The organism is Streptomyces sp. NPDC057010, assembly GCF_042673805.1.
Classification (GTDB): domain Bacteria; phylum Actinomycetota; class Actinomycetes; order Streptomycetales; family Streptomycetaceae; genus Streptomyces.
The window spans coordinates 1-41,527 of the sequence record NZ_JBHUSC010000056.1 but is presented as its reverse complement, the minus strand read 5'-3'; the positions used below and the strand labels follow the sequence as shown (position 1 = coordinate 41,527).

The 41,527-nt window shown below is 72.6% G+C and carries 32 protein-coding genes; 14 read left to right on the top strand and 18 right to left on the bottom strand.

From position 1 onward, the window contains the following. Positions 1-234: 234 nt before the first annotated feature. Positions 235-1,620, bottom strand: a complete 1,386-nt coding sequence (locus ACFTXQ_RS31105) for a hypothetical protein (protein ID WP_382647212.1) — start codon at positions 1,618-1,620, stop codon at positions 235-237. A 36-nt stretch (positions 1,621-1,656) separates the two neighbouring features. Between ACFTXQ_RS31105 and ACFTXQ_RS31100 the strand changes: the two genes are divergently transcribed. Continuing rightward, positions 1,657-2,220, top strand: a complete 564-nt coding sequence (locus ACFTXQ_RS31100; protein ID WP_382647209.1) for a hypothetical protein — start codon at positions 1,657-1,659, stop codon at positions 2,218-2,220. Positions 2,221-2,254: 34 nt separating this feature from the next. On the opposite strand, the gene ACFTXQ_RS31095 is transcribed toward ACFTXQ_RS31100, so the two are convergent. After that, positions 2,255-2,905, bottom strand: a complete 651-nt coding sequence (locus tag ACFTXQ_RS31095) for a TetR/AcrR family transcriptional regulator (RefSeq protein ID WP_382647206.1) — start codon at positions 2,903-2,905, stop codon at positions 2,255-2,257. A 132-nt stretch (positions 2,906-3,037) separates the two neighbouring features. On the opposite strand from ACFTXQ_RS31095, the gene ACFTXQ_RS31090 reads away from it, so the two are divergent. From ACFTXQ_RS31090 to ACFTXQ_RS31075, 4 genes are all read left to right on the top strand, one after another. Next, positions 3,038-4,807, top strand: coding sequence for a glycoside hydrolase family 3 protein (locus ACFTXQ_RS31090; protein ID WP_382647203.1), 1,770 nt, complete (start codon positions 3,038-3,040; stop codon positions 4,805-4,807). Positions 4,808-5,002: 195 nt separating this feature from the next. Further along, on the top strand, positions 5,003-5,743 hold the full coding sequence (locus tag ACFTXQ_RS31085; RefSeq protein WP_382647200.1) for a response regulator transcription factor: 741 nt from the start codon (positions 5,003-5,005) through the stop codon (positions 5,741-5,743). A gap of 56 nt (positions 5,744-5,799) precedes the next feature. Beyond that, positions 5,800-6,879, top strand: coding sequence for an ATP-binding protein (locus ACFTXQ_RS31080; protein WP_382647218.1), 1,080 nt, complete (start codon positions 5,800-5,802; stop codon positions 6,877-6,879). Positions 6,880-7,138: 259 nt separating this feature from the next. Then, positions 7,139-11,011: a multifunctional oxoglutarate decarboxylase/oxoglutarate dehydrogenase thiamine pyrophosphate-binding subunit/dihydrolipoyllysine-residue succinyltransferase subunit gene (locus ACFTXQ_RS31075; protein WP_382647197.1), complete on the top strand. Its 3,873-nt coding sequence runs from the start codon at positions 7,139-7,141 to the stop codon at positions 11,009-11,011. Positions 11,012-11,099: 88 nt separating this feature from the next. Here the strand turns inward: ACFTXQ_RS31075 and ACFTXQ_RS31070 are convergent, their stop codons facing one another. Next, on the bottom strand, positions 11,100-11,333 hold the full coding sequence (locus ACFTXQ_RS31070; RefSeq protein ID WP_382647194.1) for a hypothetical protein: 234 nt from the start codon (positions 11,331-11,333) through the stop codon (positions 11,100-11,102). A 317-nt stretch (positions 11,334-11,650) separates the two neighbouring features. Between ACFTXQ_RS31070 and ACFTXQ_RS31065 the strand changes: the two genes are divergently transcribed. Next, positions 11,651-12,754, top strand: a complete 1,104-nt coding sequence (locus ACFTXQ_RS31065; RefSeq protein WP_382647191.1) for a helix-turn-helix domain-containing protein — start codon at positions 11,651-11,653, stop codon at positions 12,752-12,754. Between the two features lie 16 nt (positions 12,755-12,770). Further along, a complete protein-coding gene (locus ACFTXQ_RS31060; RefSeq protein WP_382647188.1) occupies positions 12,771-13,439 on the top strand; it encodes a YdcF family protein in 669 nt (222 codons plus the stop codon). A 922-nt stretch (positions 13,440-14,361) separates the two neighbouring features. Here the strand turns inward: ACFTXQ_RS31060 and fxsT are convergent. The 7 genes from fxsT to ACFTXQ_RS31025 form a co-directional block, all read right to left on the bottom strand. Continuing rightward, positions 14,362-17,364, bottom strand: a complete 3,003-nt coding sequence (gene fxsT / locus ACFTXQ_RS31055) for an FxSxx-COOH system tetratricopeptide repeat protein (RefSeq protein WP_382647185.1) — start codon at positions 17,362-17,364, stop codon at positions 14,362-14,364. 62 nt (positions 17,365-17,426) lie between these two features. Continuing rightward, a complete protein-coding gene (locus tag ACFTXQ_RS31050; RefSeq protein ID WP_382647182.1) occupies positions 17,427-18,686 on the bottom strand; it encodes an HEXXH motif domain-containing protein in 1,260 nt (419 codons plus the stop codon). Beyond that, complete coding sequence (locus ACFTXQ_RS31045) at positions 18,683-20,002, bottom strand: FxsB family cyclophane-forming radical SAM/SPASM peptide maturase (RefSeq protein ID WP_382647179.1); 1,320 nt, start codon at positions 20,000-20,002, stop codon at positions 18,683-18,685. The genes ACFTXQ_RS31050 and ACFTXQ_RS31045 overlap by 4 nt, the downstream gene beginning before the upstream one ends. Before the next feature lie 145 nt (positions 20,003-20,147). Further along, entirely contained in the window at positions 20,148-20,342 is a 195-nt protein-coding gene (gene fxsA / locus ACFTXQ_RS31040; protein ID WP_382647176.1) for an FxSxx-COOH cyclophane-containing RiPP peptide, read from the bottom strand. A gap of 90 nt (positions 20,343-20,432) precedes the next feature. After that, complete coding sequence (locus ACFTXQ_RS31035) at positions 20,433-23,678, bottom strand: SAV_2336 N-terminal domain-related protein (RefSeq protein WP_382647172.1); 3,246 nt, start codon at positions 23,676-23,678, stop codon at positions 20,433-20,435. 6 nt (positions 23,679-23,684) lie between these two features. Continuing rightward, the gene (locus tag ACFTXQ_RS31030) at positions 23,685-24,716 is read right to left on the bottom strand and encodes an AAA family ATPase (RefSeq protein WP_382647169.1); all 1,032 of its coding nucleotides are present in this window, start codon (positions 24,714-24,716) and stop codon (positions 23,685-23,687) included. A gap of 22 nt (positions 24,717-24,738) precedes the next feature. Beyond that, the gene (locus ACFTXQ_RS31025; RefSeq protein WP_382647167.1) at positions 24,739-26,796 is read right to left on the bottom strand and encodes a trypsin-like peptidase domain-containing protein; all 2,058 of its coding nucleotides are present in this window, start codon (positions 26,794-26,796) and stop codon (positions 24,739-24,741) included. 263 nt (positions 26,797-27,059) lie between these two features. On the opposite strand from ACFTXQ_RS31025, the gene ACFTXQ_RS31020 reads away from it, so the two are divergent. Further along, the gene (locus ACFTXQ_RS31020) at positions 27,060-28,967 is read left to right on the top strand and encodes a zinc ribbon domain-containing protein (RefSeq protein WP_382647165.1); all 1,908 of its coding nucleotides are present in this window, start codon (positions 27,060-27,062) and stop codon (positions 28,965-28,967) included. A gap of 109 nt (positions 28,968-29,076) precedes the next feature. Continuing rightward, positions 29,077-29,265 carry a DUF6104 family protein gene (locus ACFTXQ_RS31015; protein ID WP_382647162.1) on the top strand — a complete coding sequence of 63 codons (189 nt, stop codon included), beginning with the start codon at positions 29,077-29,079 and terminating at the stop codon, positions 29,263-29,265. 106 nt (positions 29,266-29,371) lie between these two features. Here ACFTXQ_RS31015 and sodN read toward each other — a convergent pair whose 3' ends face one another. After that, positions 29,372-29,767: a superoxide dismutase, Ni gene (gene sodN / locus ACFTXQ_RS31010; protein WP_030709803.1), complete on the bottom strand. Its 396-nt coding sequence runs from the start codon at positions 29,765-29,767 to the stop codon at positions 29,372-29,374. 171 nt (positions 29,768-29,938) lie between these two features. On the opposite strand from sodN, the gene sodX reads away from it, so the two are divergent. After that, positions 29,939-30,364: a nickel-type superoxide dismutase maturation protease gene (gene sodX, locus ACFTXQ_RS31005; RefSeq protein WP_382647159.1), complete on the top strand. Its 426-nt coding sequence runs from the start codon at positions 29,939-29,941 to the stop codon at positions 30,362-30,364. Here sodX and ACFTXQ_RS31000 read toward each other — a convergent pair. Next, positions 30,268-30,897: a CGNR zinc finger domain-containing protein gene (locus ACFTXQ_RS31000; RefSeq protein ID WP_382647156.1), complete on the bottom strand. Its 630-nt coding sequence runs from the start codon at positions 30,895-30,897 to the stop codon at positions 30,268-30,270. The two genes, sodX and ACFTXQ_RS31000, sit on opposite strands and share 97 nt — an antisense overlap. Positions 30,898-30,979: 82 nt before the next feature. On the opposite strand from ACFTXQ_RS31000, the gene ACFTXQ_RS30995 reads away from it, so the two are divergent. Continuing rightward, a complete protein-coding gene (locus ACFTXQ_RS30995; protein WP_382647153.1) occupies positions 30,980-31,762 on the top strand; it encodes a class I SAM-dependent methyltransferase in 783 nt (260 codons plus the stop codon). A 78-nt stretch (positions 31,763-31,840) separates the two neighbouring features. On the opposite strand, the gene ACFTXQ_RS30990 is transcribed toward ACFTXQ_RS30995, so the two are convergent. From ACFTXQ_RS30990 to ACFTXQ_RS30980, 3 genes are read right to left on the bottom strand one after another with little or no spacing between them, the layout of a single operon-like run. Further along, on the bottom strand, positions 31,841-32,593 hold the full coding sequence (locus tag ACFTXQ_RS30990) for an amino acid ABC transporter ATP-binding protein (RefSeq protein WP_382647215.1): 753 nt from the start codon (positions 32,591-32,593) through the stop codon (positions 31,841-31,843). 11 nt (positions 32,594-32,604) lie between these two features. Further along, on the bottom strand, positions 32,605-33,555 hold the full coding sequence (locus tag ACFTXQ_RS30985) for an amino acid ABC transporter permease (RefSeq protein WP_382647150.1): 951 nt from the start codon (positions 33,553-33,555) through the stop codon (positions 32,605-32,607). 29 nt (positions 33,556-33,584) lie between these two features. Further along, on the bottom strand, positions 33,585-34,526 hold the full coding sequence (locus ACFTXQ_RS30980; protein WP_382647147.1) for an ABC transporter substrate-binding protein: 942 nt from the start codon (positions 34,524-34,526) through the stop codon (positions 33,585-33,587). A gap of 524 nt (positions 34,527-35,050) precedes the next feature. Between ACFTXQ_RS30980 and ACFTXQ_RS30975 the strand changes: the two genes are divergently transcribed. Both ACFTXQ_RS30975 and ACFTXQ_RS30970 read left to right on the top strand, forming a co-directional pair. Continuing rightward, positions 35,051-36,256 (top strand): NADP-dependent malic enzyme, encoded by a 1,206-nt coding sequence (locus ACFTXQ_RS30975; RefSeq protein WP_382647144.1) that lies wholly within the window; start codon positions 35,051-35,053, stop codon positions 36,254-36,256. 132 nt (positions 36,257-36,388) lie between these two features. Continuing rightward, positions 36,389-37,351 carry a zinc-binding dehydrogenase gene (locus tag ACFTXQ_RS30970; RefSeq protein WP_382647141.1) on the top strand — a complete coding sequence of 321 codons (963 nt, stop codon included), beginning with the start codon at positions 36,389-36,391 and terminating at the stop codon, positions 37,349-37,351. A 196-nt stretch (positions 37,352-37,547) separates the two neighbouring features. On the opposite strand, the gene ACFTXQ_RS30965 is transcribed toward ACFTXQ_RS30970, so the two are convergent. From ACFTXQ_RS30965 to ACFTXQ_RS30955, 3 genes are all read right to left on the bottom strand, one after another. Continuing rightward, positions 37,548-38,435, bottom strand: a complete 888-nt coding sequence (locus ACFTXQ_RS30965) for a helix-turn-helix transcriptional regulator (RefSeq protein WP_382647138.1) — start codon at positions 38,433-38,435, stop codon at positions 37,548-37,550. 1 nt (position 38,436) lies between these two features. Then, on the bottom strand, positions 38,437-39,396 hold the full coding sequence (locus ACFTXQ_RS30960; protein WP_382647135.1) for a DUF4097 domain-containing protein: 960 nt from the start codon (positions 39,394-39,396) through the stop codon (positions 38,437-38,439). Positions 39,397-39,579: 183 nt separating this feature from the next. Beyond that, on the bottom strand, positions 39,580-40,512 hold the full coding sequence (locus tag ACFTXQ_RS30955) for a LysR family transcriptional regulator (protein ID WP_382647132.1): 933 nt from the start codon (positions 40,510-40,512) through the stop codon (positions 39,580-39,582). A 210-nt stretch (positions 40,513-40,722) separates the two neighbouring features. Between ACFTXQ_RS30955 and snpA the strand changes: the two genes are divergently transcribed. After that, positions 40,723-41,382, top strand: coding sequence for a snapalysin (snpA, locus tag ACFTXQ_RS30950; RefSeq protein WP_382647129.1), 660 nt, complete (start codon positions 40,723-40,725; stop codon positions 41,380-41,382). Positions 41,383-41,527 lie beyond the last annotated feature (145 nt).

The window sequence follows — 41,527 nt, the reverse complement described above, 5'->3', positions numbered from 1 at the left end:
GGGGCGCCCGCCCCCCCCCCCCCCCCCCCCGGGGGGGGGGGGGGGGGGGGGGGGGGCCGGGGGGGGGGGCGGGGGTGGGGTGTCGTCCGGGACGGGCTTCGATGTTCGGCGCCCTTTCCGGGGTTGTTCTGTCGGGCGGGAGCTTGCGCCGAAATCATCTCGTTTTAGTCCCGGACGACACCCCACCCCGTCCCCGACCCCGGCCTGGCGGCCCAGCCCGGCCGGCCACCCCCGTCAGCCACACGCCCCCGGCCGCGCGTACACCGCAACCCGCGCCCCGCGCACCCCGGTGACCGAGCACAGGTCGAACCAGGCGGCGAGGGTCTGCCGCTTGACCGCCTCCCGCGGGTACGGGTCCACCGGCTGCCCCGCCGGGTCCAGCAGGGCGATGACCCGCGGGGAGGCGATCAGTGCCTCGCGGATCGCCGCCGAGGGCAGTTCGGTGCCCTGGAGGCTGTGCGAGGCCGCCGGGGTGCGGTCCAGCGCCACGTCCCGCAGGCCCTCGTACACCCGCGGCGAGGACAGCAGCCACTCGCGCCGCCGCGACGGCAGGAAGACCACCGCGTCCCCCGGCCGGGCCCGCTCCCGGACGGCGGCGGCCACGGCGAGGGCGTCGTCCTTGCGGCTCTCGGGCGTACGCAGCCACACCGACCAGAAGGCGACGGGCACCAGCAGCACGCCCACCAGCAGCCACGGCCACCACCCCCGGGCCGCCGCGAGCCGGGCCCCGGCGAGCAGGGCGAGCCCGGCCAGCGCGTAGAGCACGTACCGGTCGACGTACCAGGGGTTCAGCAGCGAGACCGCCATCAGCAGCCCGGGCGGCAGCAGCGCCAGCGGCACGGCCACCCGTACGAGCTCCCGGTCCCCGGCGCCCCGCGCGAGCAGCAGCACCGCGCCCGCGAGCACCCCGTACGCCGCCCAGTCCTGCCAGCCCGGCCGCCCGAGCCAGCCGAGCTGCTGCGCGGCCTGGCGGGCGCTGACCACGGCCAGCGGGAGCAGCAGGGCCGCGACGGCCCCGGCGGCGATCCGCCAGCCGCGCGAGCGCCAGGCGGTGAAGCCGTGGGCGAGCAGGGCCAGTACGGCGAACTCGTGGAGCCAGCAGCCGAGCAGCAGGACCACCGCGTAGGCGGTCCACCGCTCGCGCAGCATCAGGTACGTCGCCCAGACCACGGCCGCGGCGACCAGGGCGTACGAGCGCCCCTCCTGGGCGTACATCTGCACGGGCGGCAGCAGGGCGTAGGCCGATCCGGCGAGCAGAGCCGCCCGCTCCCCCGCGAGGCGGTGGGCGATCGCGGCCACCCCGGCGGCGGCGAGGGCGGTCGCGGCGACGGAGGGCAGGCGCAGGGCCCACAGTCCGCCGTCCCAGGCCAGGAAGACCCCGTGCATGAGGAGGTAGTACAGGCCGTGCACCGCGTCCACCTGGCCCAGCAGCTCCCAGAGCCCGCCGAGCGGCCGGTGGGCGACCTGCCAGGTGACGGACTCGTCGCGCCACATGCTGCCGCCGCGCTCCAGGCCCCAGAGGCCGAGGAGGACGACGAGCAGCGGGGGCAGCACGCGCCAGGGGGCGGAGCGGGGGATGGCGGCCTCCTGGTGCTGTCGTATCGGGTGTCGGCACTCCATACTCGGGGTTCGGGCCCAGTACCTGCGGAGGTGGGTGTGCGAGCGTTCCGGGCGGTGCCGGTGGCGGTGGCCACGGCGGCGGTGCTGAGTGCGGTGGTCGTGACCGGCTGCGGGCCGTCCGGCTCCGGTTCCGGGGGCGAGGGGGATTCGCCGGCCGCGACCGCGCCGGGCACCGCGGCGCCCACGACGACGCCGACGACGACGCCCACGACACCTCCGGGCGTGACGTCACCACCCGCCACCTCCAAGCCCCCCGCCGCCGGGGAGACCCTGGTCCGGGCCAGCCGCAGCGGCGGCTTCGCCGGCGAGACGCACACGCTCATCGTCAAGGGCGACGGGTCGTGGACCAGGCTGGACGGCAAGGCGAAGGAGGAGGGCTCCGGCAGGCTGGGGCGGGCGGACCTCGACGCCCTGCGCACCGCCCTCGACGAGGCGGACTTCGCCCGTCTGCCGCGCATGGCGACGAGCAGCCCCCGGATCTACGACGGCTTCTTCTACGCGTTCGTGCACGGCGGGTACGAGGTGGCCGCCGACCAGGGCGCCCTGTCCCCGGCCCTGGACAAGGTGCTGTCCGCCCTGCCCTCGTTCACGAACGGCTGAGGACGGCCAGGGGCCGGCCCCGGCCGGGCGCCGGCTAGGGGGCCGCGATCTCCCGCAGCTGCCGGTCCAGGTAGGCCCGCAGCCGCGCCGGCATGTCCACGTTCCCGGGGTCCAGCACCCACTGGATCTGGAGGCCGTCCATGACCGCGAGGATCTCCCGGCCCACGGCCTCGCAGTCGGTGCCGGTCCGCAGCTCGCCGCGCGCCACGCCCGCCTCCAGCAGGTCGACGGTGTAGCCGAGCACGCGGGCGTAGCGCTGCCGGAAGTAGCCGTGGGCGGGGTGCCCGGGGTTGCCGGACTCGCCGACCAGGGTGTTGAACATCCGGACGATGCCGGGCCGCCGCTCGTTGTCGGCGGCGAGGGCGACGACCGTGTCGAAATGCGCGGCGACCGACGGGGCCGGCTCGCTGAACAGCCGGTCCACGTCGTGCTGCTCGCTCTGCGCGAGCACCGACAGCAGCAGGTCCTCCTTGCTGCGGAAGTGGTGCAGCAGCCCGCCCTGGGTGATCCCGCAGCCGGCCGCGATCCGGGCCAGCGAGGAGGCGTGGAAGCCCCACTGCGCGAAGTGCTCGACCGCGGTGTCGAGGATCTTCTGCCGCCGGGCGTCGCCCACCGCGTAGGTCCCCCGGCCGGTGGCCCCCCGACCGGTGGTCCCCGGGGCCGTGCGCTCCTTGTCCTGTGCCATGCCGCCCACCCTAGACGGACCGCTCCACCCCTCCCTCGTGAGTGATCCAGGTCACTTTTTGAAAACCTAGTGGGTACACGGTTTTCGCGTCTACCGTGGGGCGTCCGCGCCACCGCCCCGAGGAGTACGGCCATGAACCCCATCCCCGCCTACAAGGACGCCTCGCTCCCCGTGGACCGGCGCGTCGAGGACCTGCTCTCCCGGATGACGCTGGAGGAGAAGGCCGGCCAGCTCTTCCACTCCATGCTGATGATGAACCCGGACGGCACCCCGGTCACCGAAACCGACGGCTCGATGCTCCCCTTCACCACCCCCGAGCTGATCGAGGACCGCTTCCTGACCCACTTCAACCTCCTGGGCACCTACGGGGCCCGCGAGATGGCCCAGTGGCAGAACACCGTCCAGGAGATGGCCGCCGCCACCCGCCTCGGCATCCCGGTCACCCTGTCCACCGACCCGCGCCACGCCTTCACCGACAACGTCGGCGCCTCCTTCAACTCCGGCGCCTTCTCCGCCTGGCCCGAGGCCCTGGGCCTGGCCGCCATCGGCGACCCCGAGCTGGTGCACCGGTTCGCGGACACCGTCCGCCGCGAGTACCTGGCCGTCGGCTTCCGCGTCGCCCTGCACCCGCAGATCGACCTGGCCACCGAACCCCGCTGGGCCCGCCAGACCGGCACCTTCGGCTCCGACGCCCGTCTGACGGGTGAGCTCGTACGGGCCTACGTACGCGGCCTGCAGGGCCCGGAGCTCGGCCCTGAGTCGGTGTCCGCCATGGTCAAGCACTTCCCCGGCGGCGGCCCGCAGAAGGACGGCGAGGACCCGCACTTCGCCCACGGCAAGGAGCAGATCTACCCCGGCGGCATGCGCGAGCACCACCTGGAGCCCTTCAAGGCGGCCATCGCCGCGGGCTGCGCGCAGATGATGCCGTACTACGGCCAGCCCATCGGCACCGACTGGGAGGAGGTCGGCTTCGGCTTCAACAAGGGCGTGGTCACCGGCCTGCTCCGCGAGGAGCTCGGCTTCGAGGGCATCGTGTGCACCGACTGGGGACTGCTCAACGATGCGACGATCTTCGGCCAGACGCATCCCGCCCGCGCCTGGGGCCTGGAGCACCTGGACGTCGCCGAGCGCGCCGCCCGCGCCCTGGACGCCGGCTGCGACCAGTTCGGCGGCGAGCAGTGCCCCGAGGTCGTCGTGGAGCTCGTCCGCTCCGGCCGGATCGCGGAGTCCCGGATCGACGGGTCCGTACGCCGGCTGCTGCGCGAGAAGTTCCGGCTCGGCCTGTTCGAGAACCCGTACGTGGACCCGGACGAGGCGGCCGAGACGGTGGGCCGGGCCGACTTCGCGGCCCTGGGCGCCGCCGCCCAGCGCCGCTCCCTCACGGTCCTCACCAACCCCGGGAAGCTGCTGCCGCTCACCGCGGAGCCGGAGCGGGGCCCGAAGCTGTACGTGCGCAACGTGGACGAGGCCGTCGCCGCCGCGTACGGCGAGGTCGTGGCCGACCCGGACGCCGCCGACCTGGCCGTCCTGCGCCTGCGGACCCCGTACGAGCCGCGCGAGAACCTCTTCGAATCCTTCTTCCACTCGGGCTCGCTGGCGTTCCCCGAGGCCGAACTCGCCGAGATCCTGGCCCTCCTGGACCGGGTCCCGACCCTGGTCTGCATCAACCTGGAGCGGGCGGCCGTCATCCCGGAGATCGCCGACCGCGCGGCGGCCCTGATCGCCGACTACGGCGCCTCGGACGACGCTCTGCTGGACGTGGCCTTCGGCCGCGCCGTGCCCGAGGGCCGCCTCCCCTTCGAGCTCCCGCGCTCCATGGCGGCCGTGGCCGCCTCCCGCCCGGATGTGCCGAACGACACGCAGGACCCGGTCTTCGCGCACGCCCACGGGCTGCCCTTGTAGGGCCCGCACAACGCGAGGCGCCTGACCGCCCCGCCTCGCCGGGTGCCGTTCCCGTGGGGGGTACGGCACCCGGTACATCCCCCGCTCTACCAGGGCGTTCTGCACAAATACCCTGTCCGAACCCGACATAGCCGCAGGCCGGTGCCTCCTCTACGCTGCACCCCACCACGCAGATCTTCAGGGGCGGACCGGGACATGGAACAGACGCACACCACCCATAGCAACACCTCGGCGACCCCCGGCGCCCAGCGGCGGGTACTCGTCGTCGAGGACGACCACACCATCGCCGAGGCCATCGCGGCACGCCTGCGCGCCGAGGGCTTCCAGGTGCAGACGGCCTCGGACGGGCCTGCCGCCGTCGCCGCGGCCGAGACCTGGCTGCCCGAGCTGCTGGTCCTGGACGTGATGCTGCCGGGCTTCGACGGCCTTGAGGTCTGCCGCCGGGTCCAGGCACAGCGGCCGGTGCCGGTGCTGATGCTCACCGCCCGGGACGACGAGACGGACCTGCTGGTCGGGCTCGGGGTCGGCGCGGACGACTACATGACGAAGCCGTTCTCGATGCGCGAGCTGGCGGCGCGGGTGCACGTGCTGCTGCGGCGCGTGGAGCGGGCCACGCTCGCCGCGACCGCGCCGCGCGGGGCCACACTGCGGCTGGGCGATCTGGAGATCGACCACGCGCAGCGCCGGGTCCGGGTGCAGTCCGAGGACGTGCACCTGACGCCGACCGAGTTCGACCTGCTGGTGTGCCTGGCCGGGACGCCGCGGGCGGTGCTCTCGCGGGAGCAGCTGCTGGCCGAGGTGTGGGACTGGGCCGACGCGTCGGGGACCCGTACGGTCGACAGCCACATCAAGGCGCTGCGGCGCAAGATCGGCGCGGAGCGGATCCGTACCGTCCACGGCGTCGGGTACGCCCTGGAGACCCCGGCCCAGGCGTGAGCAGCCCGTCGGCGAGGCAGCGCGAGCAGGAACGGCAGCGGCAGGTGCAGCGGCGCCTGGAGGGGCAGCGCCCCGCCGTGGGCCTGCAGCCCTTCTCGCCGTTCTCGATCAAGACGAAGCTGGGCACCCTGGTGGTGGTCTCGGTCTTCATCACGACCGGTCTGCTGCTGGTGGCGCTGCGCACGGACACCGAGCTGCGGTTCATCACGGTCTTCTCGGTGATCGCCTCGATGCTGATCACCCAGTTCGTGGCGCACAGCCTGACCTCGCCGCTGGACGAGATGACGCGGGTGGCCCGGGCCATTTCGCACGGGGACTACACGCGCCGGGTGCGCGGGGCGGGCCGCCGCGACGAGCTGGGCGACCTGGCCGCCACGATCAACCTGATGGCGGACGACCTGGAGGCGGTGGACCGGCACCGCAAGGAGCTCGTCGCCAACGTCTCGCACGAGCTGCGCACGCCCATCGCCGCGCTGCGGGCGGTGCTGGAGAACGTGGTCGACGGGGTCTCGGCCGCCGATCCGGAGACCATGCGCACGATGCTGAAGCAGACGGAGCGCCTCGGCCGCCTCGTGGACACCCTGCTGGACCTGTCCCGGGTGGACAACGGGGTGGTCCCGCTGAAGGCCCGCCGTTTCGAGGTGTGGCCGTACCTGTCGGGCGTGCTGAAGGAATCGGCACTGGCGGCCGCCGGCCGGCCGGGGCTGCTCTCCGGTTCGGGCGGGCACACCCGCAACGACGTACACCTGCACCTGGACGTCTTCCCGCCCGAGCTGGCGGCGTACGCGGACGCGGAGCGCCTGCACCAGGTCGTGGCCAACCTGATCGACAACGCGGTCAAGCACAGCCCCCCGCACGGCCGGGTCACGGTCCGCGCCCGCTCCGGCGACGCGCCCGGGAGTCTGGCGCTGGAGGTACGGGACGAGGGCCCCGGCATCCCGGAGGCGGAGCGGCACCGGGTCTTCGAGCGGTTCAACCGGGGCAGCGCGCGCGCCGGCGACGGCGGCACTGGCCTGGGCCTGGCGATCGCCCGCTGGGCCGTGGAGCTGCACGGAGGGCGGATCGGAGTGGCCGAATCGTCACGGGGCTGCCGCATCCTCGTCACGCTTCCGGGCAGCTCGCAGGCGTCGGGTTGACGTAGGGTTCGAGTGGGAAGGACATGATCTCGGCCACAGGTACCCGGGGTCCGTCAGGGGTGCGAAGCCATGGGGGCCGCAACCACGGTGCCGCCTACCCGAACCACGCTAGTTTCCCGCCATTCAGACCGGCGAAACCCGCCGTTCGGTGTGACCTACATGACGGATGTCCCGCCCGGTCTGCATCCAGCGGCCCAGGAGGCGTAGCCTTTATTCCCGCTGTCCATACCTTGTGAAGCGGAAGAGGGCGGTTGCCGCCGTGTCGCCACAGTCCCCCAGTAACCCGAGCACCACGACCGAAGCAGCAGAGGGCGGGAAGACCCCTGCCTCAGGCTTCGGAGCCAATGAGTGGCTCGTCGACGAGATCTATCAGCAGTACCTCCAGGACCCGAATTCGGTCGACCGGGCCTGGTGGGACTTCTTCGCCGACTACAAGCCGGGGGGCGCTGCCGCTCCCGCTCCGGTGAAGGCGGATGAGCCCAAGAAGACCCTGCCGACGACGGACGGCGCCTCCGCACAGGCCGCCGCCACCGTCACCGCAGCACCGCAGGTCTCCGACGCCGCCGCCACGGGGGCGGCGCGCGCCGCCGCCGCGCCGCCGACCTCTCCGCCTGTGTCAGCTCCTGCCCCTGCTCCTGCCACCCCCTCTGGTGCCCCTGCTGTGACTGTCACCTCCCAGGCCCCGGCCGCCGCACCGGCCGCGCCCGCCTCCCCCTCCGTAGCCCCGCAGAAGGCCGCGCCCGCCACCGAGGCCCCCGCGGGCCCCGAGCTGGTGACGCTCCGCGGCCCGGCGGCTGCCGTCGCGAAGAACATGAACGCCTCCCTCGATGTGCCGACGGCCACGTCCGTCCGCGCCGTCCCGGTGAAGCTCCTGTTCGACAACCGCATCGTCATCAACAACCACCTCAAGCGCGCCCGGGGCGGGAAGATCTCCTTCACGCACCTGATCGGCTACGCGATGGTGCAGGCCATCAAGGCCATGCCGTCGATGAACTACTCCTTCGCGGAGAAGGACGGCAAGCCGACCCTGGTCAAGCCGGAGCACGTGAACTTCGGCCTCGCGATCGACCTGGTCAAGCCGAACGGCGACCGCCAGCTCGTCGTCGCCGGCATCAAGAAGGCCGAGACCCTCAACTTCTTCGAGTTCTGGCAGGCGTACGAGGACATCGTCCGCCGCGCCCGCGTCGGCAAGCTGACGATGGACGACTTCACCGGCGTCACCGTCTCGCTGACCAACCCCGGCGGCCTGGGCACCGTCCACTCCGTGCCCCGCCTGATGCCCGGACAGTCGGTCATCATGGGCGTCGGCTCCATGGACTACCCCGCCGAGTTCCAGGGCACCTCGCAGGACACCCTGAACAAGCTGGGCATCTCCAAGGTCATGACCCTGACCTCGACCTACGACCACCGGGTCATCCAGGGCGCGGCCTCCGGCGAGTTCCTGCGCATCGTCTCGAACCTGCTCCTCGGCGAGGACGGCTTCTACGACTCCGTCTTCGAGTCGCTGCGCATCCCGTACGAGCCGGTCCGCTGGAACCGCGACATCGACGCCTCACACGACGACGACGTCACGAAGGCCGCCCGCGTCTTCGAGCTGATCCACTCCTACCGGGTCCGCGGCCACGTCATGGCCGACACCGACCCGCTGGAGTACAAGCAGCGCAAGCACCCCGACCTCGACATCACCGAGCACGGCCTCACCCTGTGGGACCTGGAGCGCGAGTTCGCGGTCGGCGGCTTCTCCGGCAAGTCGATGATGAAGCTGCGCGACATCCTCGGCGTGCTGCGCGACTCGTACTGCCGCACCACCGGCGTCGAGTTCATGCACATCCAGGACCCGAAGCAGCGCCGCTGGATCCAGGACCGCATCGAGCGCCCGCACACCAAGCCGGAGCGCGAGGAGCAGCTGCGCATCCTGCGCCGCCTGAACGCGGCCGAGGCCTTCGAGACGTTCCTGCAGACGAAGTACGTCGGCCAGAAGCGCTTCTCCCTGGAGGGCGGCGAGTCCGTCATCCCGCTGCTCGACGCCGTCATCGACTCGGCCGCCGAGGCCCGCCTCGAAGAGGTCGTCATCGGCATGGCCCACCGCGGCCGCCTGAACGTCCTCGCGAACATCGTCGGCAAGTCGTACGCGCAGATCTTCCGCGAGTTCGAGGGCAACCTCGACCCGAAGTCCATGCACGGCTCCGGCGACGTCAAGTACCACCTGGGCGCCGAGGGCACCTTCACGGGCCTCGACGGCGAGCAGATCAAGGTCTCGCTCGTCGCGAACCCCTCCCACCTGGAGGCCGTGGACCCGGTCCTGGAGGGTGTCGCCCGCGCCAAGCAGGACGTCATCAACAAGGGCGGCACGGACTTCACCGTCCTGCCCCTCGCGCTCCACGGCGACGCGGCCTTCGCCGGCCAGGGCGTCGTCGCCGAGACGCTGAACATGTCGCAGCTGCGCGGCTACCGCACCGGCGGCACCGTGCACGTGGTCATCAACAACCAGGTCGGCTTCACGGCGGCGCCGGAATCCTCCCGCTCCTCCATGTACGCGACCGACGTCGCCCGCATGATCGAGGCGCCGATCTTCCACGTGAACGGCGACGACCCGGAAGCGGTCGTCCGTGTCGCGCGTCTGGCCTTCGAGTTCCGCCAGGCGTTCAACAAGGACGTGGTCATCGACCTCATCTGCTACCGCCGCCGCGGCCACAACGAGTCCGACAACCCGGCCTTCACGCAGCCGCTGATGTACGACCTGATCGACAAGAAGCGCTCGGTGCGCAAGCTGTACACCGAGTCCCTCATCGGTCGCGGCGACATCACCCTCGAAGAGGCGGAGCAGGCGCTCCAGGACTTCCAGGGCCAGCTGGAGAAGGTCTTCGCGGAGGTCCGCGAGGCCGCCACGCAGCCCGCGCTCACCCCGCCGGTCGCCCCGGCCGCGCAGGCCGACTTCCCGGTCGCGGTGAACACCGCGATCTCCCAGGACGTCGTCAAGCGCATCGCCGAGTCCCAGGTCAACATCCCCGAGGGCGTCACCGTCCACCCGCGCCTGCTGCCGCAGCTGCAGCGCCGCGCGGCGATGATCGACGAGGGCACCATCGACTGGGGCATGGGCGAGACCCTCGCCTTCGGCTCGCTGCTGATGGAGGGCACCCCGGTCCGGCTGTCCGGCCAGGACTCCCGCCGCGGCACGTTCGGCCAGCGCCACGCCGTCCTCATCGACCGGGAGACGGGCGAGGACTACACCCCGCTGCTGTACCTCTCGGACGACCAGGCCCGCTACAACGTCTACGACTCGCTGCTCTCCGAGTACGCGGCCATGGGCTTCGAGTACGGCTACTCGCTGGCCCGCCCGGACGCGCTGGTCCTCTGGGAGGCCCAGTTCGGTGACTTCGTCAACGGCGCCCAGACCGTCGTCGACGAGTTCATCTCCTCGGCGGAGCAGAAGTGGGGCCAGACCTCCGGCGTCACCCTGCTCCTCCCGCACGGCTACGAGGGCCAGGGCCCGGACCACTCGTCCGCCCGCCCGGAGCGCTTCCTCCAGCTGTGCGCGCAGAACAACATGACGGTGGCCATGCCCACCCTCCCCTCCAACTACTTCCACCTCCTCCGGTGGCAGGTCCACAACCCGCACCACAAGCCGCTCATCGTCTTCACCCCGAAGTCGATGCTGCGCCTGAAGGCGGCGGCGTCGAAGGCGGAGGAGTTCACGAACGGCGCGTTCCGCCCGGTCATCGGCGACTCGACGGTGGACCCGAACGCGGTCCGCAAGGTCGTGTTCTGCGCGGGCAAGGTCTACTACGACCTGGAGGCCGAGCGCGAGAAGCGCGGCATCACGGACACCGCCATCATCCGCATCGAGCGCCTCTACCCGCTCCCGGGTGCGGAGCTCCAGGCGGAGATCGCCAAGTTCCCGAACGCGGCGAAGTACATCTGGGCCCAGGAGGAGCCGGCGAACCAGGGTGCGTGGCCGTTCATCGCCCTGAACCTGATCGACCACCTCGACCTGGCGGTCGGCGCGGACGTCCCGGCCGGCGAGCGCCTGCGCCGCATCTCCCGCCCGCACGGCTCGTCCCCGGCGGTCGGCTCGGCCAAGCGCCACCAGGCGGAGCAGCAGCTCCTCCTGAACGAGGTCTTCGAGGCGTAACCCGCACTCGGCGACACCAGCAAGCCCGGAAGGCCCGACCCCCCAACAGGGAGCCGGGCCTTCCGGCTACTCGGGGGCTCAGCTGGGGCTACGTGTTCGCGAGGGACGGAGGGTGGTGGGCCGGCTGGACGTTGCCGACTGAGGTGGTGAACTCGCGGCCGGACGCGGCTCGGATGTAGGCAAGCTTCATCCAGTGTTCGTGAACGGAGTCAGACACATCCTCGTTGACCACGGCCATCAGCTCGCCCTCGACCCCGGACGCGATATCGCGTACACGATGGCGCAGCAGGCGGTGAGGGACGTACTCGTACTGCTCAGCCATCGGACGGCTCCCGGAGGGAGGAGACGAAACGCTCCCAACCGACCAGAGCCCGGTCGAGGAGTGCCTGGCTGAGCCCGGACCTGGCCAACGAGATGGGCAAGGGGCCGTCGGGAGGCTCGGGGAGATTCCTGACGCCCCCTTGAGATGTGGTCTTGGGTTCCATACCCGTGTCCCTCCAGATGGTCCGTCGGCTGGTCACCACTCAGCCTGGGCCTCTTTCAATGCTCCGGAAATGTCCGCCTGTTGTACTTCCGTTGCACTTGTGTCCCCCCGCGCGTCCCGGCCGTGCTTCGATGGCGACAGGAAGGGAGCGACGTGTGGCGAGCGTGCACCACTGGACTGGCCTAGAGGCCCGCGCCCTGCGCCGTGCGCTGCGGATGAGCGTCCGATCGTTCGCAGGCCACCTCGGCGTCGGCATTCGGACGATCTCCAAGTGGGAGAAGCTCCTGGCAGCGACCGAGCCCCGCCAGGACACCCAGGCAATCTTGGATACCGCTCTGGCCCGCGCGGATGCCGCCGCACATCTCCGCTTCGAGACGTTCCTGTCCGAACTCGGCCGGAACACCCCCTCGGGAGGCAGCCAGATCACGACCAGAGGGCCGTTGGCCTGGGAGTACGAGTCGTGGATCGACGATCTCGACCGGGCCGCGGTCGCCCTCTCCCGGCAGGACTTCGCCTTCGCCGACAGCCTGATCCGCCGCTGGCGCGGCCAGTTCAACCCGAGAGGTGGCCTCGACGACAAGGGGCTTTACCTGTTCGCCCGCTCCACCGCCCTGCTGGGCGATCTCCAGCGCGACCAGGGGGCCGTGCTCGGCCCCCTGTCGGCCCAGCACTCCTATGCGTCAGCGAAGTCGTTGTTCGGCCAGTTGGGCATCCCCCGCCGCGTCGCCCAACTCGACCTGTCCCTCGCGGTCGTCGCGGAGATGTCGGGGAAGCTGGAGATCGCTGCCCAGCAGTACGAGTCCCTGGCCGTCGACGACCGGCTCTCCCCCCGTGACCGGGCCCGGGCCCGGCTGTGGGTGGGCACGGCCCTCAGCAAGGACGGAAACCACAGCTACGCCTCTCGCGTCATGCTTGCCGCGACCCGGGAGTTCGAGGCTCTCGCCGAGCCCGAGGACTGGTCGGTCGCACACCAGAAGCTCGCCCTCGCCCACCGAGGGGCCGGAGATTTAGCCAAAGCCCTGCACTTCATCGGCATCGCCCGCAGGACAGCCGCCACGGACGCCCCGATGCAGAGGGTCCGCCTGGAAACCGCCCACGGCCACATCCTGCTATCCGATCCGGCCACCCGCGATGATGGGCTGACCATCCTCGACAAAGCCGCAAGACTGGCCGGGCAGTTCGGCCTCAGCCACCAGCTGGCCAGTATCGAGGGCATCAGGGCCATGAACGAGGGGGCGTCCGCCCCCCGGCGGCGGTGACCAGGGAGAGAAACGCGTGACAGACACCCAACAGGCGATCACCGGCGATCAGTGGCAGCGGGCCAAGGTGATCTGGGACTACCACCAAATGGGGCACGATGTAGCGCCCGTGGATGTCGCGATCGGATTGGGCAGCCACGACCTCGGCGTCGCCGCGACCTCCGCCGACCTCTACAGGGCCGGCCTGTTTCCGGTACTCGTGTTCACCGGCGGGAACAGCCCCACCACCCAGGCTCGGTTTCCCCGCGGGGAAGCCGTCCACTTCCGCGAGCACGCCCTCGAACTCGGCGTCCCCGACGACGCGATCCTCGTCGAACCCAACGCCGCCAACACCGGCCAGAACATCACCCTCACCCGTGACCTGCTGACCGCGAGCGGCATCACACCGAAAAGCGTTCTGCTGGTCTCCAAGCCCTACATGGAGAGGCGCTCCTTCGCGACCGCCCGCAAACTGTGGCCCGAGGTTGAGGTGCGGTGCGCGTCCGAGCCGCTGGAGCTGGACGACTACCTCAAGAGCATCGGCGACGAGAAGCTCGTCCTGGACATGCTCGTCGGCGACCTCCAACGCGTGATCGAGTATCCGAAGCTCGGGTTCGCCATTGCCCAGGACGTCCCCGAGGACGTGCGTGACGCGTACGAATCCCTCATCCGCGATGGCTTCACCAGCCGCCTCATCGGCTCCTGACCCCCAAGCGCAGGGCGTGCTCGGCGGGCGTACCCGGCCTGGCAAGCCGAATACGCCCCGGCGGAGCCTGATGCCAGATGGGCACAACTACCCGCTGTCGCCGTCGTGGGGTCGCTTGTAACGATCTCGGGCGGCTTGTGCCCAGCCCAGACGGCCGCCGGACGCCGTCATCGATGAGCGCGTAGCGATCTGACGCGGCCCAGCCCCGGACGGCCGCCGGACGCCGTCATTGAGGAGCGCGTAGCGATCGGACGCGGCCCAGCCCCGGACGGCCGCCGGACGCCGTCAACGAGGAGCGCGTAGCGATCTGACGCGTCGCCCGCTGCCGATGAGGCCCTCGCCGCTGTTTGGTGCGGGTAGAGCCGCCCCGACCCGGGATCCGATGCCGATGCGCCCCCGATGGGCTTGGTGCCCGGGCCCCCGGCGCCGCCCGGGCTGGGTGGTAGGGCTTGGCCGGCGCCCACGGGGCGGGCCCGCACATCCCTGGCGGGCCCGTGCACATGTCTCTGACCCGGCCCGTTCTTTTGGGGGCTTCCCGGCAGTCTTCGTTTTTCCGGGGCGGGCCGGTCTGTCAAGGGTGGCCGCAGGCCATCGCGAAGCGACGCGACGAAGGAGCGCCCTTGACAGGCCGGCCCGCCCCGGAAGGACGATGAGACTGACGGGAAACCCCCAAACCTCCCTGCCCCCGAGTGCGCGGCCCCCGAACCCCCCAGCCGCAGACCAGCAGGTCGACTTCCCTGAGCGAAATGCCGATGGGACCGACCCCGCTCGCCTTGTGCCCGCGTCGCGGTCTCGCTACCGAGGGGGGCGGGTGGGCAACCACCGCCCCGCAGCGGTGGTGAGAGGGGGGTGAAGGCCCCGACCGAGCGTGAATGCCCGCCACCCAGACCAACCTGCCCCCGCCGAAACCCCCGTAAGCCCCCTACGGCTGCGGCTCGAAGTCCCAGTACGGCCTCGTCTGTTGTTTCGCCGAGACCGTGTGGACGTGCTGGGGGCCCAGGGTGCGGGTCAGGGACCTGATGCCCGCGTCCTCGTGTTTGCCCGCCTCCACGTCCTCCCGTACCGAGCGGAGGTCCGCCGCCAGGGCGATCTGGGCGCTCAGGGTCATCGGGTGGTCCGGACCCAGCACCTGCTCGCAGGTGCGCAGGGTCTCCCGGCTCAGGTCCAGCGCGTCCTCCAGGCGGCCCGTGATGTTCCGGTGCCCGGTGGCGTTCAGGGCGCAGCCCAGCGTCCACGGGTGGCGGTCGCCGAGGGCGCCCCGCATGCCGACCAGGGCCTGTTCGGCCAGGTTCAGCGCCTCCGCCCGCTCTCCCTGGGCGCGCAGCACGAGGGCGAGGTTGCCGACCGTGCCGATGCTGTACGGGTGGGCGAGGCCGAGCTGGGACTGGTAGCCGCGGACCACGTCCTCGGAGATCCGGCGGGCCTCGCCGATGTCCCCGTACTCCCTGAGGTAGGTGGCGTAGTCGGAGGCCACCATCAGGGTCCACGGGTAGTCGACCCCCAGCACGCGGGTGGCCCGCTCCCACACGCTCCGCAGCCGCTGCCCCGCGCCCGGGATGTCCCCGGAGCGGCGCAGGCACAGGCCGAGGTTGTGCTCGGCGCGCAGGGTCTGCGGGTGGCTGGGGCCCAGCACCTGGGTGTTGAGCTTGACGCCCTGTTCCTGGCGGGTCTGCGCCTCCCGGTAGCGGCCCATGAGCCGCAGGCCCATCGCGCAGGCGATGCCCGAGGAGAGGGTGGAGATGTGCTGGGCGCGCAGGACGCGTTCGCGGCGGCGCAGGGTGTCCAGGTCGAGGTCGTAGGAGTCCTGGTAGCGGCCGAGGAGGCGGTAGGTGGCGGCCAGGTTGTTCTGGGCGCCGAGGGTGGTGGAGTCGTCCTCGCCGAGGAGTTCGCGGTACGTGGCGAGGCAGTGCTCGAAGATCTCGCGGGCGGGCTCGAACTTGGCGATGCACAGCAGGACCCCGCCGTAGGCGCTGGTGGCGCGCAGGCTCTCCAGGTCGCGTTCGCCGCGCTCGTGGACGATCTGGTCGGCGACGGCCTTCGTCAGGGTCTCGGCGCGGCGGAAGATCCCGAGGTTGCGCAGGGCGCTGCCGTACTGGTAGCTGAGCTCGCGCAGTTTGGGGTGGTCCTCGCCGAGCATTGCGCGCCAGGCCAGGTCGGTTTCCTCGCTGAGCCGCAGGCAGGTGCGGTACTCCCCGGCGAGGATCAGGTAGCGCAGGCAGTGCAGCAGGAAGGTCTGGATCCGCGGGTTGCCGCTGGCCAGCACCCCGGAGGGGGTGAGGTGCGGGATGAGTTCGGCGTACCGGGGCCAGAGCCGGGAGTCGGAGGGCCGGCCGGGGTCGGCGGCGGCGAGCACCTGGCGGACGGCGCGGGCGAGGGGTTCGGCCTCGTCCTCGGAGAGGTTCTCGCGGACGATGCCGTGGACCATGCGGTGCAGCTGTACGGTCTCCAGTCCGCCGCCGCCCTCCTCCACGGGGAGGTCGGAGTACTCCAGGCGGACGACGGAGAACTGGACGAGCTTGTTGAGGGCGGCGTTCCACCGGATCTGGTCGTTGATGAGCCCGGCGAGCTGTTCGGGCACGTCGTCGGCGGGGAATTCGCGCAGCAGCCGCAGGGGCACGGGTCCGGGTGCGAAGAAGACGAACAGCCGCAGCAGGGCGAGGGCGTCGGGGAAGTTCTCCCGGACGTTGTTGAGGAGTATGGCCAGGGCGGTCGGGAAGGGCAACGGGTAGTCGTCGGAGACGGTGACGGCCTCGCGGGAGTCCAGCCGGCGCTGGAGCAGTGCCAGGTAGTCGCCGACGGTCAGCGGGGAGTCGGCGAGCCAGCCGGCGGTCTGGTCGAGGGCGAGGGGGTAGTCCTCCAGGGCCTCGGCGAGCTGGTCGGCCTCGTCGGCGGTGAGGCGCAGGGCGCGGCGGCGGATGAAGGTGACGGACTCGGGCCGGGCGTAGAGGGGGACTTCGACGAGGTTGGTGTGCCGGGAGGCCCATTCGCGGTTGCGGGAGGTGATGATGACGTCGCCGGCGCCGGAGGGCAGCAGGTCGGTGAGGTCGTCGGGGTTGTCGCAGCCGTCGAAGACCATCAGCCAGCGGCTGTACGGGGTTCCGCGCCGCAGCGCTTCGAGGACGGCCCGGATCTGCTCGCCGTAGCTGCCGGCGCCGCGCGGCAGTCCGAGGGCGGGGGCCAGGTCGGCGAGGCGTTCGCGCAGGGTGGGCCGGTCCTCGGCGGGGACCCACCACACGACGTCGTACTCGGAGGCGAAGCGGTAGGCGTACTCGGTGGCGACCTGGGTCTTGCCGACGCCCGAGAGCCCCAGCAGGGTGACGGTGGAGGCGCCGGGCGGGGCTTCGGCCAGGGCGGCGCGCAGGGTGCCGATGACGTCGTTGCGGCCGGTGAAGCGGGGGTTGCGGCGCGGGACGCGGCCCCAGATCTCGGGCGGGTCGTTGGGGAAGCGGGGGCCGCGGCGGCCGGAGTCGGTGCCGATGCGGTCGGTGGGCAGCTCCAGGCGGCGCAGCACGCGGTACTCCGCCTCGTAGGCGTCGAGCCCCCACAGGTCGGTCTTCTCCAGTACGGCGACGGCGCTGGGCAGCGGGGCGTCGGTGAGGCAGACGGCGGCGAACCGGTCGGGGTGGCGGTCGGTGACCGTGCGCAGGGCGGTGTTCCACTCCTCGTCGGTGTGGGTGCCGGCGGAGAAGTAGCGTTCGCTGAGGATCAGCAGGACCCGGCTGCCGGAGCGGGCGAGGTCGTCGAGGGCCTCGCCGATGCCGGGGCTGTTCTGCGGGCCCCAGCGCTGGAGGGCCACGCGGTGGCCGTGCTCTTCCAGGCGGTGGGCGATCCACACGGCCCAGGGGCGGTTGAACCCCGCGAAGCTGATGACGAAGCGCTGCGGGTGGGCGGCGCCGTCGCGGTCCTGCCGACTACCGGTGGTCATTCGGCCGTCTCCCTGAATCCGGGCGGTGGACGGGTTTGAAAGGTACCGCAGCGGACGCCCCGTCAGACCGCTGTGAACGGCGCGAGTTCGGGGTGTTCCTCGCACCAGGCGCGGCGCTCGCGGTCGACGGCCCGGCGGGCGGTGGCGTGCTGGTCGCCGGGGGGCGGGAGGTCGTCCATGGCGCGTTCGGCGGCGCTCATGGCGGCGGTGAACTCGCGGCCGGCCGGGGTGAGTCGCTCGTGCGAGCGCAGGACGGGCAGGACGGCCGCCACCTGGGCGCGGATCCGGGCGTGCTGGGCCCAGGCGCCGCGGGCCCCGTAGAGGGCGGCGCGCTGCCAGTACCCGGCGAGGGCCAGGTGGGCGTAGGCGCCGTGCAGGAGTCCTTCCAGCGGGCGGGGGTCGCCGCGCCAGGGGGCCCAGTGGCGGGGGGTGCGGTCGGCGGTGTGCAGGGTCAGGACGTCGGCGAGGGCGGTGAGCTTGCCGTGCTGGACCTCGTGGACGAGGGTGGCGGCGAGCGCGGGCGGGGCCTGGGCGCGGGCCAGGACGGAGCCGGCGGCCGCGGGCAGGGTGGCGCCGCTGGAGCGGGAGCCTCCGGCGAGGGGCACGACGGAGCGCAGCAGTTGGACGGTTTCCTCCGCGCGGGCGGTGTCGTAGCGCTGGAGCAGGGTGAGGGCGCCGGTCCACTGGGTGTCCCAGCGCTTGTGGCCCTTGGGGGTGAGGCGGCGGGCGGGGCGTACGGGTGCCGGGTGGGCGGGGCCGGGGGCCCGGTAGGGGTCGAGGTCGTCGAGGGCGGTCCCGCCGCCGGGGAGGGCGTGCAGGGGCAGGGTGGCGGGGTCCTGGGGGTCCCAGGAGCGTTCGGTGACGGTGAGCCGGCCGGGGCGCTGCGGGCGCAGCAGTCCGAGGGTGGGCAGGACGAGCCGGCCGTGTACGGGCCGCAGGGTGTGGGTGAAGGCGAGGCCTGCGCGCAGGGCGGCGGCGACGGCGAGGGCTCCGAGGTGGCCGAGGTCGGGCGGGGGGCCGTAGGGGGCGTGCAGCCGGCGCAGGGTTTCCTCGGCCCACACGCCGGTGGCGGGGTAGTGCAGTACGTCGTGCACGGCGCCGGGGTCGTGCCGTTCCGCCGCTTCCAGCAGGGCCCAGTGGTCGGCGGTCTCGCCGGCCCGGCCGCCGGGGGCGGCGTCGAGGACGGCGCGCAGCAGGACGAGGCGCTTGGAGCGGCGTACGGCGCGCACCAGGCGGGTTCCGTCGGCGGAGGGCTCGGTGGAGGCGAGGGCGCGCAGGGTGGCGGGGTCGACGCTGAAGGCGGCGAGGGCGACGGCGGTCACGAGGCGACCGCCGGGGTGGCGACGGCGGGGCGGGCGGGGGTGGTGCCGGGCCGTCGTGTCGCGGTGGCGAGGGCCGTGGCGATGTGGCGGATCAGGAGCTGGAGGTCGGTGCAGTACACGGACGGGCGGTGGAAGCCCTCGTCGGCGCGGTAGCGGTGGGGGTAGTGGCCGCCGCCGCACACCTCCACCAGCTCGCAGGCCCGGCATCCGGCGGCCAGGGCGTCCCGTCCGAGCTGGCGGGCGGCGAGCCCGGGGTGGTCGAGGAGCTGGTCGAAGCTGTGGGTGGCGAGGGTCATGCCGGTGGCGGCGGCGCCCTCGTAGGCGGATTTGAGCGAGTCGGCCTGTTCGATGGAGCCGTCGGTCTCGATGACGGCGGTGGCGGCGGGTGCGAGACCGAGGGTCTCGGTGGCGGCGGGCAGTCCGAGCAGCAGGGCGATGATCTCCTCGAAGGTCCGGATGCGGGTGCGCCGCTCCCCGTCGTGCCACCAGCGTTCGAAGACGGCGAGCAGCCAGTCGGCGTACGGGGTGGCGCCGGGCCGGTGGCCGGGCGGCGGGGCGCTCCAGTTGGCGAGCGGGAGCAGCAGGCCGACGCTGGGCGGGGCGAAGGCGAGCAGGGACTCGTACGTCTCCACGGGGTCCTGGTCGAGGTCGATGACGCACAGGACCCCGGCGTAGCTGTCCGGGTGCCGGGCCAGGAGCCGCAGGCCGCGGGCGGCGGCGCCGAATCCGGGGCGTCCGGCGTGGTCGACGCGGCGGGTGTTGTGCGCGGGCAGGCCGCCGTCGAGGCTGACGCCGACGCGTATCCCGGCGGCGGCGAGCGCGGCGAGGCGGCCCCGGGTGAGGAGGGTGCCGTTGGTCTGGACGGTGGCGGTGACCCGGGTGCGCGGGGCGGCGGCGGCCACGGCGGCCCGTACGGCGTCGACGGGTTCGGCGAGCCGGGCGGGGGCGGTGAGCAGGGGTTCCCCGCCGTGCAGGACGAGGTCGACGCGGGGCAGGCCGTGGGCGGCGGCGTGTTCGGCGATCCGCTCGGCGGCGCGGGCCGCGGTGGCCGGGGCCATGACGGCGGGCTGGTCGCGCCAGCCCTGGTCGGCCATTTCGTAGACGTAGCAGTAGGTGCAGGCGAGGTTGCAGCGGCTGCGGGTCTTGAGCACGAACTGGCGTATCGGGTGGGGCCGGTGTCCGGCGGCGCGCAGGGCGGGGACGTCGAGGCGGGTGTAGGGCCAGGGGGCGTGACGGGCGTGCCGGTCCTGGACGGACTGCGGCGGGCCCGGCCGGTGCGCGGGCAGCACGGCGTCGCTCGTGTGCGTGTGCCTCATCGCTCCACCTCCACCCTCCCCCTGCGGACGGTCCATCCCTGCCCTTCGGATGGTCCCGACTAACGGCGGAAAGTGGTCAACTCCCGCCGGACCGGGCGGGGTCGGGCACGGCGCCCGGCCGGCTGGACCGGCAGCCCCGGCCGGATCAAGCGACGCCCGAGTCGAAGGCGTTGAGGATCTCGGCGGGGTGTGTGACCCGCTCCACCATGTTCTCGATCACCTGGGCGAGCACGGGATGGTCGATCCCGCGCAGTGCCGCCAGGTCGAGTCCGGAGAGGTCCGGGAGCCGCCCGGGGCACGCGGGGGCCTCCGCCGCCACTTCCTGATGTTTCGTCACCATGGGCTGCCCGTCCCCCTGTTGCTTCGCGAGTTCGATGGTCCACTGCCCTTTCCCTCCGGCCGGTGCGCGGAAACAAGACCGGCGCCGCCGTCAGAGGCCCGCTTCCAGGGCCCGGACCCGCGCCCGGAGCGCTTCGGCCCGCTCGCCGGGCCGTTCGCGGAGCCGTTCGCCGGGACGTTCGCCGAGCCGTGCCCACAGGTCCAGCGCCGAGCGGTACGCGTCCAGGGCGGCCCGGGGCCGGGCCAGCCGTTCCAGCACCTCCCCGCGCAGTTCCTGTACGCGGGCCGCCAGTTCGACGGCGGTGTCCCGCCGTTCTTCCCGGTCTGCCTCCAGGGCGGCGCGCCAGGCCCGCCGGTAGGAGTCCGCCGCCCGGTCGAGGCGGTCGGCGGCCCGGGTGTGGCCGTGGATCTCCTGCTGTACGTCGCCGTGGTCCCGCCAGGCACGGGCCCGCTCCAGCGGGTCCCGGCTGTGCCGGACGGCCAGTTCCAGCAGGTGCTCCGCCTCCCGGAGGTCCACCGGGTCCCCCTCGTAGGTGTGCCGCAGCCGGAGCCCGGTGGCCAGCCGCAGCAGCCGGTGCGCCGACCCGGGGTCGGACTGCGGCACCGCGGCCCGGCTCTCGCGCAGGACGCGTACGGCGGCTCCGGTGAACCGCCGCCCGCCGGCGGCCCGCGCCCGGTCCAGGAGTACGTCGCCCCACTCGGGCAGCAGCTCCCCGAAGGCCTCCCCGTCCCGGGGGATCAGCCGCCGGGCCCGCCCGTAGGCCTCGGCGGCGTCCTCCAGGGCGGCCGGGTCGGCGTCCCGCCCGTACCGCGCGCGGTGCACCCGCGCCAGGCACACCAGCGCGGCCACCCGCAGCTCGGGGTCCCCGCCGGCCTCGGCGAGGGCCTCCTCCAGCTGGGCGGCGGCCTCCTCCAGCCGCCCGGGCAGGTGGCGCAGGGCTCCGGCCAGTTCCACCCGCGCGCGGGCGCGCGCCCCGCGTCCGGCGGCGGGGTCCAGGGCGAGGCGGGCCGCGGCCTGTTCGGCCAGGGCGGTGCGCTCGGCCGGGTCGGCGGTGTGCGGCATGAGGGTGAGCAGGGCCAGCAGGACACGGCCGAGCGCCCGCCCGGGCTCGGGGTGGGGCGCCGTCCCGTCGACGGGGCCGGCCAGGGGCTCCAGGGCGGCGCGTGCCTCGCGCAGCGGGCCGGGGTCGTCGTGCAGCGCGCTCAGCCGGATCAGGGTCTCGGCCCGCCGCACGGCGCAGTCCCGCCGCAGCGCCGGGTCGGCGCCGGCGCCCTCCGAGGCGGCGGCGCCGGCCGCGGCGAACTCCCGGTCCGCGGCGGCGAGCAGCTCCGCGTCGGGCTCGGCGACCAGGGCCCGCTCGTGGTACACCCGGCCGCGCACGGCCCGCGCGGGCGCCGTCACCAGGCCGGTGAGGGCCCGCTCGGCCTCGGCGAGGAGCTCGGGGTCGTGCTGCTCCGCCCACAGCCGCAGCAGCGCGCCCGCCAGCTCGGTCTCGGCCTCCTCCGGCGGGTCGCCGGGGCCGGCGGGGGCGGCCACGGCCCGGCGGAGCACCGCGACGGCCTCGTACAGGGCCCGTGCGTCGCCGTCGCCCTCGCCGTCCGCGAGGCGGTCCCGGGCGGCCTGGACGGCGCCGGCCCGGCCGGGTACCGGGGGCGCGGGTTCCCGTACGGCCGGGCCCTCGTCGTCGGGCATGCCGGGCAGGTAGCGCCGTACGACCTTGGCCGAGACCTGCGCGAAGGCCTGCGGGAGCCGCCCGGCGGGGGCCCGTTCGGGGTCGCCGGGCCCGGGGCCGGCCGCCGCCGGGGGCGTGCCGGTGAGCTGCGAGACGGCGAGTGCCGGGAAGTTGCGTACGCCCCGGCCGAAGTGGGCCAGTACGTATTCGGAGCAGTGTTTGAGGACCAGCGCGGCCTCGTCCCGCCCGAGCGGCCCGAGCAGGACGTCCTGCACGCCGGGTACGAACTCGTACCACTGGCCGGGCACTTCGGCGCTGCGCCGCAGCAGTCCGCCGAGCAGCACCTCCGCCAGGTCCGAGGGTTCGGAGTCCGGGAGCATCGTGCGCTGCACGAGCCGCATCACGGGCAGGGTCAGCGGGGCGGCCGACAGGTACACCGCGAGCTGTACGGCCCGGGGCGCGGCCGAGGAGCGGAAGCGGGCCACCAGTTCGCGCGGCGGCCGTACGGCGCGCGGCGGGGGCGGCGGCGCGGCCGGGTGGGCGGCCAGGACCCGGCCCACCTCGGCCGGTACGGGCCCGGTGCCGAGCCCGGCGACGAGCCGGGCCCAGGCCCCGAGCGCGGTGGCGTTGGGCGGCAGTACCGGGACGGTCAGCCCGCCGGTGAGGCGTCCGGGCAGCGGCGGCCGGTCCGAGCGGAACTTCAGCTTCACCCCGCTTCCGCCGATGCCGTCCTCGGCACGGGAGAGCGTGCCCCGCTCGGTCGGCAGCCAGCTGCGGCCCCACAGCCGCTGCGGCAGCGGCTGGACGACCACGCACGGGGTGCACTCGGCCCACCGGTGCAGCAGCCGCTGGGCGGTGCCCTCGCGCCACAGCGGTCCGGCGCAGTCGGAGACGACCATGGTCAGCGCCCGGCCGGTGGGGTCGCGCAGCTGGTCGCCGGAGCGCAGTCCGGGGCCGGGGGCGGGGCTGCGGCCGAGCGCGGCGGTGCCGTCGGCGAGCCGGTGCAGGTAGTGCACCTGGACGTCCCGGAAGGCGCCCAGCCGCTCGCACACGGACCGCAGTTCCTCGAACATGTCCTGCCACACCGCCATCGACGGCGAGGCGTCCATCACGAGCCGTACGGTCGCCTCGCGCCGGCTCTCCGGCCGGAGCACGGGGATGACCGGGCCGAGGGCCCGGGCGCTGGCCTCGGCGGTGGCCTCCTCGTCGAGGACCGTGCGCGTGGGCGGGCCGGGCGGCCGGTGCCGCTGGAGGGCGCGCAGGGCCCGCTGGATCTCCAGGATGCGGGGCAGCGCGGCCGCCCCGGGGACCCGTACGGGCACCGCGCGCTCCGCGGGGTGCTCCCCGGGCGGGTCGGCCTCCGCGTCGCCGGGGCGGCGCGCTCCGGGGACGTGCAGCCTGACCGGGTCCTCGGGCTCCGCCTGCGGCCGTACGGGGTGCGCGGGCGGGTCGGGCGGGTCCTCGGGCTCCGGCTGCGGGGCGGCCGGCTGCCTTGTTCCCGGCTCGGCGGGCCCGGGCGGGCGGATCCGTCCGGCCAGCCACAGGGCGTCGGCGAGCTCCTCGGCGGACGGGTCGAGCCCGGCGCGGCGCAGCAGCGCGGCCAGTTCCCGGATGCCGGGCGGCGGTTCGGGCGGCAGGTCAGGCGGTTCGGCTCGTGGTGGCACGGTCCGTCACCTCGGGCGGTCGAGGCGCTGGATGAGCAGGTCCGCGAGGTCCTCCCGGGTGGGCGGGGCGGCGTAGTGGGTGAGGTAGACGGCGTTGAGCAGCTGGTCGGCGGCGACCAGCTCGGACTGGGAGCGGCTGAGGAACTCCCGTATCAGGTCGGCGCCGAGCTGGGCGGCCTCCTCGCCGAGGTGGGCGCGGACCATGGTGGCGAGCCGTTTCTCGCCGGGCTGGCCGAGTTTGAGCTGGATGCAGCGCCGCAGCAGGGCGGCGGGGAAGTCCCGTTCGCCGTTGCTGGTCAGGATGATGAAGGGGAAGGCCCGGCAGCGGACCCGGCCGCCCCGGACGGTCACCTTGGTGCCGTCGTCGGTGAGGACCTGTACCTCGGGTTCGGTGTCGGCGACCCGCTCCAGCTCGGGGAGGGCGAACTCGCCTTCCTCCAGCACGTTCAGCAGGTCGTTGGGCAGGTCGATGTCGCTCTTGTCGAGTTCGTCGACGAGCAGCACGCGGGGGCGCCCGGTGGGCAGCAGGGCGGTGCCGAGCGGCCCGAGCCGGATGTACTTCCCGATGCCGGGCACTGCGCCGCCGGCCCCGGCGCGCGCGCCGCCGTTCGCCGCGAGCTGCACGTCCTGGAGCCGGGCCAGGGCGTCGTAGCGGTACAGCCCGTCCTGGAGGACGGTCCGCGACACCACCGGCCAGCGCAGCACCCGTCCCAGTTTCAGCTCGTGGGCGACGGCGTGCGCGAGGGTGGACTTGCCCGTCCCCGGGAAGCCGGTCACCAGCAGCGGCCGCCTCAGGTAGAGCGCGGCGTTGATGGCCTCCAGTTCCTCGGGCTCGGGCCGGTGCAGTTCCGCGGCCTGCCGGTGCGCGCCCAGGCGCCGGGCGATGTTGCCGTCGGCCGGGCCGGCGGCCGCGGCCGGGCCGCCCCCCTCCCCCACCGGTTCGCCGTCGAAGTCGCGCCACGGCGGCGGGTCGGGCAGGGCGTCGATCCCGTCGTGGGGTTCGCCGACGCCGCGGTAGATGAGCCATTCGTCGTTCACGGTTGCTGCTCCCTCCTGCCGGTCACAGGTCCCCCTGCAGCGGCTCGTCCTCGGGCAGGGCCCGTGCGGGGTCGTCCCAGACGAGCGAGATCCCCGCCGCCCAGTACGCGTCCGGGTCCGCCCCGTACGCCCGCCCCCGCAGGGCCTGGAACCGCAGGGGCAGCGCCTCCCCCCGGCCGGCCTCGGCCAGTTCCTCGCGCAGCCCCCGGTGGAAGGGCGCGCACGACTCGCCCGGGTCGGCCGGGGGCCGCCTGCACACCACCACCCCGAATCCGGCGTCCCGTACGGCGTGCAGCGCTCCGCGCGTCGGCTCGTGCCCGGGGGCCCGGCAGTGCACCGGCACGGTGGTGTCGGGGAGGCCGGCGAGCCAGGCCGCCGCCGGGCTGCGGGGGCGGCCGCGGATGCAGTCGGAGCGTTCGTCGAGCAGGGGCCCGGCCTGGACGCGGGCCCACCGGGTGACCGCGGCGGGGCCCGCGGTGCCGCGGGCGTGGCGCAGCACCACCGGCCGCTGCACGCCCAGCGGGACACCGCCGGACAGCACCCATTCGTCGACCGCGAGTCCGAACAGCTCGGGGTCGACGGCCACTTCGAGCAGGGCCGCCGCCTCGTGGGTGTCGCAGCGCCGGAAGCCCTCGGCGAGGGGGGCGCGCAGTGCTTCGCGCAGGGCGCGCGGGGGGACCCGTACGCCCGAGTCCACGGGGGTCAGCCGGCCGGGGTGGGCGGGGCCGGCCAGGACGGAGACCGCCCAGTCGTAGACGTCCTCCCAGCCGTGGGGCCATAACTCCAGGAGGACGGACGCCCCGTTCGGCAGGGCGCCCGCCGGCCGGGCGGGGCTGCGCGCGGCCCGTACGGCCGTGGCCCGCCGGCGGCGTTCGCGTTCGGCCAGGCCCCGCTCGTGGCGTTCGCCGAGCTCGCGGCGCAGCGGCCGCCACAGCCGCTCGGCCGTGGCCCGTACCCAGTCCCACAGTTCCTCGTCGGCGCCGGGGGTGGGTGGTTCGCGGTAGTCGGACACGCTCACGTCCGTGGCGTAGCGGAGCATGGCGGCGGCCTCTCCGGTGCCGCCCGGCGGGTCGTGGAGCAGTCCGAGGCCGTCGCGCCAGCTGAGCGGGGCGAGCGGGTGGGGGTCCGGCTCCTCGCCGCGGGCCGCCTCGACCAGGGCGCGGACGACCTCGGAGGAGCCGGGCGGGGGCAGTTCGGCGAGCAGGCCGTACAGGGTGGTGCGCTCGCCGGGGGTGAGCCGGCCGCGTCCCTCGTGCGGGTCGGTGTCCGCGGGCAGTTCGCCGTGCACGTCGGTCCAGGTCCGCCGGCTGTTGAGGTCGCTGAGGTGCTGGTCGTAGTGGTGGCGGTCGTGGGCCTGCATGACCCGGCGGTAGAGCCCGATCTGCCCGCGTGCGGCCATGGGCAGGGTGCGCAGCTGTACGACGGACACGGCGAGCCCGCCGCCGCCGGTGTGCCGCCGGGCCTTGACCACGCCGACGACCTCGCCGCGGGCCAGGTCGACGACGGGGCCGCCGGACATGCCGGGCTCGATCTCGTCGTCGTCGCCGAGGCGGATGGCGGCGCCGTTGCCGGCGGTGCCGCGCAGCCGGGTGGTGCGGCCGGTGATCTCGGGGGTGCCGAGGTCCTCGGTGCAGCCGAAGTAGGCAACCTCGTCGAAGCGTGGTCTGGAGCGGTCGGTCAGCCAGACGCAGGCGTGCGAGACGGGGGCGAGGACCCGTATGAGCGCCAGGTCGGGCAGGTCCCACAGGGCCTGCCGGCCGGGCCGCCGCTCCTCCAGCCGCTCGGGCAGTACGCATTCCACGCGCCCGGAGACGGTGCCCGTGCCGCCGTTGCCCCCGGAGGAGAAGGTGATGCCGACCTCGCGCCCCGTCAGACGCACCGCAGCACCCCCTTCACCGACCACGTGCGCGCACGTCAGGACCCAGCCGGGGGCGATGAAGAAACCGCTGCCCCAGGTGGGTCCGGTCCCGGAGTTCTCATACCCGGCGGAGGGGGCGTGAACGCGTACGGTCGCGGCCTGGACGAGGGGCTCGAGGAGCTCGAAGGCGCGCGCGGAGCCGACCGTGCGCCCGTCCGTCATCCGCGGCCCCCGCTCATGAGGCGTCCAGGCTCGCATAGTTCCTCCGGTATCCGCAGCGAGCGTGTTGCGTTCTCGCCACGATGTCCGCTAGGCACGGCTGCCGGATGTGCCTACGGAGATCGCATGTGTGACCTTTCGCCGCGGTTGTCGTTGATCGGATGACAGCACCGCCAGAAGGGGGTGACGGGGTGAGTCGTAGAGCGCCGCCATCCGAGGGCGAGACCGCCCGAATCTCCTGTGCCCGTGGCCTGCTGCGGATGGGTGTGGATGAGAAGACCGGTGAACTCCTGCCCGCCTCTTCGCTGGCGGCGAGGGTCGGCTGGTGTGTCGATCTGGTGACCGGCATGACCGCCGAGCTACTGTCCGGCCATTGGAACGCCGCCGATATGGGCGTGCTCTCCTCGGGTGAGGACGCGGGCGGGCGAAGGCTGCCGTCGAATGCGTGGATGACGCTGCGGCGCCTGGGCTGGACCGTCGCCCCGCACGAGGCTGTTCGCGTCAATGACCGGATCGTTCGCATGGCGCAGGAGCAGGCAGGACGTGCCCTGCGCTCGGCGGGGTGGCGCGTCGATCTGACTGCGGGTGTGCTCGCGGCGTGGCCCGCCGACCCTGGCAGGCGCACCGCCCACGAGTGGGATGCCGTGCGGGCGGCCGTGCCGGGCGGACGGCATCTGCCCTCCAGCGTCATCACGTCCCGCTCACGGCAGATCGTCACGTTCCTCAAGAAGTACGGCCGGATGCCGGCCGATGTATTCGAGATGGAGGGCGCGCCCAGAACGGCACGGATGCTTCTGCTGTCGGCCTGTGACCGGCAGCAGGCGACCATCGAGCGAGCGGATGAGCCAGGCCGCGCACTGCTGCGCTTGCAGCTCCCCACCCGGCCCGCCCCCCGTTCGTACCGGGATTGGACGTGGGTGGCCTGCCCCATCAAGCTGCCCCCGACGATTCCTGCGGACGCGGTACTGCACCTGCCCACCCTCCGGTTGCAACAGGGTGCCGTCCGCGCCGATCTCGCCTACACCCACGCCGTCCCAAAGGCGTCTCGCAGCGGGCACAAGGTCGCGCTCGGTGTGGACTGGGGTTTGAACACCCTGCTCAGCGCCGGCACCGCCCGACTCCACAACGACGGGCGGATCACGGCCCTCGGAGGTGGCGGGATGTTCCGGGCGTCCGGTGTCCTCGCCAAGCAGCACCGCCTGCGTCGACTGTCCGAGTGCGTACACGCCAAGGCCGACCACTACCAGCGGCTCGCCGCCGGAGACGAACACCCCCCCCTGACCGCCTACCACACGGTCTTGAGCACAGAGATCGCATACGTGTCCGCGCGCCGTTCGAACCTCAACGACGCTTTGGCCCGAGCAGCCGCCAGATGGGCGGTCGACCAGGCCATCGCCGCCGGGGCGAGCGTCATCTACGTCGAGGACCTCCGCACCATGGAGGCCCGCGGCATGGGCCGCACCATGAACACGCGAATGTCGCAGCAGGTACGCGGACAGATCGTCGACCGTATGCGGCACATGGCCGCAGAGACGGGCATCGCCGTGGTCACAGTCCCGGCGCACAACACGTCCAAGCACTGCCCCCGGTGCCTCACCCCCCTGCGGCACCGCAAGGCCCCCGACCGGCCCACCACACCGGGCTGGAAATGGGCCGTCTGCCCCACCTGCCACTGGCAAGGCGACCGCGACCGAGGCGCCTGGCAGCGCATCGCAGCGCGCGGCCTGGCACACCAGACCAAGACCGTGACCGACCGCACCACTGGCGTCATGGCCATCCCCGCGGTCGTGGACACACTCGAAGCGACCGCGGTCATCATCACGCCGGCCACCCCGAAAACCCGCCGCAAAGACCGGTCCAAGAGCGGCTCGACCCGGCGACAGACAGCACGCCCCGCGCCCAGGCGACGCAGGGCACCCTCCCCCACCAGACCGCAAGGCCCGGCGGGAAAGCGTCCGGAGGGACACTCTCACACGGACCGGAGACGGCTGCCCCGCGCAGCCCACCGGCACCAGGGCGTGACGACGATCAGCACGCCCACCACCAGCCGACACCGGCCACGAGGAACGGCACTGGGCGCGGGATTCCACCTCCATGCCCACGCCACCGCTCCACGGTGGGAAGTCTTGCCCCTGTGCCGGACACGGGATCCGGTATCGGATCCACCTGGCTGATCAGAGACGCTACTGCCGGGTCACCTCGGGCGGGAGGTGTCTTCGCGTTCGCGGATTATCCTGGCGGGAAACACCCCCCGAACATCCTCATCACGGCACGGAGCCCGACTTGTACTTCACCGATCGCGGCATCGAGGAGCTGGAGAAGCGGCGCGGCGAGGAGGAGGTCACCTTCGAGTGGCTCGCCGAGCAGCTGCGCACCTTCGTCGACCTGAACCCGGACTTCGAGGTCCCGGTGGAACGCCTGGCCACCTGGCTGGCCCGCCTGGACGACGAGGACGACGACGTCGACGAGTGAGCGCAGGAGACGGAAGACGGACATGAGGACGGCCCGGCTGCGGGGAGCAGTCGGGCCGTTCTCATGCGCGCTCTGACCAGCGCGGCGGGAGGTGCGGGGCGCCGGATCAGGCGGCCTTGGTCTCCCAGAAGATGCGGTCGATCTCGGCGATGAGCTCAAGGGCCTTCGCGCCGGTCGCCGGGTCGTTCGACGCCTTGGCGGCCGAGAGGGCCTTCAGGGTGTCGTTGACCAGGGTGTGCAGCTGCGGGTACTTCTCGAAGTGCGGGGGCTTGAAGTAGTCGCTCCACAGCACCGAGACGTGGTGCTTGGCGAGCTCGGCGCGCTGCTCCTTGATGGTGATGGCGCGCGCGCGGAAGTCGGCGTCGTCGTTGGCCTGGTACTTCTCCTGAACGGCCTTGACGGACTCGGCCTCGATGCGGGCCTGGGCAGGGTCGTACACGCCGCACGGCAGGTCGCAGTGGGCGGAGACCTTCGCCTTGGGGGCGAAGAGGCGGGAAAGCATGGAGTGATTCCTCCTCGTGATCGTCTTCTCAAGGGGGAGATTACTCGCTCGGAATCCGGATTTCGCGGGCGCCCCCATGGGCTTAGGACAAAAGTCCAGGGTCGCGCGCGGACCGGTGAGCGAATGTACGGACCCGTACGGCAGCATGCGGGGGTGACGAGGAGGACGCGCATGGTGGAGAACAGGCGCCCGCGGAAGCAGTTCGGGATGGTGGAGGTGACGGGGCCGTCGATGGCGCCCACCCTCAACCACGGGGACCAGGTGCTGGTCCGGTACGGGGCGGCCGTCCGTCCGGGTGACGTGGTGGTGCTGCGCCACCCGTTCCAGCAGGACCTGCTGGTGATCAAACGGGCGGTGGAGCGGCGGCCGGGCGGCTGCTGGTGGGTGCTGGGTGACAACCCGTACAACGAGGCCCCCGGCGACAGCACCGTCTACGGGCCGGTCCCCGACGAGCTGGTGCTGGCGACGGCGGTGCTGCGCTTCCGGCCGCGCGAGGAGCATCAGAGTTCGCTGAGGGCCCGGTTCTCCTGGGCGGTCTCGGCGCTGCGGCCGCTCTGGGCGGACGCCTCGGCCTCCAGCCGCTTGCGGGCGCGGTAGGCCGCGACGTTGGCGCGGGTGGCGCAGCGGTCGGAGCAGTAGCGCCGGGAGCGGTTGGTGGAGGTGTCGAGGTAGGCGTTGCGGCAGGGCGCGGCCTGGCACAGGCCGAGGCGGTCGGGGCCGTGCTCGGTGAGGGCGAAGGCCAGGCCCATGGCGGCCATGGCGGCGTAGCCGGCGGAGGCGTTCGAGGGGTGCTCGGCGAGGTGGATGTGCCAGTCGGGGCGGCCGTCGTCGCCGAGGGTCTCGTGGCCGGAGACCTGGGGGCTGACCGGGAACTCCATGAGGAGCGAGTTCAGCATGTCGACGGCGAGGACGTCGTCGCCGCTGTCGGCGGCCTCGAAGACGGCGCGCAGCCGCCCGCGGACGTTGCGGAAGCGGGTGACGTCGGTGTCGGTGACGCGGCGTGCCATCTGCTCGCTGCCGCCGAACAGAGCGCGGACGGCGTCCACCGAGGTGAGCGAGTCCTTGTTGCGGGCCGGCTCCTCGGTGTTGACCAGGCGCACGGCGTAGTCCGAGTAATGGGCCAGTTCCACTTGTAGTCCTTACGGCTGCGGATTATTGTCTGCGGTAACGGCTGAGACGTCTTCGAGGGTATTACGTGTGGAGGGGTTCGGGATGGCTGGGACGACGGAAACGGCGACAACGGCGCAAACCGCTGCCTACTGGCAGGCCTGGCAGGACAGCTGGGACCGCCAGCAGGAGTGGTACATGCCCGACCGCGAGGAGCGGTTCCGGGTGATGCTGGACATGGTCGAGGCACTGGTGGGCCCCGCTCCCCGGATCCTGGACCTCGCGTGCGGTACGGGAAGTATTACGGACCGCGTCCTCAAGCGGTTCCCGCACGCCACGAGTACGGGCGTCGATCTCGATCCGGCGCTGCTGGCGATCGCCCGGGGCCACTTCGCGGGCGACGAGCGGGTCTCCTTCGTGACCGCCGACCTCAAGGACCCCGAGTGGCGCGCGGCCCTCCCGTACGACGCCTACGACGCGGTGCTGACGGCCACGGCCCTGCACTGGCTGCACAGCGAGGACCTGGCCGTCCTGTACGGGCAGCTCGCGCCGCTGGTGCGCCCGGGCGGGGTGTTGATGAACGCGGACCACATGCCCGATCCGGCCACCCCGCGCATCGGCGCCGCCGAGCACGCGCACCGGCACGCCCGGATGGACCGGGCGAAGGCCGCCGGGGAGGTGGACTGGCGCGAGTGGTGGGCGCTGGCCGCCGCGGACCCCGTGCTGGCCGAGCCGGTGAAGGAGCGCTTCGCGATCTACGGGGAGCACGCCGACGGCGACACCCCCTCCGAGGCCTGGCACGCCCGCACCCTCCTCGACGCGGGCTTCGCGGAGGCCCGTACGGTGTGGCGCTCCCCCTCGGACGCGCTGGTCCTGGGCCTGAAGTAGGGACGCGAACCAGGCACGTGAACGGGGAAGGGCGGTACGGGAGACCCGTACCGCCCTTCGTCCGTCCCCGGCGCGGTGCTACAGCACCTTGGAGAGGAACGCCTTCGTCCGGTCGTGCTGGGGGTTGCCCAGCACCTCACGCGGGTGGCCGGATTCGACGACGACGCCGCCGTCCATGAAGACGAGGTTGTCGCCGACCTCGCGGGCGAAGCCCATCTCGTGCGTGACCACGATCATGGTCATGCCCGATTCGGCGAGGTCCCGCATGACGTCCAGGACGTCACCCACCAGCTCGGGGTCGAGCGCCGAGGTGGGCTCGTCGAAGAGCATCAGCTTCGGCTCCATGGCGAGCGCGCGGGCGATCGCCACGCGCTGCTGCTGGCCGCCGGAGAGCTGGGTGGGGTAGTTCCCGCCCTTGTCGCCGAGGCCGACGCGGTCCAGGAGCCGGGCGGCGCGCTCGCGCGCCACCGCCTTGGACTCGCCCTTGACCATGACGGGGGCTTCCATGACGTTCTCCATGGCCGTCATGTGCGGGAAGAGGTTGAAGCGCTGGAAGACCATGCCGATGTCCCGGCGCTGGGCCGCGACCTCGCTGTCCTTCAGCTCGTAGAGCTTGTCGCCCTTCTGCTTGTAGCCCACCAGCTGGCCGTCGACCGAGAGCCGGCCGGCGTTGATGCGCTCCAGGTGGTTGATGCACCGCAGGAAGGTCGACTTGCCGGAGCCGGACGGGCCGACCAGGCAGAAGACCTCACGGGGTGCGACCTCCAGGTCGATCCCGCGGAGGATGTGGGCGGCGCCGTAGGACTTGTGGACGCCTTCTGCCTTGACCATCGGCTGGGCGGTCACTTCGCCACCTCCGTACGGCGGAACATGTTCAGGTTGGCCTTCAACCGCTGGAACGGCGTGGGCGGGAGGCTGCGCAGCGAGCCGCGGGCGTAGCGGCGCTCCAGGTAGTACTGGCCGACGCTGAACACGCTGGTCAGAGCCAGGTACCAGATCGATGCGACGAAGTACATCTCGATGACCGCGCCGGCGGTGGTGCCGATGTTGGAGCTGGCCCGCAGGAGTTCGGTGTACTGCACCGCCGAGACCAGGGACGAGGTCTTCAGCATGTTGATGAACTCGTTGCCGGTCGGCGGGATGATCACGCGCATCGCCTGCGGGAGCACGACCCGGCGCATCGTCTGGACCTGGGTCATGCCGAGCGCGTGCGAGGCCTCGCTCTGGCCCTCGTCGACGGACTGGATGCCCGCCCGGACGATCTCCGCCATGTAGGCGCCCTCGTTCAGGCCGAGGCCCAGGAGGGCGACCATGAACGGCGTCATGACGTCGACGGTCTCGTTCTTGTAGATCGGGCCCAGGTTGATGTACTGGAAGATCAGCGGGAGGCTGAACCACACCAGCAGCTGGACGTAGACCGGGGTGCCGCGGAAGAACCAGATGTACAGCCAGGCCACGAAGCTGGTGACCGGGTTCTTCGAGAGCCGCATCACGGCGAAGAGGATGCCGAGCGCGAGGCCCAGGGCCATGGACGTGATGCTGATGAGCACCGTGTTGCCGAGGCCGGCGATGACGGAGGAGTCGAACAGCTTGTCGCCGACCGTCCCCCAGATGATCTTGCCCTGGGAGAAGGCGTAGACGAGCCACGCGAGGAGGAGGGCGACGACGACGGCGCTGATCCAGCGGCCGTAGTGGCGTACGGGGATGGCCTTGATCGCCTCGTAGGGGGTACCCGAGGCACCGGGTCCGGCCGGCGGAGTTGCGGCCGGACCCTTGTCGATCTTGTCAGTCACAATGACTGCCCTTCAGTGGAGCGCTCGGATCACTTGCCTGCGTTGACCGTGGCGGACGGCACGGCGCTGTCCTTCACGTTCCACTTCTCCAGGACCTTGGCGTAGGAGCCGTCCTTGATGATGGCGTCGAGCGCTTCCTTGAGGGCGTCGCGCAGCTGGGTGTTGTCCTTGGAGACGGCGATGCCGAAGAGGCCGACGTCGGCCTGCTGGCCGCCGACCTCGAAGTCGTTGCCGCCGCCGGAGGTCTTCGCGGTGTACGCGGTGACCGGGAAGTCGTTCAGGTCGGCCACGGCGCCGCCGGCCTTGACGCGGGTCTGGGCCTCGGCGTCGGTGTCGAAGGCCTCGATGGTGAGCTTCTTGTCACCGCACTTCTCGGCCTGGGCCTTGAAGGTGTCCTCGTACGTGGTGCCGCGCTGGACGGCGACCGTCTTGCCGCACACGTCGTCGAGGGACTTGATGTTCTCCGGGTTGCCCTTCTTGACCAGGAGCGAGACGCCGGAGGAGAAGTAGTCGACGAAGTCGACGCCCTTGCCGATCTTGTTGCCCTTGTCGTCCAGGCCTTCCTGGCGCTGCTTGTTGTCGGTCATCGACGACATGGCGACGTCCTGGCGGCCCGTCTCCAGCGAGGTGATCAGACCGTCGAAGGTGCCGGAGGTGAACTGGAACTTCACACCGAGCTGCTTGCCGAGCGCCGCGGCGATGTCGGGGTCGACACCGACGATCTTGGAGCCCTCGGTGAACTCCATCGGGGCGTAGGCGGCGTCGGTGCCGACCTTGATGACGCCGGCGTCCTGGATCTTCTTCGGCAGCTTGGAGAACAGCGGGGCGTCGCTGGTCTTCTCCTTGGTCGCAGCGCCGTCGGTCTGGTCGCCACAGCCGGTCAGGATCAGGGCGCCGGCGACCGCGATCGCGCCGACCGCGGCGATCCGGGACCGGGCGGCGGTCGTACGACGGGTGATGCTTGCGGTCATGAGCTGGTTCCTCCGGCTGGTGGAAAAGCACCGAAAAACGGTCGGGCACGCACCTTCGAGTGTCGCGACCTTGTGTGATTACGGCATCTTGCCATTCGGACTGACGCATTCAGGCTGCCCATCAGGTCAAAATCAGATAACGGACACCGTGGATCACCCAACAGGACTGCGGGCCAGGGCCCTCCAGACCGCAGGAACCACCGTGACCAGCCCTTTCTGGCTCAGTTTTTGCGGCGCGTCTCGCCCATTGGACAGAGAGCTTTGGACTTTTGGCCAAAACCGGGACAAGCAGCCTATGGTCGAGCAGGAATCGACTCGTCTGGGCGAGCGTTCTTCGGGTAGAACAGATCCTTACACCCCTCATCCGGGGCTCAGGGCGCGCGTGCGGCGCGCCCGCGCGTACGAACCTCCCCTTCGCGGAGACGGGCCAACCGTCGATGCGGAGTACGGACGCGGTGCCCGCCCACCCCTTAACCAGGAGTGGCCACCCTCAATGAAACAAAGGACCTAAGGGGTCACAAGAAGTGGCAGCGGAGATCGTCAACCCTCGCAGTGACAGTGCGACGGACAACAACCCGGACGCGGTGTTCGCACTGCACCGAGGCGGCAAGATGGCCATCCAGGCCACGGTGCCGGTCAACGACAAGGACGACCTGTCCCTGGCGTACACGCCGGGCGTGGCGAAGGTGTGCACCGCCATCGCCGAGCAGCCCGAGCTGGTGAACGAGTACACCTGGAAGTCGAACGTGGTCGCCGTCGTCACCGACGGCACGGCCGTGCTCGGACTCGGTGACATCGGTCCCGAGGCCTCCCTCCCCGTGATGGAGGGCAAGGCCATCCTCTTCAAGCAGTTCGGCGGTGTCGACGCGGTTCCGATCGCGCTCGCCACCAAGGACACGGACGAGATCGTCGAGACGGTCATCCGCCTCGCGCCGTCCTTCGGCGGGGTCAACCTGGAGGACATCTCCGCGCCCCGCTGCTTCGAGATCGAGCGGCGCCTCCAGGAGGCGCTGGACATCCCGATCTTCCACGACGACCAGCACGGCACGGCCATCGTGACGCTGGCCGCCCTGCGCAACGCCGCGAAGCTGACCGGGCGCACGCTCGGTGACCTGCGCGCCGTGATCGCGGGCGCGGGCGCGGCGGGCATCGCCATCGCCAAGATCCTGGTGGACGCGGGCATCGGCGACGTCTGCGTGACGGACCGCAAGGGCGTCGTCTCGGCGGACCGCACCGACCTGACGGACGTCAAGGCGGAGATCGCGGGTCTGACCAACAAGACCAACCAGACCGGCACGCTGGAGGAGGCGCTCGCGGGCGCGGACGTCTTCATCGGCGTCTCCGGCGGCACGGTCGCCGAGGAAGCGGTCGCCACCATGGCCAAGGACGCCTTCGTCTTCGCCATGGCCAACCCGAACCCGGAGGTCCACCCGGACGTCGCGCACAAGTACGCGGCGGTCGTGGCCACGGGCCGCTCGGACTTCCCGAACCAGATCAACAACGTGCTCGCGTTCCCGGGCATCTTCGCGGGTGCCTTCAAGGTCCGTGCCTCCCGGATCACCGAGAACATGAAGATCGCGGCCGCGGACGCCATCGCCGGTGTCGTCTCGGACGACGAGCTCACCGCCGACTACGTGATCCCGTCGCCGTTCGACGTGCGCGTCGCCGAGGCCGTCGCCACGGCCGTCGCCGCCGCCGCCAAGGCGGACGGTGTGGCCCGCCTGGCCTGACCGCCACGCCGAGCTGTACGGGTAGAGGCCCGGCCGGATCCCTCCGGCCGGGCCTCCGCGTTTCCCGGGGCGGAAACAGATGTGACGGGAACGGGGGTGGTTCCCGGAGCTACCCGGCGGTAGCGTCGCGGCATGTTCGCTGCCTATGCCTCCCGAATCGACCGTGACCAGCCGCTGAACGGCCTTGTGCTGGGCGAGCGCCCAGCGCCCGGGGCCCGGCCCGGCTGGGTGACCGTGAACGTCAAGGCCGCCTCCCTCAACCACCACGACCTGTGGTCGCTGCGCGGGGTCGGCCTCGGGGAGGACAAACTCCCGATGATCCTCGGCTGCGACGCCGCCGGGATCGACCAGGACGGCAACGAGGTCGTCCTGCACTCCGTCATCGGCCAGAGCGGCCACGGGGTGGGCCCCGACGAGCCGCGCTCGATCCTGACCGAGCGCTACCAGGGGACCTTCGCCGAGCAGGTGACCGTCCCCGCCTGGAACGTCCTGCGCAAGCCCGCCGAGCTCTCCTTCGAGGAGGCCGCCTGCCTGCCCACCGCCTGGCTGACGGCCTACCGGATGCTGTTCACCAACGCCGGGGTGCGCCCCGGGGACTCCGTCCTCGTCCAGGGTGCCGGCGGCGGGGTCGCCACCGCCGCCATCGTGCTGGGCAAGGCGGCGGGCCTGCGCGTCTTCGCGACCAGCCGGGACGAGGCCAAGCGCAAGCGGGCCGTGGAGCTGGGCGCGGTGGAGGCCTACGAGCCGGGCGCGCGGCTGCCGCAGCGCGTGGACGCGGTGATCGAGACGGTGGGCGCGGCCACCTGGTCGCACTCGGTGAAGTCCCTGCGCCCGGGCGGCACCCTGGTCATCTCCGGCGCCACCAGCGGGGACCGGCCGGCGCACGCCGAGCTGACGCGGATCTTCTTCCTGGAGCTGAAGGTGGTCGGCTCGACCATGGGCTCGAAGGACGAGCTGGAGGACCTGCTGTCCTTCTGCGCGGCGACCGGGGTCCGTCCGGTCATCGACGAGGTCCTGCCACTGGACCGGGCCCGCGAGGGCTTCGAGAAGCTCCAGTCCGGCGACCTCTTCGGAAAGATCGTCCTGACGGTCTGAAGCGGCGGAGCCCGGTCTTGGAGCCGCACCCGCGCGCTCAGGCCGGCAAAAACCCAGCCCCGCCGGCGTTTGAGGCGCGGGAGCGGAGCCCGCTCTTGAAGCCGCACCCGGACGCTCAGGCCGGCAAGACCCAGCCCCGCCGGCGTTTGAGGCGCGGGGTCCGGGGCGGAGCCCCGGCAGCGGCGCTGCGGCCGCCCTATCGCCCGGCCCGCAGGATCGCCCCCAGCCGGGCAGCCGCAGCCGCGAGCTCCGCGCGGGCCTCGGCCACCCGGTCCGCCGACACCCCGTGATCCCTGGCCGCGTCGCGGACGTCGTCACGGAATCGGTCCAGGAGCCGGTCCAGGTCACGGGCCGCGTCCCGGGTGGGCGCGAGATCCCCGGCCCAGTCGGTGTCCGCCGCCGGCGGCGGCGCGGCGGCCGTGGTCGCGGACGGGGCGCCGCCACCCAGCCACGCCCCCGCGAGCCCGCTCAGCACGCCCCCCGACTTCGCGAACTGCTCCTGAAGCTGCCCCGCTATCCGCTGGACCTCCTCGCGCGCCCGCTCCTGCGCCTCCTTCGCCTGGCGACGGGCCTGCTGGGCCTCCTCGCGGGCCCGGCGGCTCTCGTCCTTCGCCCGGCGGGCCTGCTCCTTCCACTCCTGTCTGGCCTTGCGCAGCTCCTCCTTGGCCGCCTTCCAGGACTCGTCCTCCACCCGGGTCGCCGAAGCCGAGGCCGCCGCCCGCATCTCGCGCCGCAGGTCACCCGCCGCGCCCCGGACGTCGTCGCGGATCTCGGCGGCGAGCTCGCTCACCGAGTCGCGGATCTCCAGCTCCAGGTCGGCGAGTTCACCGCTGCGGTCGGCGAGTTCGGCCCGGCCGGCCTCGGTGATCGAGTACACCTTGCGCCCGCCCTCGGTGGCGTGCGTGACCAGCCCCTCGGCCTCCAGCTTGGCCAGACGCGGGTACACCGTGCCCGCGGAGGGCGCGTAGAGGCCCTGGAAGCGCTCCTCCAGCAGGCGGATCACCTCGTACCCGTGGCGGGGCGCCTCGTCCAGCAGCTTCAGCAGGTAGAGGCGGAGGCGGCCGTGGGCGAAGACGGGCGGCATGTCAGAGCACCTTCTTGTCGAGCACGAGGGGGGTGGCGGCAGGGGCGTCGGGCCCGTCGGCGGGCGCGTCGGCGTCGGCCTGCGGGCGGCGCAGCAGCGCGATCGAGCCGGAGACCGTGGTGGCCCGCAGGGTGCCCGTGCCGGAGCCGAGGGTTCCGGTGATCCGCTTGGAGCCCATCTGGCCGGAGACCCGCAGGTCCTCGAAGGCGTTGGAGACGCCGCCGGTGGCGGTGTTGGCCTCCACGCGGGCGTCGGCGGGGTGCGGGAGCCGGATGGCGACCTGGCCGGAGACGGAGTTCAGCGCGATGTCCACGGGCCGCGGGGCGGCCGGGTCGAGGTCCAGGTCGATGAGCATGTCGCCGCTGACCGAGTCGGCCCGTACGCTCACGCCCGCGCCGTCGACCACGGTCAGGGCCCCGGACACCGAGTGGAAGCCGAGGTCGCCGGTGACGGACTGGGCCTCGACGCTGCCGGAGACGGTGTGCGCCTTGACCCGGCCGGACAGGCCGACCAGCGTCGCGTCGCCGGAGACCCCGTTGACGTCGGTGCCGCCGGAGATGCCGGACACGAAGGACGCGGCGTCGACCGCGGCCACCTGGACCCGGGTGGCGGCGGGGACGGTGAGGGTGACGGCGGCGCTGCGCTCCCAGGCCTTGCGGCCGGAGGCGGAGGCTCCGGACCAGGCCTTCCACGGCTTGGCCTCCCACCACTTCTTGAAGCCCTGGGCGCCGTTCCACGGCACGTCCTCGTAGGAGACGGTGAGGGCGCCGCCCTCCTGCACCACGTACAGCGGCGGTCCGTCGACCTCGGTCACCTCCAGGCGGGCCGGGCCCTCCTCGGCGGCGACGACGTTGACCGTGCCGCCGACGAGGCGGACGCGGAGCTCGGTCACCGGCTCCTCGAAGGTGAGCTTCTGCGGGCCGGGGATGTGCCACGTCGACGGTGACGACTGCTCTGCCATGGGGCTGATCCTCCTCGTGCGTTCACGGACGGGCCGGGTCGAGGACGCACGCAACATATCGCGTCTTCTGAGTAACACGATATATCGCGGTCGGGTGAAGTCAAGCGCGTGCTGCGTGCGGGCATGCCCGAGAAGCGCCGGCGGGCTGCGGGACAGCCCGGCCGGCGCTTGGGGCGGGAAGGATCAGGCGGCCAGCAGAGGGCTGGCGTGGTGGTGGAGCCAGGCGCGGTACGACGGGGTGCGCAGGGCCGCCTCGCGATAGGCGGCGCGCAGGTCCGCGTAGACCTCCGCGTGGGCGCCCGGCCGGGTCGCCAGCAGCAGGCGTACGGCCAGCGGGTCGCCCGACAGCGGCCGGATCGCCATGTCGTCCCGCGGCCCGGACGTCGGCTGGCAGGGGGCGACCGCCTCACCGGAGACGATCAGCGAGGTCGCCGTGTGGTAGTCGGCGTGCAGCACCGGCGGGTCCAGCCCGGCCCCGGCGAAGACCCGTCGCAGGCCGTCCCATTCGCCGTCGACCGAGGGGTCCACCATCCACCGGTCGGCGGCCAGGTCCCGTAAGGAGACGACGGCCTGGCCCGCGGCCGGATGGTCCCGGGACATCGACACGAACTGCGGCTCCCGCTCCATCAAAACGTGCAGCTGCAGCCCTGCGGGAACGCGCAGCGGGCTGCCCTCCACCTCGTGGACGAACGCCACGTCGAGCTGGCCCGCGTCCACCATCCTCAGCAGCGCGTTGGCGGAGACGTCCACCACCAGCGAGGTCTCGGTGTCCGGCAGCCGCCGGTGCAGCCGCCGCAGCCACCCGGGCAGCGCCCGGCTGGCCGTGGAGCCGATTCTCAGCCGCGGCCCGTTGGCCAGGGCCCGCGCCTCCGCCACCAGCGCGGCCATGTCGGCGAGCAGCGGCCGGGCCCGGCCCAGTACGGTGCGACCGAAGGGGGTGGGCCGGCAGCCGGTCCGTTCACGGAGGAACAGCTCGCCGTCCAGGGCCCGTTCGATCCGGCGCAGCTGAGTGGTCAACGAGGGCTGGCTCACGCCGAGTTGCCGGGCCGCCTTGTGCAGGCTCCCGGCGTCGGCGATGGCGCACAGGGCGCGCAGGTGCCTGACCTCAAGCTCCATGCCCTGAGGGTAGGCCGGGCCCGGCTGACCGCACCAGCCACCGATAGCCCCCTGAATCCCGCCATTCTCACACCGGTTGGCGTGTCGAAATCTTCCCGATAGGACCGCGCTATCGGCCAGTGACATCATCCGCCGGGCGCTTCCGCTCCCTCAGACTCCGGTACCGAACCACCACCCCCCACCGCACCGGACGAGTAGGAGCTCCCCCACATGCGCCACTCCCGTAAGGCCGTTCTGGCCACCACGCTCGGCCTCGGCCTGGCCGCCGCCCTCGGCGGCGTCGTCCCCACCGCCAGCGCCGCCACCGCCCCGGCCGGCACTCCCGCGAGCTACGCGGCGTACGAGAACTCGCAGGAGAACCAGGCCGCGAACCAGGCCTTCTTCGAGGCCGTGCAGCGTTCGGTCGCCGAGCAGCGCGCCGCGAACCCGGGCATCCAGGCCGTGACCGTCACCTACAACACCCGCAGCGCGCCGAGCTTCCGCACCCAGATAGCCCGTTCCACGCAGATCTGGAACAGCTCGGTGACCAACGTCAAGCTGCAGGAGGTGTCCTCCGGCGGGAACTTCTCGTACCGCGAGGGCAACGACTCGCGCGGTTCGTACGCGAGCACGGACGGCCACGGCCGAGGCTACATCTTCCTCGACTACCGGCAGAACCAGCAGTACAACTCCACCCGGGTGACGGCGCACGAGACGGGCCACGTGCTCGGGCTGCCGGACCACTACTCGGGCCCGTGCAGCGAGCTGATGTCGGGCGGCGGCCCGGGCACCTCGTGCCAGAACGCCACCCCGAACTCCACCGAGCGGGCGCGCGTCAACCAGCTGTGGGCCAACGGCCTCGTCGCCTCCGGGATGGGGACGAAGGGCTAGGCATCCGGGGGGACGTACGCCGGACACTGCGGGTTGCGGCAAGGCCCGGCAACCCACTCCGGAATGAAGATCCCCAGGGATTTGCGCCGCCTGACCACCGTGTCGACGGAGCTCCCGCAGGCCGGGCACGCGTGCTGCGCGTGCC

Coding starts and splice junctions, on each gene's coding strand:
- ACFTXQ_RS31105 (WP_382647212.1), bottom strand. CDS start 1,620: ATGGAGTGCCGACACCCGATACGACAGCACCAGGAGGCCGCCATCCCC.
- ACFTXQ_RS31095 (WP_382647206.1), bottom strand. CDS start 2,905: ATGGCACAGGACAAGGAGCGCACGGCCCCGGGGACCACCGGTCGGGGG.
- ACFTXQ_RS31090 (WP_382647203.1), top strand. CDS start 3,038: ATGAACCCCATCCCCGCCTACAAGGACGCCTCGCTCCCCGTGGACCGG.
- ACFTXQ_RS31085 (WP_382647200.1), top strand. CDS start 5,003: ATGGAACAGACGCACACCACCCATAGCAACACCTCGGCGACCCCCGGC.
- ACFTXQ_RS31070 (WP_382647194.1), bottom strand. CDS start 11,333: ATGGCTGAGCAGTACGAGTACGTCCCTCACCGCCTGCTGCGCCATCGT.
- fxsT (WP_382647185.1), bottom strand. CDS start 17,364: ATGACCACCGGTAGTCGGCAGGACCGCGACGGCGCCGCCCACCCGCAG.
- ACFTXQ_RS31045 (WP_382647179.1), bottom strand. CDS start 20,002: ATGAGGCACACGCACACGAGCGACGCCGTGCTGCCCGCGCACCGGCCG.
- fxsA (WP_382647176.1), bottom strand. CDS start 20,342: ATGGTGACGAAACATCAGGAAGTGGCGGCGGAGGCCCCCGCGTGCCCC.
- ACFTXQ_RS31025 (WP_382647167.1), bottom strand. CDS start 26,796: ATGACGGACGGGCGCACGGTCGGCTCCGCGCGCGCCTTCGAGCTCCTC.
- sodN (WP_030709803.1), bottom strand. CDS start 29,767: ATGCTTTCCCGCCTCTTCGCCCCCAAGGCGAAGGTCTCCGCCCACTGC.
- sodX (WP_382647159.1), top strand. CDS start 29,939: ATGGTGGAGAACAGGCGCCCGCGGAAGCAGTTCGGGATGGTGGAGGTG.
- ACFTXQ_RS30995 (WP_382647153.1), top strand. CDS start 30,980: ATGGCTGGGACGACGGAAACGGCGACAACGGCGCAAACCGCTGCCTAC.
- ACFTXQ_RS30990 (WP_382647215.1), bottom strand. CDS start 32,593: ATGGTCAAGGCAGAAGGCGTCCACAAGTCCTACGGCGCCGCCCACATC.
- ACFTXQ_RS30980 (WP_382647147.1), bottom strand. CDS start 34,526: ATGACCGCAAGCATCACCCGTCGTACGACCGCCGCCCGGTCCCGGATC.
- ACFTXQ_RS30970 (WP_382647141.1), top strand. CDS start 36,389: ATGTTCGCTGCCTATGCCTCCCGAATCGACCGTGACCAGCCGCTGAAC.
- ACFTXQ_RS30965 (WP_382647138.1), bottom strand. CDS start 38,435: ATGCCGCCCGTCTTCGCCCACGGCCGCCTCCGCCTCTACCTGCTGAAG.
- ACFTXQ_RS30960 (WP_382647135.1), bottom strand. CDS start 39,396: ATGGCAGAGCAGTCGTCACCGTCGACGTGGCACATCCCCGGCCCGCAG.
- ACFTXQ_RS30955 (WP_382647132.1), bottom strand. CDS start 40,512: ATGGAGCTTGAGGTCAGGCACCTGCGCGCCCTGTGCGCCATCGCCGAC.
- snpA (WP_382647129.1), top strand. CDS start 40,723: ATGCGCCACTCCCGTAAGGCCGTTCTGGCCACCACGCTCGGCCTCGGC.